This window comes from Chryseobacterium sp. 22532, assembly GCF_052044665.1.
Classification (GTDB): Bacteria; Bacteroidota; Bacteroidia; order Flavobacteriales; family Weeksellaceae; genus Chryseobacterium; species Chryseobacterium lathyri.
The window spans coordinates 57,672-114,918 of the sequence record NZ_JBQENJ010000001.1 but is presented as its reverse complement, the minus strand read 5'-3'; the positions used below and the strand labels follow the sequence as shown (position 1 = coordinate 114,918).

Genomic DNA, 57,247 nt, shown 5'->3' with positions numbered 1-57,247 from the left:
TCTGTTCCTTTTTCATCTACATAGAAGTCTTTTCCGTCTTTATTCAGCCTGAAAACAGGAACTCTCTGCTTGATATCGAGGTATAATTTTCCGTTCAGGTTTAAATAGACATTGGCACTGTCTACGGCAGGAAGTGAATTGATCTTCTTTTCAAGTGTCGGAATATTCAGATCTCCCACTTTTCCGGAAGGGTTTTCTTTTTTTACAATTTCCCGGATATCTTTTTCATCAATGAAGTATACGGGTGTTTTTTCATTCATTTTTACAGAAATCTTATTGTCCGTAATCTTCTGGCCGCTGAATCTCTTTAATGAGAAACTCAGCAGTAATCCGAGGATGATCACTGTGACAGCAATTTTTAATATTCTGTATTTATTTTTCATATATTTTGTACAATGTAAAAAGTACAGTGTACTATTGTATTCTAATTAGTTACCTTATTAATGATCTCTGTACTTTTTACATTGTACTTTGTACAGAAGAATTTATCCATTCACAAATAGGATCATACAGGGTATCAATATTTCCTGCGCCTACGGTGAGAAGGATATCAAAATCTTTTTCTTTTATTTTTTCAAAAGCACCGGACAAGTCCGATTTCTCTTTTTTATCTAAATTTACTTTTTCCAACAGCCAGTCAGAGGTTATTCCTTCAAAATTCTCCTGAAGCTCTCTTGCGGGATAAATATCGAGAAGGATTAGTTCGTCTGCTTTCCCTAAGCTTTCTGCAAATCCGTCAGCGAAATCTCTTGTTCTGCTGAAAAGATGAGGTTGAAAGACCACCAACAGCTTTTTATCCGGGTAAAAGGTTTTGATTGAACTCACTACCGCATTGATTTCTGTTGGGTGATGTGCATAATCATCGATATAAATCTTACCGTTAAGATAAATATGCTTGGTATATCTTCTTTTAATTCCTTTAAAATTGGCAATAGCTCTTTTCAGCGTGTCAAAATCTACGCCTAAATTGTGAAGGATTGCCAATGCTGCTGTAGCATTTTCCACATTATGGATTCCAGGGATTTCCCATACGAAATCTTTAATGGTTTCAGAAGGGGTATGGAAATCAAAATAGATCTTATCATGCTCCATGCGGAGATTATCGGAATAATAATCTGCCACCTCATTGACAGCATAGGTTTTATGGTCTCTGCCAATATCCAGCCCTTTTCTTACAAAAAGCTGTTTGTCATTCGGAACTAATGCAGCAAACTGTTTAAACCCTTCTTCGATATGGCTTTTATCACCATAAATATCCAGATGGTCTGCATCGGTAGAGGTTACTACTGCCCAGTCCGGGGAAAGGTTTAGAAAGCTTCTGTCATATTCATCTGCTTCTACTACAGAATACTGTGTGCCATTATACAGAAAGTTTGATCTGAAATTCTCAGAAATACCACCTAAAAAGCATGAAAACGGAAGATCGGCTTCTTTACACAGGTGAGAAACCAATGTAGAAGTAGTTGTTTTTCCGTGGGTTCCTGCTACAGCAATACAATCTGTATTTTCTGTGATCAGGCCTAAAACCTTGGCCCGTTTTAAAACTTCAAACTGATTTTGGTTGAAATAATCTAATATCCCCAATGTTTTAATGGCGGGAGTATAGATTACCAGAGTGTTTTCTTTTTGAAGTGTGGTTATTTTTTCGTCAATAGTATCTTCAAAAACAATATCAATTCCTTCTTTCATCAACAGGTCAGTAAGCTTGGTATTCGTTTTGTCGTAACCCAGCACTTTTTTACCGGAAGCATTGAAATAGCGTGCCAAAGCACTCATTCCTATACCTCCGATTCCTACGAAGTAATAATTTTGATATGTTTCTAATATGTTCATTCTTTTTGTATTAATGTATTTTGTAAAATGTATTCATGTAAGTTTCGTCGTTAATACATTTTACTTTTTACAGTTTTAAATATCTCATCTACAATCTCTTTTGCGGCATTGGGCTTGGCAAAATATTCCAGATTGTGAGACATTTCATTTCTTATACTTTCACTGCTGCAGATCTCTTCCAGTGTATTCCAGAATTTGTCCTGCATTTCAGAGTCTTTTACCATTCTTGCTGCATTTTTTTCAACCAGATTCATGGCATTTTTGGTTTGGTGGTCTTCTGCCGCGAACGGGAAAGGTACCAGAAGAACCGGTTTTTTTGCTACCGCCAGCTCTGAAATGGCAATGGCTCCGGCCCTTGAAACAATAATGTCAGCTGCAGAGTAGGCCAGCTCCATATCTTTGATGAATTCAAGGATCTGGATGTTTCTGCTGTCGATGCCTTTTGTTTCTTCTACAATATCTTTATAATCAAGCTTTCCTGTCTGCCAGATGAGCTGATAATCTTTTTTGATTACTTCATTTAAATGAGATCTCCACGCATTGTTCAGTGTTCTGGATCCTAAAGAACCACCTACTGAAAGGATGGTAAGCTTATCTTTGCTCAGTCCCATTTTTTCTTTTGCCAAATTGGTCTCTGCCATTCCTGTAATGATATTCTCACGAATAGGGTTGCCCAGGAATTTTATTTTTTCAGAAGGAAAGCCTTCCACTTTTGGATAAGCTGTGAAAACTGCTTTAGCTTTTTTACTTAAGATTTTATTGGTTACCCCTGCATGGGCGTTCTGCTCCTGAATAAAGATTGGAATTCCCAGTTTACTGGCCTCATATAAAGCCGGTCCGCTTGCAAAACCTCCAGTTCCGACCGCAAAATCGGGAGCGAAGTTCTTAATGATTTTCTTCGATTTAGATAGGCTTTTCAAAATTTTGAAAGGCAGTCCTAAATTTGATAAAATATTTCCTCTGTCTATTCCGGCGATATCAATGCCTTCGATTTTATAGCCTGCCTGCGGAACTTTTTCCATTTCCATTTTTCCGTTAGCTCCGATGAACAAAAATTCCGTATCAGGAAATCTTCTTCTGATTTCATCTGCAATAGCGATAGCCGGGAAGATGTGTCCTCCTGTTCCGCCTCCGGATAATACTACTTTTAGTTTTTCGTTCATTTTTATTGTCTTATTGGTACCGTTTGTTTTGAGTTAAGCGATATCATTAATTTCTGCTACACTTTGTTTTTTGCCCATTCCTTCTTCATCGTATATCTGGATTCTTGAGCTTATATTTAAAATAATTCCAAGCTGGAGATAGGTGACCAACATGGAGGTTCCTCCATAACTTATTAATGGTAATGGCTGCCCTGTTACCGGGATCAGATTAACGGCTACTGCAATATTAACAGAAAGCTGTATGAAGATCATCACTCCGAGACTGAGCACGAGGAGCGAGCCAAAAAAGGCGGGCATCTTGCTGGCAATCATCACAATTCTGATCATCATAATAAGATAGAGACAGATCAGGAAAGCGGCACCAATAAGCCCATATTCCTCTACAATCACGGCAAAAATAAAGTCGGAGGCGGACTGTGGAAGCATCTGCTTCAATGCACTTTTCCCGGGTCCCATTCCGGTAATTCCACCATGGACAATAGCGGCTTTGGCCTGCATGACCTGGTAGTTTTTGGCTTTTACGCTTTCATCATCTACATCAGCTGTTTTTGCTTTGCTGGAGGTAAATGTTTCGATACGGCTCATCCAGGTATGCACACGGTTACCGCCGATGAGGTTGGTATTTAATGCAATAATCAGGAAGAGAACAATGGCTACAAATGAGGAAGATATGAAGCCTGCAATGTATTTCCAGTGAAGCTGTCCTATAATCAGAACAATAACAGAAACCAGCAGGATCATCAATGCTGTGGAACCGTTGTCTTTTGCCACTAAAACAAATACCAACAGGATAGGTCCGAATATGTACATAATGTTCTCAATCGGAAGTCTTTCCCTGGTTATTTTCTTGGTCAGATACCTGCAGAGATAAATGACGAGCATTAAAAAGGCAAATGACGACGGCTGGAATGAGATCGGTGTGCCGGGAATTTTGAGCCATCTTGAAGCACTGGCCCCATCAATGGTTTGTCCTGTAAACATGGTGACAACGAGAAGCACAATCATTAAGCCGAGCAGGATACTGCTGAGCTTACCGATGTACTCATATTTTACCATTCCAACGACTCTCATGATCACCAGACCCAGAACTACAAAGAACATATGCTTGATAACGTGGCCTGTAGTGGTCCCGTTATTAACGATATATTCCAGATTTGAACTTGCAGAATATACCGGGAAAATAGAGAAAATGGAGATCACAAGGATGACCATCCAAAGTACTTTATCGCCCTTTAGCAGTTCTATTCTGTTTTCTGTGTTCTGTTCGTCCATATTTTTTGTATTCATGTAAAATGTATGCTGTACAATGTACTTTTACATCCGTCATTTTACTTTTACTTTAATACCTGCTCTTTAAACTGTTTTCCTCTGTCTTCATAGCTTTTGAAGAGGTCAAAACTTGCGCAGCATGGGGAAAGCAGAACAGTATCTCCGCTTTTTGCCAGTGATTTTGATATTTTCACGGCTTCTTCCATGCTTGAAGTATCATAGATAAATTCTTTTTTGTCTTTAAAGAAGTTTATGATCTTCGTATTGTCTATTCCCAAGCAGACAATTGCTTTTACTTTTCTTTTAACGAGATCCTCAATTTCCGAGTAATCGTTTCCTTTATCTAAACCTCCTACAATCCAAACCGTTGGAGTTTTCATGCTTTCTAAAGCATAGTAGGTAGCGTTTACATTTGTTGCCTTACTGTCGTTGATGTATTTTACACCATTGGTTTCTGTTACGAATTCAAGTCTGTGCTCTACTGCCTGGAAGGTCATCAATGAATTTCTAATGCTTTCATTGTTGATTTCCAGTATTTTACCGGCTATTGAGGCAGCCAGGCTATTGGCAACATTGTGATTTCCAAGAAGGGAAAGCTTATCAAGCTTCATTGAGAACTCATCCTTCATTTTTATCACGATCTGATCGTCATCAACGAAACCTCCTTCAGACAATTTTTCTTTTGTGGAGAAGGGAATCATTTTCGCTTTTATTTCCAGCTTTTCAAGGATGTTTTTGCTCATCTCGTCATCTTTGTTGTAGATGAAGAAATTATCATTTTCCTGGTTCTCAGCAATTCTGAATTTAGCTAAAGCATATTCTTCATAATTGTAGTTGTACTGATCCAGGTGATCCTGGGACAGGTTCAACAGCAGGGAAATATAAGGTCTGAAGTTCTGAATATCATCCAGTTGGAAAGAACTTACTTCCAGAACATAATATTCATGATTCTCATCGGCCACCTGCTTTGCAAAGCTGTATCCTATGTTTCCTCCCAGCCCTACATTCAGTCCGTCATTTTTCAGGATGTAGTAGATCAGGGAAGTTGTTGTTGTTTTTCCGTTACTTCCTGTAATGGCAATGATTTTGGCATCAGTAAATTCTGAAGCAAATTCAATTTCAGAGGAAAGTCTTATTCCTTTTTCATGAATTTTGTGAACAATATCCGCCTTTTTGGGAATTCCCGGGCTTTTTACGATCCAGTCGGCATTTAAAATTCTATCTTCGTTGTGGTTTCCTTCTTCAAATTCAATTTCATTTTCGGCTAAAAACTGTTTGTAGTTATCCTTAATAGCTCCTTTGTCTGAAAGAAAAACTTCCAGACCTTGTTTTTTCGCTAAATAAGCAGCTCCGCACCCGCTCTCTCCACCTCCTAAAACAACTATTTTCATATTTATTTTTTTGTAAAATGTAAAAAGTATTAATGTAATTTGGTTTTATTTTTAATACTCTTACTTTGATAAATTTATCTCATTTTTAATGTGATCAGACATACAATAGCCAGCATTACACCGATGATGATCATTCTGTTTACGATCTTACTCTCATGGAAACCACCTTTCTGATAATGGTGATGTAATGGTGACATTCTAAAAAATCTGTTATTCTGGGCATATTCCAGCCCGTATTTTCTTTTTCTGTATTTGAAAACAACAACCTGCAGCATGACAGACACGTTTTCAATCAGGAAGATTCCACATAATACCGGAATCAGGAGTTCTTTTCTTAAAATAATGGCTAAAACAGCAATTACCCCTCCAAGCATCAGACTTCCTGTATCGCCCATAAAAACTTGTGCCGGATAGGTGTTGTACCAGAAGAAACCTATTACGGCACCTACCATAGCTACTGCAAAAATGGTGGTTTCACCCATATTCGGAAGGAACATAATATTGAGGTAATCTGCAAAAATAATGTTCCCGGAAAGATAAGCGAACAGCGCGAGGGTGAGCAGTATGATGGCACTGGTTCCTGCTGCAAGCCCATCTATTCCGTCTGTAATATTAGCTCCGTTTGATACGGCAGTTACAATGAAAATAACGATTGGAATAAAGACAATCCATGCCCACTCATGGGCATCTTTATCATTCATCCAGAACAGAATTCCACTGTAATCGAACTCGTTGTTTTTTGCAAACGGAACAGTAGAAACGGTAATTTTTTCTGTAGGCATAAAGTTTTGCTCTACATTGTTTCTGTTCACTACTTTAGCATCTGCATATTTTCTTTTGACGGTAATGTCCGGGTGGAAATACATTGTAATTCCGACAATTAGCCCTAATCCGACCTGGCCTACAATTTTAAATTTTCCGCTCAGACCGTCTTTATTTTTTTTGATCTTTTTTAAATAATCATCTACGAAACCTATAGCTCCCATCCATAACATGGAAACAAGAAGCAAAACAATATACACATTGGTAATCCTCGTAAAAAGCAGCACCGGAATAATGGTTGCAATGATAATAATAAGTCCTCCCATAGTAGGAGTCCCTTCTTTCTGCTTTTGTCCGTCCAATCCAAGGTCACGCACCAATTCACCCATCTGTTTTGATCTCAGATAATTGATAATTCTCTTCCCGTAGACTAAGGCAATAATGAGAGAAAACAGCACGGCAATACCTGCACGGAAAGAAATGTATTTCAGCATTCCCAATCCCGGTATGTGGATTCCCTGACTGGTTAGATATTCGTATAGATAGTATAGCATGTCTTTTCTTTAATTTAAAAATTTAATTTATTTAAAGATTTAAGGAAGAGGTCTCTCCATATTTTCACTTAAATACTTAATAAAGTTTGAAATATTAGAAGAAACTTCCCGTGAAAGATTAATAATTTCTTCTGCTTTATTTTCATCTCCTAATTTTAATCTTTTACTCACAATTATCATACTTCTAACTTCGGCACAACTGCCTTTTGCAATTTTTAAATACTTAATAAATTGTCTGTTATTGTTATATTCTGAGCCTTCTGCAATATTATTGGATATTGAAAATCCGGCTCTTTTTATTTGGTTACTAAATTCAAATTCTCTTTCTAAATTTTCACTTTTGAGAAATAAATAAACTTTTTCAATTAAATCTAAGCTCTTGATGTAAACCGGGAAATTTTCAAAATTTTTAGTCATCATCAAAATTTTTTAATCCTTTAAATAATTTAAATCTTTTAATCTTATTTTTATTTGCTCATTAACTTCCAAAGTTCGTTGATCGTTTCTTTGTCGTCAAAATGATGTTTCACACCATTAATGTCCTGATAGTTTTCATGCCCTTTTCCGGCTACTAACACTATATCTCTTGGTTCTGCGAACCTGATTGCCATTTTTATAGCCTCTTTTCTATCCGGAATTGAAGTGTATTTGCTGAAGTTCTGAGGTTCAACGCCTGCTTCAATTTCTTTGATGATCTGGGCGGGATCTTCGGTTCTGGGATTATCTGAAGTGATGATTGCCAGTGTTGATTTTTTAGTGGCAATATTTCCCATTTCAGGCCTTTTGGAGTGATCTCTATCACCTCCACACCCGAAAACGGTGATCAGCCTTTCATTTTTCGTTCTGATATCGTTGATGCTGTCCAAAATATTTTCTAATGCATCCGGCGTGTGTGCATAATCAACAATGAAGAAAATTCCGCCATCTGATTTGAATGTTTCAAACCTTCCGGAAACTCTTTTCAGTTTGCTGATTGCCTGCAAAATTTCATCCTGCTCAAAACCAAGTTCGGAAGCAATTCCGAAAACCAGCAGTAGATTATAAATATTGAATTTTCCTGTCAGTGTAGTCCAGAATTCTTTTCCGTTAAAGTTCAGCAGCATTCCGTTGAAATCTATTTCTAAAGATTTTCCATGGTAATCTGCCATGGTTTTCATAGCGTAAGACTTTTTCTTTGCCTTTGTATTCTGAAGCATCACCATCCCGTTTTTATCATCCACATTGGTGATGGCTATGGCTGTATCTCCCAGTTCGTCAAAAAATCTTTTCTTTGTTTTCAGATATTCATCGAACGTTTTATGATAGTCTAAATGATCATGAGTAAGGTTGGTGAAACCAGCCACTTTAAAATGTAAACCTTCAATTCTGTTTTGAGCAATTCCGTGAGAACTTACTTCCATAAAAGCAAATTCGCAACCTTCTTCAACAGCCTGGGCTAAAATTTTATTAATGGTAATAACATCCGGAGTTGTATGCGTTGCCGGGATAATTTTTTCGCCGATTCTGATTTCCACTGTAGAAAGCAGTGCAGAATCGTACCCCAGGTTTTTGAATACATCAAAAAGAAGGGTAGATACAGATGTTTTTCCGTTGGTTCCGGTAACTCCGATCAGTTTAAGCTTTTGTGACGGATTTCCATAAAAATTGGATGCCAAATGTCCCAATGCTTTAGATGAATCTTTCACCTTGATGTAGGTAACGCTTTCATCCATGGTTTCTGGAAACTCTTCACATACAATAGCTTTTGCACCTTTTTCAACAGATGATGCAATGTAGGAGTGTCCGTCTGCAACGGTTCCTCTCACTGCTACATAGAGTGAGCCTTCCGTAACCTTTCTGCTGTCGAAAACCAATTCGGAAACCTCACGGGTATCTTCGCCGTGAATTTCTAAAACTGGGATCCTTTTTAATAATTCTGTTATTATCATTTTATATCTGAGAGGAATTTTTCCTATCCTTTATTAGTAGTCCTTTGAGACTTGTTTCTGTTATTTTAATTCTGCAGAGACAAATAAATTCTCTGGTTTTTGCTGATTATTGTGCCCTCCAGCGGGAACTGTTCTTTAATTCTTCCAACACCTTTATAATCAATTCTGTAACCTAAGTTTTCCAGTTGGGGGATCACATTTTTACCGATGAGGCCTACTACATTAGGCATCTGTTTATTATTAACAGCTACCTTTACATTAGGCTCTACCATTTTACTGAGATTCACCTTTCTGTCTACCAGCATTTCTTTTTCAATATTCTGCGGGGTCTTCAGGAATGTTTTTCCTGCAATTTCTTTAAATACCGGAGCTGAAACGGATCCCCCATAAAAACCTTTTGCGGTATTGGGCTCACTAATCATCACATAGCAGGTATATTTCGGTTGGTCTGCAGGGTAGAAGCCGGCAAATGATGCGCGGTATTTCATTGGGCCTGGTAACCAGTATTCAAATCTTGCGGTACCTGTTTTTCCTGCCATTTTCAGGTTGGGTGTAAAGATGCTTCGTCCCGTTCCTTTTTCCACGGCTTTGGTAAGTGCGCTGGTCATCATTTTAATCGCTTTTTCTGATGCCATTTTGTTCACCATTACTTCGGGCTTCGCACTGTAGACTACTTTTCCTTCTTTCATGATCTTGTCGATGAACAGAGGCTTAAGCATTTTACCGCCGTTAGCAACCCCGTTATAGAAGGTTGTTAGCTGTAACAGGTTGATATTTGATGAATATCCGTAAGAAATTGAAGCCAGTGTTGCGGCATTCCATCTCTTGTTTTGTGGAGTTACGATTTTCGGTTTTGTGATTCCCGGAAGCTCGATATCCATTTTGTCGAATAATTTCCATCTTCTCAGGTGATCAAGAAAGATCTGTGGTTTTTCTGCATAATATTTTGTAATCAATTTTGCGGTTCCCACGTTGCTTGATTTGGCTAAAACATCACTTATATCGTAAGTTCCCCCGCCATGACCGTCTGAAATTCTCTGCTTGGCATAAGTCCAGACTCCGCCTCCTACATTTACGGTTGTATTTTCATCAATGAAGCCATCGTCCATTGCAGCTAAAAGTGAAATGGTTTTAAAGGTTGATCCCGGTTCGATATTGTCTTTTAAAGCATAGTTATAAGAATCTTCATATTCTCCCGATTCCATTCTTCTCAGGTTGACAAGAGCCCGTACTTTTCCGGTTTCGGTTTCCATGACGATCACTGTTCCGTGCTTGGCTTCAAAAGTGATCAGCTGTTTCTCTAAAGCAGAGTGGGCAATATCCTGAATCCTAAGGTCTAAAGTGGTGTAAACATCTTCACCGTCAACAGGTTCTTTTACCTTCCAGTAGTCGATGGGCTTCCATTGGGATGAGTTGATCCTTTGCTCCAATCTTTTTCCGTCGGTTCCTGTAAGGTATTTAGAAAAAGCGCCTTCAAGACCGGCTTTAACTTCGCCGTTATCCATACCGATGGTTCCCGCTCCAATTTCTGATGTAGCCAGTTCTCTTTTATAATTTCTGTCGACGATAAAACCGCCTTTATTTTTTCCTTTTTTGAAGATTGGGAAGTTTCTGATCCTGTCGTACTCATCAAAGTCGAGCCCTTTAACTAAAGTATAGTATTGGTTTTTCTTCTTTTTCTGTTCGTCAAATTTCTTTCTGAATTCTCCTCTGGGTTTTCCGAACATTTTGCTCAAAGAATCCGTCAATGCACCGATATTGTTGCTGTAGATTGTATCCTTCATTGTTTTAAAATCAAGATAGATATCATAGCGCATTACGGTTGTTGCCAGAATGGATCCGTCTGAAGCGAACAGGTTTCCGCGGGCAGCCTTAAGAGTGGCTTCGCGGTAATTTTTATTAATGTAATCGTCCTTAATTTCCTGAACATTAGTGTTTTGCAGGATCACGATCCTAGCAAGAAACATCACAAATACGCACAAGACTCCTACAGCGAAGAGGTAGCCCCACCTTAACGTTTTTTTACGTTTGTTATCGTATTCATTTTGTTTTTGCATCTGTACTGTCCAGTTTGATTAGCAATTTATGAGGATGGTTTTCCAAAGTCATCAGTGAATCTTTTGCTACTTCCTTCCCCAGTTGGGATTCCATTTTTACTTTGATCAGCTTACTCTGGGCGTAAGCGTTTCTTGATTTATATTCTTCAGTTTCTTCTTTTAATGCATTGACAATTTTGATCTTCTTGTTGACGAGGTGATTGCTATAAATCATCGCCATCATGAGGATGAACAACAGCAAAAAATACCTGTAATGAGTTTTGATCTCATCACGGTTCAGAAAGTTTCCTTTTATAATGTCTATAAAAGTGAGCTTCTTCTGAGGGCGATTTGTTGTTCGTTTTGCCAATTTGTTTATATCAATTTGTTTGCAGTGAATCCGCTTTGCCTGTCAATGGTCAATTTCTTATGAATCTTTATTCACTTTTCACAATTGACAATTCACTTATTTGCCATTCACTTTTACACTTTAATTCCGGTTCTCATTTTTGCACTTCTTGCTCTTGAGTTTTCTTCAATCTCCTTGTCATCCGGGATGATCGCTTTACTTTTAAGCAATTCAAATACCTTTTTATAGTTTCCGTAGATGTCTCTCTGCTGCTCTCCTTCAAACATTCCGTTTTTAAGGAATCTTTTTACCAGACGGTCTTCTAATGAATGGTAAGAAATCACGACAAGTCTTCCTCCGGGTTTTAAAATATTCAGAGACTGAACAAGCATTTCTTTCAGGGCTTCAAGCTCCTGGTTAACTTCTATTCTTATTGCCTGAAAAAGCTGTGCATAGAATTTATTAACCTTATGGGGCGGAAGGTAGCTGAAAAGTTTTTTCAGGTCTTCGGTCGTCGTGATGGTTTTCGTTTTTCTGTGATGAACAATATCTCTTGCCAGCTTTCTTGCTTCTCTCAATTCACCGTAATGATAAAAAATATCGGCAAGCTCAGTTTCCTCATATTCATTGATCACTCTCTTGGCATCAAGATTCTGCATCACGTTCATTCTCATGTCCAGAGGAGCGTTGTTTCTGGTAGAAAAACCTCTTTCTGCCTCATCAAACTGATGGGATGAAACGCCAAGGTCTGCCAATACTCCGTCTATCTGGGAAATACCATACATCAGCATAGAGTTTTCCAAAAACCTGAAATTCTGATTCACCAGTGTAAACCTGGGATCGTCAATTGTATTTTTAAGAGCATCCAGATCCTGATCAAAACTGAAAAGTTTTCCTTTTTCTGAAAGTCTGCTCAAAATTTCTCTTGAGTGGCCTCCTCCTCCAAAAGTGCAGTCCACGTATATTCCGTCAGGATTCGTCACCAAATCATCAACGCTCTGCTTCAATAAAACGGGGTTGTGGTACATACTTAATTGTGTTTTTACTTGCTTTTTACTGCAAGTGTGGTTTATTCTTCATCGAAAGAGCCCATTACATCTTCGGCCAGGCTTGCAAAATCAGCTTCATTGGTAGAAATCACCTTTTCATAGGCTTCTTTATCCCAAATTTCAAAAAGCTCTCCTGCGCTGGTAATGACAGTATCTTTCTGAAGGTTTGCAAAATGAACCAGATCTTTTGAGATCTGAAGTCTTCCCGCATTGTCCAACTCTACTGTTTTTACCCCTGCCGTAAACATTCGAATGAAATCAGCATTCTTTTTAATGAATCTGTTTAGCTTATTAATTTTGCCCATCAGTTTGTCCCATGCATTCATAGGATAGACTTCGAGGCAAGGCTGGAACACAGATCTCTTGACTACAAATGCCTTATCGTCGAAGTTTTCCATCTGTTTGATCAGGGAGGAGGGAACTTTTAAACGGCCTTTGTCGTCAATTTTACACTCATATGTTCCAATGAAACTTTTCATTTGGGACAAATTTATATAATAATTTCCAAAATTTCCCACTTTTTCCCACTTTTTGACTTAATGTTAATAAGTTTTATTAAAGATTCAATTTGAAACGGGTAAGTAATTGATATGTTGTTTGTTGTAAAATATGTTATTTAAGCCATAGTAAAGAGGTTCTGAAAAAAGTAAAGAAAAAGAATGATATTATATTATTTTTAGTTTAAATTAGGGTAATCAAAATTTTTTTGAGGTTTAATTTGTATTTTTGCAGAGCTTTATTAAGGCATTTTATGATATTTAGTACAAAAAAAGAAAAGAAATATACTTTTGTAGAGGCGGGAGAAGGACATCCATTGGTGCTGTTGCACGGTTTAATGGGTGGTTTGAGTAATTTCGATAAGATGGTAGATTTTTTTTCGGAAAAGGGATTCAAGGTATATGTTCCTCAGTTGCCTATCTATGATTTACCGGTACTCAATACTAATCTTACCACTATTGCCAAATATATTATCAAGTTTATAGAAAGTCATATTTCCGGACCTGTTACTATTGTAGGAAACTCTATGGGAGGACATGTGGGACTTATTCTGACTCTGGCAAGGCCGGACCTGGTGAAAAATCTTGTATTAACAGGAAGCTCTGGATTGTATGAAAGAACTTTCGGAGACAGTTTCCCAAGAAAAAACGACCGTTCCTACATAAGGAAGAAAACGGAAGAGGTTTTCTATGATCCTGCTATCGCCACAGAAGATCTTGTAGACGAGGTTTTTTCTGTAGTAAATGACAGAATGAAAGGAATAAAAACAGTAATGCTGGCAAGAAGCGCTATTAAACATAATATGCTGAACGACCTTCCTAAGATTTTAACCCCTACGTGTTTGATCTGGGGGAGACAGGATAATGTAACACCTCCTGAAGTGGCTGAAGATATGCATAAGTTTATTCCAAATTCAGATCTCTTCTGGATCGAGAAATGCGGACATGCTGCGATGATGGAGAAACCGGACGAATTCAATGAAATTCTCTACAGCTGGTTAAAAGACAAAGTTTAAAACAAATAATAATAAACCATTAAGAGCTTTTCTTAATGGTTTGTTTTTCTAAAATATTCGAGAAATGGTTATTAAAACAGCAAATTTTGTAAAGAGTAGTGGGAAATGGCAGGAATGCCCAGAGCCTACTATGCCTGAATATGCTTTTATCGGAAGGTCTAATGTCGGAAAATCATCACTGATTAATGCGATGATGAATCACAAGGATCTGGCAAAAACTTCCGGAACTCCGGGAAAAACTCAGCTGATCAATCATTTTTTAGTAAATGAAGACTGGTATCTGACGGATTTACCGGGTTATGGATATGCAAAGGTTTCAAAATCTATAAGAAAGGATTTTGAAAAGCTGATTACCAATTATATTCTGAACAGAAGAAACCTGGTGAACCTTTTCGTTTTGGTAGATTCACGACATACTCCGCAAAAGATAGATCTGGAATTTATCCAGTGGTGCGGGGAAAGCGGAATTCCTTTTTCAATTGTTTTCACGAAAGTTGATAAGCTGAAACCGAATGTTGCGATACAAAATGTAGAAAACTATAAAAACGAGCTGCACAAAACCTGGGATGATTTGCCCGAACTGTATGTGACTTCTGCGGAAAAGAAAACGGGTGGTGATGAGATCCTGGATTTTATTCAGAAAACGAATGAATTCCTGAAAAATAATAATGTAAGTTTTGATGAGTAATATAATCTGGAAGATTAAAACCTTCGACGAGTTTACAGTTCCTGAGCTGTACTCGGTCTTAAAGGCCCGTATTGATGTCTTTGTGATCGAGCAGAACTGTCCTTATCCTGATCTGGATAATTACGACCAGAAGGGAATTCATATCTGGGCTGAAGAAGATGGGCAGATTCTTGCGTACTGCCGTGTTTTTGACAAAGGAATAAAGTATGATGAAACTTCTCTTGGAAGAGTTCTCACAACGGAACAGGCGAGAGGCAAAAACCTGGGGCGACAGCTGATTAAGTATGCTGTAGAAACAATAGAGAACCGTTTTCATACCTCAGAGATTAAAATCTCGGCACAGGATTATTTATTAAGATTTTATTCCGAATTCGGATTTGTAGATACCGGGAAAAAATACCTGGAAGATGATATTCCACATACGGAAATGATAAGAAAATAGAAAAGCGAAGAGAAATCTTCGCTTTTTTTATATATGATGATTGTATTTTTTATGATTCACCTGTAATGGCTTTTATAATAATAGGTTCTAAATTGGAAGGTAAATCGGCTGATTTTATCTGATATTTTTTAATTTTCATTTCTTTAAACCAATTTTCCCAGTATTCTTTGATAACGGCTTCCTCAAATGGATTCCCTTTTTCAGGATTAATTCCGAGTACAATGACTTCCAGGTTGCTTAAGTTATCATTGGCTTTCACGAAACCAAAATTATTCTTCTCAAATGTCGTTTTAAAATCAGATTTTGTTAAATTGTTTGATTTAATAAGCTTTGAGGTTAAATAAGAGGTTTTTGTTTTTTCTGAAAACCTGGAATTTTCATGATACATATATCCGTCTGTCAGGATAAACAAGATATTCTTGTGATCTTCTTTTACACAATAATCATTGACTTTATTTTTAAAAAATTCCCAGATATCAGAACCTACATATTTTCCGTCCTTAATTGCAGACTGATAAATATTGGCGGGTAATGTAGCATATTTTTTTTCAACGGTATTGAAATAGGCTTTGTTTGTATTTTGATCGAAAGAAACTTTAAGCTCTTTTGTAAAGTCATTGATTTTAGGGTCGGAGGGCTCAGGATTGAAGAAGACCTGCATCTGATCATTATACGTGATGATCCTTTTTGTTTTGATATGGTTCAGAAATCCTTTTTCGATCGCTTTAATATATTCTATATCCCTTTGGAAATATTCCATTGTTGGATTCGGGTTTATTTGGGGATCAATCCGGTCGGATAAATCAATCAGAATACTGACATTGATATTGTTAGAGTCAACTTTAGAAGAAGTTGTACCAGGTGGGAGATCTTTGGGTTCTTTTTTACAACAGCAGACCAAAGAAATGATTAATAATAAATACAATATTTTTTTCATGACAAGTGACTTATAATGCGGATAAATAAACTAAATTTTGATTATCAGAGTTAGCTCCTACATCTTTCAGATTGGTGTTGTAGGTGTCGATACAGCTGTCTATCATGGTTTGCTTTTCCGTTTTTGAAACAGCTATTTTTTCACCGATATAGGTAATCCAGCCCTGAACATATTCTGAAGCGTAGAGTTTGTAATCTTTGGTAGGAATAATTACTCCGTCAATGATGTTTTGAAGTTCTTCAATTCTTCCGCGTGTTTTTATGATGAGTTCTTTGGTGGCTCCTATATTGGAGAGGATTTCTTCAATTTCTTTTTTAAGAACATTAATTTTTTCCATCAGGAAGAGCACATTTTTCTGTCTGATTTCCTGTTCGTTTTTAATTTTATCTTTCTCCCGGTGTTCCTTCATCACAAAATCGAAAACCAGTCCCCAAATAATGTAAACAATGAATCCCGCGAAAATAATTCCCCAAAACTGATTTTTGGTAAAAGCGATTTTAAGATTGAATGGGGGAGAATCGAAGGTTTTATTTAGTTCATATAATTTAGACTCAATTTCGTATGCCAAAATAGCATCGAAGATGAAGGTGATGAGGAATAACAGTCCCAGTTTGATATAATTGAGTCTGGTTTTGTTTTCTCCAAACATATGAATTAAAAAACCAAGACCTAAGAAAACAGATGGAATCAGGGTGACAAAAGCCCCTTCTATTGCCCCTTCATTCCATGCTTTGCTGAACGCCTGTGCATCTAATACACTTTGAATCACCGTGCTTTTAGCATCAAAACTTTTAAAAAACGCCGAATAGGAAGTTGAAATATAAAATGTAAGCAGGTACAAACTGATGGGAACAAGAAGAATGGCACCGATCCAGAATTTTGTGGAAGCCCCTTTTGTTGCTTTTACATTGTGCTTTTCCGGATTTCTGGGTAAATCGTTGATCTCCGTTTTTAAACTTTCAATTTTATTTTGATGATTCTCAATTTCATTATTTTTATTGTTAAGTTGTTCTTCTTTGGTTTCCAGTGAAACGGTCAATGCTTTGATTTCTGTCTCACGGTTTTTTTGTTCGTTAACGTAAGATTCTTTGAGCTTTTGCTGCTTTTCCACCATTTCTTTTTCCTCATTCTGGAATTTGGAGTAAACGGCATCCAGGCAAATGAAGAGCGTTGTATGGTTTCCATTATTTCTGGAACTATCTCTATAGCCGGCTTCATGATACGTTCGCTTTCTGCTTTCCTCAGGAGATTCTGTATTGGGATCAATTTCCGGTATGGAAGATTCTTCTTTTGACGCTTCAATGGGAATTGATTTTAATTTGAATAAATTTTTAATATTAGTGGTCATGATCAGTTAGTTTTTTAGTTCGTATAAAATATCTGTTTTATTTTTTCCGGTTTTTACAGAGGTTATCAGATAATCGACAATCGCTTTTACGTTTTCCTGAAGGAACCCAAACATCAGAACATATTTTTCCATTGCAGAATATTCATTCGGGGAAACTACTCCATCTGCCCAGATCATTACGGTGAGGTCATAGAGATAGTCTACTTTTTCTTCAATGGTCTGGGGAACGAGCGATTTAAAATTGATAGGATTTAAAAGGATTTCGTCCAGGTTTTTAGGGGATATGCCTCTTTCTTCCGCACATTTATAAAGCATTTTCAGTTCCAGGGTACTGAAATCATCATCACAGATGGCCATCTGGTAGAGTCTTAAAAAATGTGCTTTAAGGTTTTCGGTAATTTGAATATGTTCCATGTTTGGGTTAGTTTTCTCTTGGTTTTTTAGGATTAATAATGACATCCCGGGAATGGAGCCTCGGCTGGGTAGGGTGTGCTATCGTTTCTTCCGTAGCTTCTGTGATTTCTTTCTTTTTTTCTTCCGGTTTTTCAACAAAAGCGATCAGCAGAAAGAGGATCCCGGTTATGATATCAATAGGAATCCAGATATTTTTTCTGTACAGATAAATAGGAAAAACAGGGTTGAAAAGGATAAGGATGAAGAGGAAAATCAGACTGAAATAATATTGCTTAAAACGGACTGCATTATACAAAACAAGTAAAGCACCCATGGAAATGAGAATTCTCAAAATAGTATAATATTCTATAGGAAGTCTGAAAATAGCTAGGAAACAACAGACCGCGCATAAGGTAAGAAAAGGTTTCATGGGATTAAGTTTTAAAATCCGGTCTTGAGATTATATTTGTAATTAAAATTACCTTCAGACATAAAAATGAAAATGAAAAAATCAATCAGTGCAATAAATGCGGGAATGAATGTCCAAAAGAATAGCAAATACAATAATCCTAATTTATTTTGTGCTAAATAAAATCTATGAATGCCTAGGCCGCCTAAAAAGAGAGCAAGCATTGCAGCAGTAAATTTTGATTTCATATGGCTAAACTCTTGATAATATTTCGTTCTTTTTACTTTCAAATTCTTCGACAGAAATGATTCCGTTATCCATTAATCCTTTCAGTTTTTGTAAAACAGCAAAAGGATCTTCAGCTTCTATAAGCTGTGTAACAGTTTGCGGAGTTTGAAAAGGTTGTGCTATTATCGGAGTGGCATTATTTACCGTAACTCCACCTGCTGAGGCTCTTCTGACCTCAAGATCTTTTTCTCTTCTTACACCTCTCATCTTCTCTTCAATTTCCTGGGCAAACTGGTAAAGTTTTCTGGCTTGGGCTTTTGGCAGATAATCCATCATATTGGTGTAATTGCCTATGGTTTTCATTGTAAAAGTGGCCCCTAAAATTCCTTCTTTAATATGACAATCTGCAATATCTACCCAATTATAATCCTGAAAGTCCATGGATAATCCAAAGTTTTTAGGTCTGCAGAAGATAATTCTTCTGTTGGTAAGTGCTATACAGTCTGGAGAAAAATTGATAGCAGGTTTTTTTTGAACTGCAATATATTCTACAAACTCCTGAGATGTTATAAGATCATTGATTCTCTCTAAAAGCTTTTCAACAGCTTTTGGATCTTGTTCTTCGTTTAAAAATTTCTTTAAATTCATGATGTTTTGTTTTTCAAATTATTTTACATCTTTGTAATAGACATATCCTACTTTTCCACTTTTTTTTACCTGCACTTTATACCAGGAATCCTGTTTGGATAACTGTTTTAATTCTGTGTTTTTTGGAACGGTCTCTATTACTTTAGACTTTAGAAAAGGCTTTTCATAGATCTTGGTTACTGCAATCCCTGCAAAATACCGGTTGTTGGTATTGATGTTGATTTCATCAATCCGGATTTTCGGAGAATTATAAGATTTACTTTTTTTAGTGTAATGCGAATCCGGAGAGGCTTTAGATTTCTTTTTACTGGAAGATGATTTCTTTCCATAAGAGCCACCACTGCATACGCCGCAGCTTCCTCCGGAAGAGCAATGAGCGCAACCTGTACAGTTGGAGCAGGCACTGCATGATGCAGAACCGGTACATCTTCTGCCATGGTGTAGGCTTTTGGAGCCGGAAAGACTGAAAGAATTAGCAGTCAATATACCAATGCTTAGGATGAGTATAGAGATGAGTGTTTTCATGGATATTAGTTTTTGTTAATTATAGTTTTCTAAGGTTTTATGGAGTGCTTCTTTGAAATTGTAAATTTCATCCAGATTGTTCAATAGGACTTTTTCCCCAGCTTCTTTACCGTTATGAAAAGTTTCCAGATATTTATTTGAGGTATTAAAGTGAAAGCGGCAAAGCGGTTTTCTGTTGTTGTCATCCAGTAAAACTCCAAAATAGGATAGAGTATCCCTGTGGGCAATTCTCTGGGAAGGAACTTTTTCTCTTAAAATCGCTTTTACAATCTGGAAGGCTTCCAACTCTTCTTCGGTGGTTACAATCTTTGAATCATTATTTTCATCGATAGACTGAGCGGTTTTCACCCCTTCTTCCTGTTTTTCAATCTGTTCATTAATGCTTAATGCAGATTTAAGCCTGAAACTGATGGATTCATTGATGGAAGTCGTTAAAGCCTTCTTGGTATATTCTTTAAAAGAAACCATTCTGTTGGCTGTCAGGTGTTTTTCAAAAAATCTACTGACCAATAATTTGACGAGTTCATCGGATGGGGTTTCAATTTCTTTCTCAAACTCTTTTCTGATCGCTTTGATGTATTTTAAGGCTTCGGCAGAATCTAATATGCTTTCAAGATTGTAATCTTTTTTGGTGAAACTTTCAAGAATTTTGATAGAACTGTCTTTTAAATCTTCAATATTGATGGTGAAAAAAGGCTTCTCATCCATAATATTAGGCTTTTCCAGGTCGGTATAGAAATTATATACGATTCCATTGGTCAACACGCCAAACCGTGTTTTTGAAACATGATAATACCGGTGAAGCTGAGAATTGTGTGCATCAGCATTTTCTTTCCAGTGCTTACATTCTATAATAAAAATAGGTTCATCATTATGTTTGATTACATAATCTACTTTCTCTCCCTTTTTCGTTCCGATGTCGCAAATATGTTCCGGAAGAACTTCTGTCGGATTAAAGATATCGTACCCTAAAATCTGTATAAAAGGCATTACAAAAGCATTTTTTGTCGCTTCTTCCGTACTGATCTGGTCTTTCAGGCCGACTACTTTCTGGTGTAACTGTTCAAGTTTAATTTTGAGATCCATAGTATTGTTTTTAAAGGGTTTCGTCAACGATTTCGGCAGTAAGCGCATTTTTTTTCACAGATGAAATCCCGACTTCCATTGAAGATTTGGAACTGTAATATTGACTTTTACCAATGATTTCTCCGTTTCTTGCTTTTAGTACAAAGTAGTCTTTATCGTTTTTCGCAACTCTTCTGTCGTATCTTGAATCTTCCTGGGAATTGACCCTCACAGATTCAATACCTTTTATACAAGATGCTTTTTGAACGTAGCCTTCGCTGGTTAAAATGATTTCGCCATTTCCGGCTTTTAGATTAAACTGATACTCGTTGTTGACTCTTTTTGTGATGACAAATTTTTCCATAACAATTACTTAGCTAGTGTGACATTCGTTTGAACATGTTTTACATCCATTTGATTGGGAGTACGTTTTCTTTGATTCTTTTACAGCATCCTTACAAGAAGAATATTCTCCCAAATATTTTCTATTCGCAGGGTCCGGCAGATATTTGCAGTTTTCATGATGTACTTCATGATCTCCGTTGCTTTGTGCTCTTTTGTTTACGTAATACTTTTTCATATTATTTATTTTAAATGTTTAACACTCCAAAAGTAGAACGATTAGAAAACCAATCCTTACGGTTAACCGTAAAAGAAAAAACCTTTCAAATTTTTGAAAGGTTTTATACAATATTTTAAAACAAGATTAAATAATTCCCAGATCTTTGCAGAAAGCTATTAATTGTTCATTGCTTGTAACTCCCAGCGCTTCTTTTAAACTGTTTAATTTTTTTTCAACACTACTCAGGCTATTGGGGGTAATATTATTATTCTGCAGATAAGTCGGAATATTTTTTTGCTGAACCCCTTGAGAAAGAAGAGAAACAAGTGTTATGTCATATTTTGTAAACTCATAACTGTTGAGTTTTTTAACTTCCTGTTTAAGGTCAAGAGACAGATAGTTTTCATTAACGTAAACGGATGCGATTGCTTTTTTCAGTTCTTTAGAGTCGTTTCTGGCTTTGCGGACGTATCCATTAATCCTGGATTCGGTAAAAAGCAAGTCAATAATTCCTGATTTACGTTCTCCGGAAAAGACGATGATTTTTAATAAAGGCTGTAACTTTCTGACTTCGTCAATCAGTTCTTTTCCATCTTTAATATTCTGAAGATGATGATCTTCTTCATAAGAAAGATCCGTAATCATCAAGTCGTAAGGATCGTTTTCCCGAATAGATTTTTTAATTTTTGCTAAGGCATCATCACAGTAATATACATAATCAACATTCGGAATATTGAGTTCTTCTAGTGTTTTCTGGACAGATAAACTACCCATTTCATGGTCTTCGGCTATTAAAATTTTTTTGAACATTTTTTAGTTTTTAGTAAACAGGAAATGAAATGTCGACTTTCAGTCCCTTTTCGGTTTCGGTGTCAAAAATAATTTGTCCTTTTAAAATTTCTATACGGGAAACCGCATTTGATAATCCATTTTTATACATTACCGCTCCGGACATTCCAATTCCATTGTCTTTATAATGGATGGTGATCTCATTGTTAATTCTTTCAAAGCGAAACGAAACAACAGATGCTTTGCTGTGTTTTTTCATGTTGACAAGCAGCTCACGAATGATTTGATAGATTTCTTCCTGTTTAGGCTGGCTTACATTTTCCCAGATATTTTTTTCGTTTCCAGCGATATAGGTTTTTACTGTATCGTTATTAAAAGAGCCAATACTGTTTGAAATCTTTTCGCTAAAATCCTGTTCATCTTTAGCATCTTCCTTTTCGTAGGAAATGTCTCTGGATTTCTCGTACACAAATTCCAGCTCATCTAAAGCTTTTTCTTTATCAAAATTTTCCTGATTTTCTATTTTTGTCATGACCTGGTAAATTCCGTTGGCAACCACGTCATGGACTTTTTTCGACATTTTAAGCTGAGTGTTTTTTACTTCGAGCTCTTTTTCTTGTTCGAGTCTTTTTTTTCTTTTTTTATACCAGAACCCTCCACTAACTAAGAGAATAGATAAGGATAATAAACCAATGTTTCTTTTTAAAAGCTCAGCTTCATTTTCTGCTATTTCATTCTTCATTTTTTCTGCATCAAATCTAATCAGAGCGAATTGATTTTTCGCTTTATTTCTAGCGGTTTGAAGACTATCATTGAGATTTTGATACTTCAAAAAAAAATGTTTTGAATTATTAGAACTTTCCAATGTAATTATCTTCTGAAGTGCTTTTAACTGATCATCCGGACTATTATTTTTTTTAGCTATCTGCCAGTTTTCATTGGCATAATACAATGCTTTTTTAGGGTCTTTATTTTCAAAATATTCTGTTAGATGATAAAAACTTGCATTTAAGCCATCGTTGTCATTTGTCTCCTTTCTGATTTGAAGAGCTTCATTTAGCTCTGGCTCTGCATTATATGCAGGATTTTGGCTAAATTTTGTATAAGCTAAATTATCATAGACCTTTGAGAAAATCTTAGCATGGACTTTTATATTTGGAAAAGCTAATATTTTATTAAAAATATGAATGGCAGAATCATGTTTTTTTAAGTATGTGTATGAGATTGCTTTGTTATTTAGTAGGGTTAACTGATCAATCGGGTCTTTTGAAAAGCCGACAGCTTTATTGTAAAACTGTGCAGCTTTATTATATTCTTTTAAATTTTGGCAGGTAATACCTAAGTTATTATAATTTCCTACTATTTCCAGAGTATCCTTTTGGGGGTTTAAATATTTAATTGCAGATAAAGCTGTTTCTTGGCTGCCATAATAATCTCCATTTTCACATTGTAAAATGGCCATATTTACTAAACAACTACCGGCGAATGAAGGATTGTCCTCTTGAATGAAAAAATCTTTTGCCTTATTGAAATATTTAAAAGCACTATCTTTTTCTGCAGTTTTTAAATAATTATATGCCTTGTCATAGTCTGTTCTATCACTTTTTGCAGTTCTGTTGTTTTTATTACAGGAAAATAGAATTACAGGTAATAAGAAGATGAATTTTTTCAATTAGTTTTTTATCAAAAATAATAAAAAAAGCGAAAGAAATTCTCTTTCGCTAAATTGGTTATTTTTTTGGAGGAGGAGGAAGCTGTCCCGTTTCTCCACCCGTATCCCCCGGATCTACTCCTTCTCCCGGATCTGTCAGTTGAACTGTTGTCTGCTCCTGATTATTACTATTATCTGATGTCGTGTTTGCGTTGTTATTTGAAAATGCTAATCCCAATAGCATCAATATTAATTCTAACATTGGTTTAAAAATTTAAAATTTGGCATTAGTGTTCTTCCTCACGAAACAGATCGTGAGCAGTGTTACACGTGTAAAAATTTCGAAGCGCTTCTTAAATTTTTGGGAAGTAAACCTTCAAAAACGGAGGAGAAACATCCGCTTCCCAACCCGGAGTTTTCCTCCGTTTTCTCTGGTGATTTTGAAATCAGCTTTTTTTGAATTTGTTTTTTCATTGTTTATTTCTGCTGATTTCTGAGGACAAAGTAAAGACAGAAGTGGGTGTCATTCCTAGACAGAGGAAAGACAGCTGACTGAAGGTAAATGTCTGATTTTTATGGAAATCCGTAATGCAGTTGTCTAAGTTTTGTCTAACTTAGACAGCACTAATCCATTTAAACTAATTCCATGTTTGATAAGAAGAAATTGTTGCTAAAAAAAGCATACGAAAAAGCGAAAAAAGAACTCAATAGAATTGACCCCAGTGATATTTCTGTTTTAAGTTATCTAACCTTAAAACTAGAAGAAAGGTTTGATGTGGTTAAGGATGTAAGAACCTTTGTGAGATATCATAAAAGACTTATAAGAGAGAATAGGGATTACGATATTGATGAGATTACATTGGATCAATTAAGCTGGTATGTAGAATATGATAATTTTGAGGAATTTTGTGAGAATGTAGTGATTGAGAAAGATACAGGGGAAACTAAGATCGAGCTTAAAATAGATCAGGATGAAGATTCCCTTTCCGAAAGGTTATCTAAGATCATCATAAACATTACCAATCAACCCATTTTTAATGTACCTCAATTGGCGAAAAATGGGATGGGAATTGGGGCTATAATATTAACTTTGGCTTTTGGGTTGGCTTATAATGGAGGGGAATTAGGTGAAGATAAATATATGTATTGGAATGGAGAAGAATATATAGGTACAAGCGATGCAAATGCTAATCCTAACTCTGAAGTAGTGGCAATGGACAGAAATATATTTAATCACTTTAAGAAAATTACAAGACCAGATACTTTAACTGTAGAAAATGCTGTAGGCAAGGCATGGTATTCAAAATATAATAATAAGGTGGAATTCTTTACTATGGATGGGAAAAATCCGGAAAACGGAAAAGAACTCAAAAGAGTTAGTGAGCATATGGTGGATTTTTATGCTGGAATAAAGTAAAATATACGTCCTTTTAATTACTTTTTCACAAAAAAAAGCGAACATCAAAAAGATATTCGCTTTATATTTTTTACGCTTCATTCAGCATTCCCAATTCCCCAAAATGTTTTTTAAATTTCTGGATCTTCGGGCCTACTACGGCACTACAGTAAGGTTGGTTAGGGTTCACGTTATAATAACCCTGGTGATACTGTTCAGCAGGCCAGAACTTCTCGAACTGCGTTATTTCCGTTACGTATTTTCCAGGCCATTTACCTGATTCTTCGGATTTTTTAAGGGCTTCCTCGGCTTTAGCTTTTTCTGCATTATCTTTATAATAAATAACGGAACGGTATTGTGTTCCGATATCATTGCCCTGTCTGTTTAGCTGGGTAGGATCATGAAGGAAGAAAAATACATCCATCAGCTGTGCATAAGAAATGATTTTAGGGTCGAAAGTAATCTGTACCACTTCAGCGTGTCCCGTTTCTCCTGTACACACTTCCTCATAGGTTGGATTGTCTTTGTGGCCTCCTGAATATCCGGAGATAGCAGATTGCACGCCTTTAAGCATGTTGAAACAGCTTTCCACACACCAGAAGCATCCACCGCCGAAAGTGATCTGTTCTAAATTATTATTATCCATTATTTTTAATTATTTATTAGCCGTTTTCTTCTCTCTGCATTGGCAGAAAATGAGTAAAAAACCAATCAAAAATAAGAAAAACTTTTTCATTTCGGATGATAAACAGAATGATTTAAAACAGAATTGATTGTATGTTTTAATGATTAATGAGACGATAAATTGAAAGATATGGCACAAATAATTCTGTGAGATCTGTGGAAAAATCAATTGAGTATGTTGTTTAAAAACAAAAAGCATCCCCAAAAGGATGCTTTTATTATTTTAATGCTGTTTCAGTTATTTTTCCCAAACTAAAGCACTTGCTCCAAGAATGGCAGCATCTGCTTCATCAAGTTCACTGAAAACCAGTTTCACTTTATTTCTGAAAATCGGAAGAAGATTTCTTTCCATATGAAGTTTTGCAGGCTTCAAAATAAAATCACCGGCCTTGATCACGCCGCCGAATAAAAGAATGGCTTCCGGTGAAGAAAACATGACGAAATTCGCCAAAGCTTCACCCAGCTTCTGTCCCGTATATCTGAAAACCTCAATAGAAATTGGGTCACCTTTTATGGCACATTCATGTACCGTTTTTGAGTTAATGGATTCTTCAGGATATTGACTCAGCATAGATTCAGGAAATTCAGCCCTCATTTTTTTTGCGGTGATCGCAATTCCTGTCGCTGATGCATAAGCTTCCAGGCTTCCTTCAGATCCTGTGCTCCAGTGCTTTCTTCCGCCTGGTTTTACAATGGTATGGCCAAGTTCTCCTGCAAAGCCGTCATGTCCGTAAATCAAACTTCCATTGGAAATGATTCCACTGCCTACTCCTGTTCCCAGGGTAATCATAATGAAATCCTTCATACCTCGTGCTGCTCCGAACAGCATTTCACCAAGAGCTGCTGCATTAGCATCATTGGTAATGGTACATGGCAGGCTGAATTTGGCTTTCATCAGCTCACTGAAAGGGATCAGTCCTTTCCAGGGTAAGTTGGGAGCCTGTTCGATGGTTCCTTTATAATAGTTGGCATTAGGAGCGCCTACTCCAATTCCGTCAAAGTTTTTCTCTGTACCGTATTTTTCGATCAGGGGCTGAACCTGCTCATACAAAGCTTCGATAAAGTCTTCCACTTTTTCGTACTCATCAGTTCTCAGACTTCCTTTTTCCAGAACTTCACCGCGATGGTTTACTACTCCGAACTTTGTATTCGTTCCGCCGATATCAATTCCTAGAGCAACTTGTTTTGATAAATCTATTAATGACATTTCCTGTTTATAAATTCTAAAGGGTTAAAATTATAAAAAAGATTGTATTAATGAATTATTAACAAACTTTTATTTAAAAAACTTTTAAGCAGCTTTTGCCGGTTTCTTTTTTCTTCTTCCCCACCAGATCATAAATCCGGTTACAGGTAAGGATGCACAAAGGAGGCTGACAATAAATGCAATGATCTTTGTAGGAAGCCCTAGAATTGCTCCTACATGAATGTCATAGTTGGCCGCTACTGCTTTTTCGCCGAAGTTTTTGTCCTTGGGATCGTGGGTGTGGAGCAGTTCGCCGGAGTTTTCATCAAAAATAAGGCTGCTGTTTTTGTGATAAGAATAAGAAAGGTGCTTTACAAACACTTCAAAATTAGGATGCTCATGGTCATCCATATGCTCATGCCCAAGGTCAATAGCAAAGCCGAAAGCATCAGGGTATTTCTGCTGTACAGTATGAATGACTTTGTCCAGTGTTCCTTCAGTCCGTAGTTCTATCGGAGCCTTGGTTTTAATGTAGGAAAAATCCGGATATTTTGTTTCTCCCCCGGAGAATATCACGTATATCATAGCCTGTACAAAGAAAAAAGCATAAAAAAGTCCTGTAATTGCGAAGATGAGAGCAAAGATGGAGGAATAAAAGCCAAGCACATTGTGAAGGTCATAATTCTTTCTTTTCCAGCTTTTGATGTTCTTCCATTTAAAAGAAAAACGTTGCTTTCTTGCTGCTTTATTTTTAGGCCACCAGAGAACAATTCCGGTAATAAGCATGATGATAAATATGATAACAGGGATTCCCACTACATAGGTTCCCCAGTCCTGTTTCAGTAAAAAGCTCCAGTGGATCATTTTTACAATATTGAAGAATCCGTTCTTTTCATCATATGTTCTGAGGACTTTTCCCGTATAAGGATTTACATAAGCCGCTTTATAGATCGGAAATTCATCAAAATAATTCCAGGTATCCGTATTATGCTCATACCAATAAAATATGTACGACATTTTTTTATCGATAGGGACATTTACCCAATGGATAGGATACTTTTCTTTTACCTGTTCGGCAACAGCTTTTTCTATTACTCTGATGGGGAGAACGTGTTTTTGTGCTATATTCTGTTCATTGTGGTAGATAACGTCCTTTCTGGTGAGATTTTCTATTTCGTCTTTGAAAACATAAAGCGCTCCTGTAATGGAAATGATAAAAATCAAAAAGCCAATTCCCAGACCTAGCCACAGGTGCAGTTTGGCTGACCATTTTTTGAAAAAGCCCGGTTTTTTCTTATGATGATGTTTTTTTCTCATATCGCAGTTCAAAGTATCACAAAGATAAATTTATCTTTTTATTTAGTTTAATTAAAATTTATATTCAAGCATCAGAGTGCCTCTTCTCCCCAGTGAATTCACGAATTCGCTGTCACGAGCAGACCACCATGCTATGGCAGGCTGATACATTTTGTTGAACAGGTTTTCAATACCCAACGAAACTCTCCAGTTTGTATTGATTTCGTAGCTTGATTTAAAATTAAAAACAGTGTATTCCGGAACATAACCTTCTCCGTATACAAATAATCCGGTTTTTGCATTTGGCTGAAATCTGTCCTGCTCAAAGGCGTGCAGCATGTCAAAACCAATTGATAGAGTTTGTATAGGTCTTGCCTGAACATAAGCAAGTATCTTAGGCGCAGAAATCCGGCTGTTATTGATTTTTGCAGAATAATCCCCATCGTCTTTAATAGAGGTAATCCCTTCCATCCAGCTGTAGCTTCCTCCGAAATTGATCCATTTTGCAGGGGTAAAGTGAAGGAACCCTTCTACACCGTAAACAATTTCCGGCGACCTCTGTATGGTTAATGCCCGGTCTGCACTCTGTACAAATGAAGCCCCCAGTTTTGAAGTGCTTACATAAGACGTAATTTCGTAGTTGACCCATTTTGAAATCTGTCCTGTAGCACCGAATTCATAATTGTTGACAATGATAGGCTTGGTTTCAAGATTTTGAATGGTTCCCTGGGTGGATGTTCTCAGAATTCTTCCCAGCTCATTGATAGAGTAGGACTGTGAAAAGCTTCCGAACAGGTTAACGAAAGGTTCAATATTGTAACGTACTCCTAAATTAGCCACTAATGCATTATATTTTAGTTTTCCACCGGTAACAAAAATGCTTGTTGTAAAAGTTCCGTCACTTTTAATAGAGGAAAGGGTATTAAAATCTCCTACTTTAACGTTCATGTTTTCGTAGCGAAGACCTCCTTTAATGGTTAATTTTTTTAATAAATCGATTTTAACCAACACAAAAGGGGCCAGGTTGGTCATATTCATATCCGGTGTCCAGTAACGCCCATCTTCAAGCTTCTGAACGGTCTGGTCATTAAGGATATCCATTCCGTACATGACTTCAGCCTGCGAATTTTGAGCGTTCCAAAGCTTTGTATCAAAGTTGAATCTGGCGCCATATTTTTTGGAAATGACATTGGACTGCCCTCCTCCGAAGAAGGTGTCACTGTATCCGTATACTGTCTTGAAATCCTGCATATAAGCATTGAAATTCAATGAAGTAGTTCCCCCAAAAAGATTCTGGTTATCATAATTGATCCTGAAATTGTGGTTTTTTGGTGTTCCCTGAGGTGTCGTTTCGAGGTTTTTTCCTACACCTTCGCCAATGGTTGGTTTAAAGCCGTATTTTCCGGTTACGAGCCCTAAGTTAAGATCAGATCTGGAGGAATATCCAATGTAAGAAGCTTCAATTCTCTGGTCATTATTGATGTTATAACCAACTTTAAGCATTCCGTTATAGTTATCCATTTTTGCTGGGCTGTAGGTTGGAGTAAGGTTTACTCCGTCGGCATCTTTCATATAGCCGGTTCTTTCATAGGCAAGAGAGAAAACATAATCAAATTTATTCACTTTTCCGGATAGCAGCTGGCTGGCTCTTACTCCTAAGGTTCCTCCATAGGTCTGGCCTGTAAAACCAACCTGGGTAAGTCCGGAAATTTTTTTATCAGATTTACTTCTTCTGGTGATATAGTTGATGATTCCGCCGTCTGCACCGTTTCCGTAGATAGAAGAGGCTCCTTTGATCACTTCAATTCTTTCAATAACAGAAGGATCGATACTTCTGATGTCTCTTGCTCCGTTTCTTAAAGGGGTAGATTGTGGAATTCCGTCAATAAGAACAAGAACCTGACGACCTCTTAAAGTCTGGCCTGTGTTGGAGGTCTGCCCGGAGTTGGTCCCTAAGCTGGGAACCGTATACTGAAGAATGCTGGTAATGTCGGAATTGACGGTAAGCTGAGACTGGATCTGCTTTTCTGCAACAATCGTTACTGAGCTTGGTATTTCTTTAATACTTTCTTTTTTTCTGGAAGCAGTCATCACAACTTCATCCACATTGTTGGTCTGCAGGCTGTCCTTAACCTGTGCAAAAACTGTTGCCGACCCTAAGCATGCGGCTGATAAAAGCGCTTTTTTCATTATATTTTCTTTCCTTGTTTCTTTTGTTTTCCCCACCATACTAAAAAGCCGGTAACGGGGAGTGATGTGCAGATGAGACCCGTAATGAACCATAAAATTTTCCCGAACAGCCCAAAATAGGATCCTGTGTGGATATCATAGTTGGCATTGGCATATTTTTCTGCATTGCTCAGTTTCTGATGAGGTTTATCTTTAAGAAGTTTTCCTGAATATTTGTCAAAGACCAATGTATTTCTCTCACTGTAGCGTCCTTCCTGTCCATATATGGTAACCGGTATGTTCTTTAATTCTTTTCCCTTTTTGTTTTTTCCGTTCAGTGGAATTCTGAAACTGGAAGAGGTGGGATAAAGCTTTCTGGTTTCCTGAGCGGTAAGATCAAAAACGGATGTGTTTTTGATCATCAGGGAGTCCGGAGATTTGATTTCCTTTTCTTTTGGCAGATCCAAAGAGCCCGAAAGTGTAAGATTGAAGGTGTTTTTGACGTACGGATAGGCAAAGTAAATTCCTGTAATACTCATCAGCAGGGCCAAGAATGAAGCATAAAAACCTAATACATTATGAAGGTCGTAATTTTTACGTTTCCAGGTCTTCACATTTTCCCAGCTGAACCAGAATCGTCCTTTTCTTGCTTTTTTGTTCTTTGGCCACCATAAAATAATTCCCGTGATCAGCATGAAGATAAACAGGACTGTAGGAATTCCTACTACATATTTTCCCCAATCTGATTTTAATAATAAACTCCAGTGAATGGCTTTTAAAATAGGAAAGAGGTCATATTTTTCATTATAAATTCCAGTAATTTCTCCTGTATACTGATTAACATATACCAGTTTATTGATAAGAACTTCATCAAAATAATTCCAGGCTTTTTTGTTTTTTTCGTAATAAAGAAATTCATAAGATTTGTTTTTATCTAACTGAATTTCAATAGAGCTGACAGGGTATTTTTCATTCATTTCCAAAGAAACCTTTTCTTTAAGAACTTGAATGGAAAGAGGATTTTGGTTGATGGTTTCAGCTTTTACATAAATGGCATCTTTTCTGAGAACGTTTTGAATCTCATCTTTGAAAACATACATTGTACCTGTTAAAGCAACAATGAAAACAATGATACCAACGGACAAACCAAACCACAAATGCAGTTTGGCAGACCATTTCTTTGTAAAAGAAACTTTCTTTTTATGGTAGTGCTTTTTCTTCATAGAAAAAAGTTAACCTCCGCAAAGGCTAACTTTTAATTATTTAAAATTTATATCCGATTGATAATCTCCAGTTACGTGGAGCATTGTAGATCCATGCGTATGAGCCATCATCTGATCTATACCCGCTGTAAAGCTTTCTGTTCAGAACGTTGTTCAGCAATAGATTGACATCGAATTTTTTTGCTACATAAGAAATCCCGAAGTTGGTGTCAAAATAATCTTCAAGGCTTTGATCATACTTTGCCGTTGTTCCAAACCAGGACTGTCTCCCTCCCTGATATTGATAACCTGCTGAAATACCAAATCCTTTTAAATTGCCATGTTCAAATCTGTAGCTTAACCAGGTATTCTGTACATTTTTGGCATTTCCGGGAGACTGCTGACCTATTTTTGCTGCATCACTGTCTTTAATTGTTTTTGCATCTGTATAGGCATAATTAATAACAACATTTAATCCCTTGATAATTTCTCCTTTAATGTCAGCTTCGAAACCTCTTGCTCTTTGTTCACCGGTAGCTACTGAAAGACCACTGCCTGGACGGGCGGGATCAGATGTAAATATATTTTGTCTTCTTATATCATATACAGCAAATGTTGAATTCCATTTCCCGCCAAACCAGTCTTTTTTAATACCGATTTCAAGGTTTTGGCCTCTGAAAGGCGTGGTAAGAGGGACACCTTTAGGGTTTGTTTCTGAATATTGAATAGCCGACTGTGGAACGAAAGTCTTGTCAAAAACTCCATATGCAGAGAAATCATCACTGAAAGAGTAACTTAATCCTACTCTTGGTGTAAATTCACCAGCTGTATCTTTAGGAACTATATTTCCTTCTGAGTAGTAAGGATATCCTGCGAAAGTGGTTCCGCTTGTGTATCTTCCTGCTAATGTAAGACGAAGTTTGTTATTGAACATTTCTATCTGATCCTGTGCATAATATGAGGTATATTTTACGCCTTGGTCATTGTAGAAAGGAGCTGCGGAGTTTAAAGTATAAAAACTATCTGGCGGTAATGTAGAAGGATCTACACCATATTGAGGGTTTTGAATATTAATTGGATAAATTGCAGTCTCAACTCCATTTACAATTTTTGAATACCCTGAAAAATCTGCGTTATATTTTCTGTTCCCATAATCAAATCCAGCAATAATTTTGTGAACGATATTTCCTGTATTCAGAGTTCCTCTTAAATAAGTCTGGAATATGTGGTTTTTTCCGGCAGCCTGCCAGTTGCTTAAAGTCCTGTTAAATATGTTTTTATCAGCAGGGTCAAAAGTTCCCCACCATGAGCCACCATCATAATTCATATCCATATAGGCATACTGTGTACTCCAAACCCAGTCTTTGAATAATTTCTGATCCAGGCTTAAGAATAAACTCTGATCTTTCACTTCTGTTTTTTTGAAGTTCGGATCATTAAAATTGGTATGAACATTCAACGAAGCATAGCCGTCATTAGACATTAAATATGCTCCCGGCTGGTTGAATTTCAGATATTGATAATTATACTGAGCCGTGAATGTTGTTGTTTTTGTAGGTCTGAATGTAATAGACGGAGCGATGATTATTTTGCTTGTTTTATCATTTTCTGACCATGATTTGTTGGAGCTTCCCATTAAGTTTAAACGGTAATCCAAAACACCATCCTTCACAATAACACCGTCAAGATCAGCTTCACCTCTGAAAAGGTTGTAGCTTCCCGTTGTGAATCTTACGCTGTTGGCAAATTTTCCGGTAGGTTTTTTTGTGACTACATTGTAAAACCCGGCAGGGTCACCCATAGATCCCATGAAACCAGCAGGTCCCTTTACGAATTCTATTCTGTCGATGATAGATGCATCAGGATTAATAGGGCCCCATGTTGAAGAAACATTCATTCCGTTCATGTAAGTTGCGATACTTGCTCCCCGCATGAAAACGTTTGAGTAAACATTGTCCCAGTGTTCTACTTTTCTGGCACCACTTACGTTACGGACAATTCCTTCGGACATGTTTAAAGTGATCTGGTCGGCCAGAACCTGCCCACTTATAGACTGTACGTTCTGTGGCAGCTCTATAAGAGGAGTCTGTAGCCTTAATGATCCGGAGACTTCGTTAAGTTTATATTTTTGATAATATCTTCCGTTGACAACAACCTCTTCGATATCATTAGATTTAATAGTGTCTTTTTCCTGAGAAAAAACCAGGATAGAACCTAACAATGAGGCACAGATCAGTACATTTTTCATGAATAAGTCTAATTTTCTGCAAATATATTGTTTTTAATTGTTCTAAATAAATAATAAAATTGATATTTGTCATAAATTATTAGTTGATGAATAGCAAAACCCCGCTTCAGTACTGCTGAAGCGGGGTTTTTATAAGATTTTATTATTGAATTCTTAGGCCGGAATTTCTCCTTTGTATAAGAAAGAAATAATTTCTTTGTTCATCTTGTCTACCATTTCACTGAATAAGTGGAATGATTCCTGTTTGTAAATTACCAGTGGATCTTTCTGTTCGTAAACAGCTCCCTGTGAAGATCTTCTCAGGTCATCCATTTCACGAAGGTGAAGTTTCCAGTTTTCATCAATGATGGATAAAGTGATGTTCTTTTCAAAATCATTGATCAGGCTTTCACATTGAGTTTCGTAAGCTTCTTTAAGATCCGCAACAATAGTCATTGTCTTGTGACCATCTGTGAAAGGAACCTGGATCATTTTGAACATGGAACCCTGGTTTTGATATACGTTCTCAATGATAGGGAATGATTTCTCTTTCAGTAAGTTCAGTTTCATTTTGTAATCTTCCTGAGCTGCTTTGAAAAGAAGATCTGTTAATTCAGGAACCTGCTTGCTCTTGAAGTCATTTTCAGAAACCGGAGATTCCATAGTGAAGAACTTAATGACATCAAATTCGAAATCCTTATAGTTTCCTGTAGCTTTTCCTTTAGCAACAATTGAATTGGAAACATCGAAAATCATGTTCGTAATGTCATATTTCAGGTGATCCCCGAACAGGGCATTCTTTCTTCTTTTATAGATTACGTCACGCTGCTTGTTCATTACGTCATCATATTCAAGAAGTCTTTTTCTGATCCCGAAGTTGTTTTCTTCCACTTTCTTCTGAGCTCTTTCAATAGACTTGCTGATCATAGAATGCTGAATAACTTCACCTTCCTTATGACCCATTCTGTCCATCATTTTTGCGATTCTCTCGGAACCGAATAAACGCATCAGGTTATCTTCAAGAGATACATAGAACTGAGAACTACCAGGGTCTCCCTGACGTCCCGCTCTACCTCTAAGCTGTCTGTCTACACGTCTTGAATCATGTCTTTCCGTACCGATAATGGCTAAACCACCAGCTTCTTTTACTTCTTTGGTAAGCTTGATATCCGTACCACGACCTGCCATGTTCGTTGCAATCGTTACAACTCCCGGCTGTCCTGCTCCGGCAACGATCTCTGCTTCTTTTTTGTGAAGCTTCGCATTCAGTACCTGGTGTGGAATTTTTCTTAATTGAAGCGCTTTAGAAAGCAACTGAGAGATTTCAACAGAAGTAGTACCTACAAGTACAGGTCTTTTTGCTGCTGTTAATTTTTCAATTTCCTCGATTACAGCGTTATATTTTTCACGGTTAGTTTTGAAAACTAGATCCTGTCTGTCATGTCTTAAGATAGGACGGTTGGTAGGAATTACCACAACATCTAATTTGTAGATTTCCCAAAGCTCTCCCGCCTCTGTTTCAGCAGTACCTGTCATCCCCGCAAGCTTATTGTACATACGGAAATAGTTCTGAAGCGTTACCGTTGCAAAGGTCTGTGTAGCTGCTTCAATTTTTACATTTTCTTTAGCTTCAATTGCCTGGTGGAGACCATCTGAATAACGTCTTCCCTCCATGATACGGCCTGTCTGCTCGTCAACAATCTTTACTTCACCGTCAATAACTACATACTCATCATCTTTTTCGAATAATGTATAGGCTTTTAACAGCTGGCTCATCGTGTGTACACGCTCAGATTTTTCAGCGAATTCAGAGAAAAGTTTTTCTTTAGCTTCAAATTCTTCTTCTTTAGATAAATTTTTAGCCTCAACTTCTGCGATTTCTGTCCCGATATCCGGAAGAACGAAGAAATTGTTATCTTCATTTCCCTGAGACATGTATTCAACACCTTTATCCGTAAGATCTACCTGATTGTTCTTTTCTTCTATTACAAAGTAAAGATCTTTATCTACAATCGGCATATCACGGTTGTTGTCCTGCATATATTGAGCCTCAGTTTTTTGAAGCAATGCTCTGTTTCCGCTTTCCGATAAGAATTTGATTAACTGTCTGTTTTTAGGGAGACCTCTGTATGCCTGAAGCAATTTGAATCCTCCTTCTTTTGTGTTTCCTGCAGCGATTAATTTTTTCGCCTCATTAAAGATGGAGGAAACTGTTTTTTTCTGAACTTCAACAATTCTGTCGATAGAAGGTTTAAGAACATCGAATTCCTGTCTGTCTCCCTGAGGAACCGGACCTGAAATAATCAACGGTGTTCTAGCATCATCTACCAATACGGAATCTACCTCATCCACAATGGCAAAGTTCAATTCTCTTTGCACAAGTTCTGTAGGTGAAGTTACCATGTTGTCTCTCAGATAATCGAACCCGAATTCGTTATTCGTTCCGTAGGTAATATCTGAATTGTATGCTTTTCTTCTTCCGTCTGAGTTCGGCTGGTGGTTATCGATACAGTCGATAGACATTCCGTGGAACTGATAAAGAGGGCCCATCCATGCGGAGTCTCTTTTCGCAAGATAGTCGTTTACAGTTACTACGTGAACCCCTCTTTCAGGAAGAGCATTTAAGTAAATAGGCAATGTTCCTACCAAAGTTTTACCTTCACCGGTTGCCATTTCGGCAATTTTACCGCTGTGAAGAATAACCCCTCCGATAAACTGAACATCATAATGGACCATATCCCAAACTACAGGAGTTCCGGCTGCGTCCCATGAGCTTTTCCAGATTGCAGTATCTCCCTGAATCTCTACGAAATCTTTACCCGCAGCAGCCAATTGTCTGTCCCAATCAGTTGCTTTAACACGGATGCCTCCGTTCTGGGCCCATCTTCTTGCTGTTTCTTTTACCAGGGCAAAAGCTTCAGGAAGAACCTGAGCAAGAACTTTCTCTTCAATGTCGTATGATTCTTTCTTCAGAGATTCAATCTTTGAGAAAAGAGCTTCTTTTTCATCTACGTTAGTTGAATTTTTTACCTGCTCTTTTATTTGTTCTATCTGCGCTGTTATTTTGCTGGTTGAAGATTTTATGTTCTCTTTAAATTCAGCAGTTTTTTCTCTCAGCCCATCATCAGTTAACTGTTGAATGGCTGGTTCTACAGCTTTGATTTTTGTTACAACTTTTTTTACTTCTTTTAGGTCCTGCGCTTTTTTGTCTCCCAAAAACCCTTTAAGAACTTTGTTTAAAAAACTCATAAATTTTTTGCTTTATGCTTAAAGCATATTGCTTTAAGCGTTTTACTGACACGCTTATCGTGTGAATGTTTTATATAAAAAAGGGCAAAAAAGCTCTAAGCATGACGCTCAAAGCTTATTGCTTTCATTAATATTCGTCTTCGTTCCAAAGGAAATCCTCGTCGGTAGGATAATCACTCCAAACCTCTTCGATAGATTCATAGATTTCTCCTTCGTCTTCAATTGCCTGAAGGTTTTCAACTACTTCCATTGGTGCACCAGTTCTGATTGCATAGTCAATAAGTTCTGCTTTTGTCATTGGCCAAGGTGCGTCACTTAGGTATGAGGCTAATTCTAATGTCCAGTACATAATTTTCTGATTTTTTTTGCAAAAGTATAAAATTAGCTTATATTATACGCTTTTTTATACTTGATTTTCAATTCTTTTTGATTAATTTTTGTTCATTGCCCGTCATAGGCTGCATTACAGCTGTGCCAGCAACTTATATGATGTCATTTTCTCAAAAACCATTCCACAAATTTTTTTATGCCATTTTGGAAGTCTGTGTCTGGTTTGTAGCCAATTAATGTCTTTGCTTTTGTGATATCTGCACAGGTTTTCTGGACATCTCCCGGCTGCATTGGCAGATTTTTCTTCATGGCAGAAATTCCCAGGGCGGTTTCTATTGTGCCAAGCATTTTTGATAAAGTAATCACCTCACTTTCTCCTAGGTTAATAATTTCGTAAACCCCGGAATGAGTTTCTAAATAGAGAATGGATTTTGTGATTCCGTCGATAATATCATCAATATAAGTGTAGTCTCTTGCTGTATTTCCATCACCATAGAATGGTATTTCCTGTCCTTCTGAGATCAGTTTTGTAAATTTATGGATGGCAAGATCCGGCCTCTGTCTGGGGCCGTATACGGTGAAGAACCTAAGCTGGATCATGTCTATATGATACAGATTATGGTAAACGTGTCCCAAAATTTCGCCGCTTTTTTTGGTTGCAGCATAAGGTGAAATAGGGCGGTCTACATTATCTGCTTCTGAAAACGGAGTTTTTTCATTGTTGCCATAAACGCTTGACGAAGAGGCGCATATGAATTTATTGATGTTGAATTCTTTGCAGAGTTCCCAAAGATTCATCGTTCCACGTACATTTACTTCCTCATATTCCAGAGGCCTTTCAATGGACGGACGTACTCCTGCAAGGGCTGCAAGATGAATGACAAGGTCGATTTTGTGATTTTTAAAAATAGTTTCAAGTCCCTTTTTATCACGGATATCCTGATAATATAACTGATATTTATCCGATTGTGAAAGGCTAACCAGATGTGTAATATCGGTCTCTTTGTCCGAAAACTCAAAATCCGAAATTTTATCAATAGACTCTAATGTATTTTTAATTTTTGTCTGATAATTATAGAAATTATCAAAATTGTCAACGTTTATGACAGAATGTCCATTCCTTAATAATCGTTCTATTAAGTGTGAACCTATAAAGCCGCTTCCGCCAGTTACAAGATAAATCATTTGTGGATTTTTAATAGGCAAATTTATTAATAATACTTGAATGCTGTTTTCATACTTTTGTCAGAAAGAATAATACATGATCAATTTCCGAAAACTATTTGTATTACCCAAGGAAGAAGATGAAGAATTTACATTCCAGGAAATAGAAGAAGGAATTTATTTTCGGGGACATAATTTATGGCTTCTGGTAATTTCTATGGGAATTGCATGTGTAGGCCTGAATATCAACAGTTCAGCAGCTGTTATTGGTGCGATGCTTATTTCACCGTTAATGGGCCCAATTGTAGGAATGGCCTTTGGTCTTTCTACAGGAAACAGGAGGCTTATAAGACTTGGCATTATCAATTGGGTTCTGATGATTGTTGTTGCGATGTGTTCCTCCGCACTGTATTTTTTTGTTTCCCCTTTTCATTCAGAGACTTCTCAATTGGAAAGTTTTAAGACCGCTACGATTTTTGATTGTTTCCTGGCTTTATTGGGCGGTCTGGCCTGGTTCCTCGGAATTGTAAGGAAAGAAGCTGTAAAAGTAATTGCGGGTGTTGCTGTTTCCACGGCATGTATTCCGCCTCTTTGTACAGCTGGTTTTGGAATAGCGAATGGAAATTGGGAGTATTTTTGGGGAGGCTTTTATTTTTATCTTATCAATTGCTTTTTTATAGGAGTAGGAACCTGGATATTAAGTATATTTTTAGGGTATCAAAGATATTACAGAATAAAGGATAGATCTCACAACCGTAAAATTTCTGGTTTCATCAGTTTACTTTCAATCGTTATCTTAATTCCCAGTATTCTACTTACAAAAAAGAAATGGGAAAAGGAAAAGCTAAAGGAGCGTGCAGAAAATTATATTAAAAATATTAAAGAAAACCATTCGGAGCTGGCTATTATCAGCTATGAGGCATTTAAAGAAAATGATCAGGACTTTTTGAAGATAACACTTTTGAATGACAGTGTCACGATTAGTAAAAAAAGACTGGATGCCCACAATGAGCTGGTAAAAGATATTCACTTGATTTGGCAATATTCACCAGGGGTGAGAAGTTCTGAAAATCCGGAAATGCAAAAACTTCAGAGTCAGATAACAGCGCTGAAAGAAGAAATAGACAGGATCAAATCACAGAATAAAATCAAATAAATTTAATTTTAATATATTTACGATAAACAGAACAATTATGCAGTTTCAAGGGCAAATTTTAAAAATGACGAGTTTCGATGCACAGCCAATTCAATATTATCTCAATCTTTCGGGAGACCTTATCCATATGAATGAGCTGTTCGGAAAAGAATTGAGGGTAAAACACACCGGATTTCAATGTGTTAACTGCGGAGAAAATAAACCTGTTTATAGAATGGGGTTCTGTAAAAACTGCTTCTTTGAAAGTCCTTACGCCAGTGATACAATTATACGGCCTGAGCTTTCTACGGCTCACTTGGGGGTTGCTGAACGTGACCTGGAAGTGGAAAAACAAATCCAACTGCAGCCTCATACCGTATATCTTGCTTATACCGGGGATGTAAAAGTTGGTGTAACGAGAAATAACCAGATCCCGACGAGATGGATCGATCAGGGGGCCACTTTTGCCCTTCCGATCGCCAGAACAGAGAACCGTTATGAAGCAGGAATGATAGAAGTTGCTTTAAAAGAGCATCTTCCTGATAAAACAAACTGGAAAAAAATGCTTCAGGATGATTTTGAAGGCGAAATAGACCTTGCCGATTTCCAGCAGAAGATCAGGCAGTATTTTCCTGAGGATTTCGAGAAGTTCTACAGCGAAGGAGAAAACTTATGGAAATTCGATTATCCTTTTGAAAAACCAGCCAAAATAACGTCTTTCACGCTGGATAAGAAACCTGAGTTTACCGGAAAGCTTATCGGTATCAAAGGACAGTACTTAAGTTTTCAAGGGGGAGATTTCATGAATGTGAGGGGACATGAGGGGTATGTAATTGAGCTGGAAATAAAAAATTAATCCTTATATTTAAAATAACGAAAACCAAATCACAAATATGAATAAATGGGTTAAAAAGTTATTGATAGGCCTTGGAATTCTGTTGGTCATTCTTCTGGCTGCAAATTTCGGGTTGAATATCTGGCTTAAAACCCAGCTTCCTGAATATATAAAGAATAATACCGACTATAAGGTTTCCTATAAAAAACTGGATGTAGATCTTGGTTCAGGAAATATTTTTGTAGCAGGAATAACGGTAAACAGCAAAGATCCCCAAAATACCAACGTAATTGGGCTCCAGGGAACAATTGATACCCTAAAGATCAGCCGTTTCGGAATTTATGATGCTGTTTTCAATAAAAGAATCAGCTCATCTGACCTTCTGCTGGCGAAACCCAATTTAAATATCAGCCTTGCCCAACCTGTAGACCATAAAACGGGAAAAAAGCGAAATCCGGTTTTGTTTGAAAATATAAGGATCAATAAAGGGGTCATCAATATTTTTAAGCATACCAAACAGAAATTTCTGTCCGTGAAGGATCTAGATCTTTTTGTAGAAAACCTCCAGATGACCGAAGAGTCTGTAGAAGATAAGCTTCCGGTAGTTTTTGACCGTTATGATATCAAAGGGAGAAATTTTTTCTTTCGTCCGGATAATGTTTATGCCATTACCATCAGCAATATTGCAACGTCAAACGGACAGATGTCGGTCGGAAATTTTCGTCTGATTCCGCTGCTTTCTTTCGAACAGTTTAAAAGATTCTATCCCAAGAAACCAAAACTGTTTGAGTTTTCCATTCCAAAAATGGATTTTAAAGATGTGGTTTTAAAGAAGAACAAAATTTCGCTGGCCAATGCTGATTTTCAAAATCCGGTTCTTAATGTATATAATACCGGAATAAAACCCCAAAAGGCTGAGAGAAAAATGAATTTTGAGATCAATCTGGAAGATGTGAGACTTAACAGCCTCTCTGTATTGGTCAATAAACCTGACGGAAGCAGACTGTTTTTTGCAAAAACACTGAATGTAAAAGTCAACCAGCTGAAGTTTGATAAGGTCACTGCGGCAGAAGTGATTCCTGTTGGATATAAAGATTTCCATTTTTCAGGAAAGGATATACAGTACTCAAATCACCGGAACTTTGCCGTTGAGAGCTTTGCATTAAACCCCAAAAGCGGTGAAATCAGGAATCTGATCCTCTCTCCCGGAACAATGGCGGCAGAGAAGGGTTCTATGGATTTAAAAACCAGCCATATTGCATTCAACATTAATAAGTTTGAATTTATTGACAGAAAACTTAATCTTGATCTTAAAGATGTTCTTGTTGAGAATATAAACGGAACGATTAAGGCTGCTGAAAGCAAAGTGAAAAAGAACCATGGCCAGGGAATAATACAATCTGTAATAGTCCGGAAAATGACTCTTAAAAACTCTGATATTGTTTACGATAAAGGAATGCAGCCATTGGCATTTCATGACCTCAATGCGACTGTCAATGCCATTGAAATAGCTCGAAAACCTAATGGGCAAGGACTTTCTTTCAAAATTAGAGACTATTTCCTCACAACCCGGAACTTCGCTTATAAAACACAATTTTATAATTTAAGCGCCAGTCTTTTAAAATTAAATAAAAATAAAATTCAGATCAATAACTTTGCGATGAAGCCTCTCGTTTCAAGAGCACAGTTTATCAGAATGATACCTGTTGAGCGGGATTTGTACGACCTCAAGGCGACACAGGTAACGGCAGACGGAAGCTGGGACCTGTTTTCGGATAATAAATCCATCAATGCTTCCAATGTGACTGTTCTTGCTGCAAATGCCAATATTTTCAGAAGTAAGATTCCCAAAGATGATCCTAAAATAAAACCTTTGTATTCCAGGTTGCTAAGGTCTATAAAAATTCCAATGACCGTTAATAACCTTGACCTGAAAAATTCAGTTCTGGTCTATGAAGAAGACACTCCGGAAAGTGCAGGGCCCGGAAAACTGACGTTCAGCAGTTTTAATATGAACGTTAAAAACCTTAATTCTGCCAAAACAAAAGAAAGATCTACAAAAGTAGATATCAACATCAACTGCTCGTTTATGAACCTGGCGCCGCTTTCTGTCAATTGGGGCTTTGATGTGGCAGATCATACCGATGCATTTTCAATTTCCGGGAAAACAACCAATCTTCCTGCAGGCGGAATTAATCCGTTTATCAGACCTTACCTTCATGTCACGGCAACTTCTGGAACAATTCAGCAAATGTTATTTAATTTCAAAGGAAATCCTGCAGGAATACACGGAACATTCAACCTGAAACATAAAGATCTCAAAATTGCCGTTCTAAATAAGGATAATCATGAGAAAAAGGGTGTACTGACTGCTGTTGCCAATCTCTTTATAAGATCCGACTCCGAAAAATTTCCTGAAGCCGTTGCAGTGGAAAATGTTGAAAGAGACCCTACAAAATCATTCTTCAATCTTTTCTGGAAAGGAATTGAGCAGGGGCTGAAGAAGACTTTAATAGGTGTGAATATTGATAAAACCGAGAAAACCGTAAAAGATGCCGTTTCTTCTGTAAAAGAAGTAAAACAAACAGTAAAAGAACTGAAACAGGATATTAAAGCAAAAAAAGAAGAGCCTAAGCCACAGAAAAAGGAAAAGAAAGGCTTCCTGAAAGGAGTTTTTAAGAAAAAAGAAAAACCCGTAACTGAATAGTTCCGGGATATATCTTAAGGGATAAAGTTGTTATTTCTGGATTTAATCTTTAAGCCGCTAAAAGTTAAATTCATCACTTTCCAGAATAGGAATGTCTCTTAAAAATTTATCAAATTCTTCTCCCGGATAGTTGCTGTCTGCCCCGTAAGAGTCTATAATCATTCCTCGGTTTCCTTCATTATCCTTTACAACGTACAATACTGCGCTATCATCCGGATTGCTGTCTCCTTCAAAACGGTAAGTTTTTAAAATGGTCAGCTCTGACGGCTGGTATATTTTTTCTGAATTTTCAAATTTCATTTCGCAGGCCTCATTCATTCTGAATTCTCTGTGTATTCCTCTTCCTGCAAGAGTATTCATGACCTGGCTCAAAGTTGTCATCCTGTCGTTATTTTCTGAATTATCCATAATATTATTTTCTTAAACTACTACAATAATTAAACCATTGATTTGTCAAATTTACATAAAAAGACAATTACATCTTTGATTAAAATAATGCTGAATGTTAACAAAATTTATAATTCAAAAAAATAAAATAGGTATACTTTTTGCAATAACTACTTTAATAAATTGGACAAAATATGAAAAAAGAAGTTGGCGTTTTACTGGCAGGGGGAGTTGGTCTTTTGGCAGTATTAGGTTTTATTGGAATAAAAAAGATATTGACTAAAAAAGATAAAAAATATAGTGATACCTATTCGGATTATCACAGACATTTTGATGAAAAAAACCACGATGATGAATATCACGGAGTGGAATTTTATGCACTGAAGTAGTAAAAGAATATATTTAATTATGTTAAATCCGGCTCTGTCAAAGGGGCCGGATTTTTTGTGGATAACTTTAATGTTAAAACTTATATTTTATAAGAAATCCACTTTAATTTTACATCACAATGCAGAACGAAAAATTCATAAAAGGACAAGGAGCGCAGCGAAACGTGATCAACCGTTTCGACAGGTATACCTATGAGCCGGATGATGAAGATTTCGAAACCGTAAAAACTTCTTTTACGGAAGTTTTTCCGAAAACCATTGTGAATCAGGTGAAAAGCGAAGACCTGCCCATGGAATATTCCATGAATCCGTATCAGGGCTGCGAACACGGATGTTCCTATTGCTTTGCAAGACCCACCCATGAATATTGGGGCTATAGTGCCGGAATTGATTTTGAAAGAAAGATCATGGTAAAGAAAAATGCTCCGGAACTGTTAGAGAAATTTTTTCAGAAAAGAGGTTACAGACCAGCACCTATCCTTCTTTCCGGAAACACCGACTGCTATCAGCCTGCAGAAAGGCAGTTTGAAATCACCCGAAAACTACTTCAGGTCTGCCTGGATTACAGACATCCAGTTAATATTCTGACAAAAAACGCGCTTGTTCTGAGAGACCTGGATATTCTAAAACCTATGGCAGAGCAGAACCTGGTTTCTGTGTCACTTAGTATACCTACTATTAATGAAGAGCTTAGGCGGAAAATGGAACCGAGAACAAGCTCGGCTCCGAATAAACTGAAGGCTGTAGAGATTCTTACAGAAAACAAAATTCCCGTGCATGTCATGGTGGCACCCATTATTCCCGGGCTGAACAGTGATGAGCCGTTAAGCATTTTAAAAGCTATTTCCGATGCAGGAGCCTTAAGCTTCGGGTATACGTTGGTAAGGCTCAATGATACGGTAGAGCCTGTTTTTGTCAATTGGATAGAAACCCATTTCCCGGACAGGGCACAAAAGGTTTTAAATCTTATCCGATCTATGCGAGGGGGGAAACTGGGCGACAAAAGATATTTTGAAAGACAGAGAGGAGAGGGGAATATCGCTGAAATGATTCACAATACATTCAAAATCGGGAGAAAGAAATTTTTTGACGGAAACGAATTTCCCAAACTGTCTACAGCGAATTTTACCGGAGCCAAAGATCAGCAATTGAGGCTGTTCGATTGAATTTAAAGAGTTTTAGCTAAAGTCTTTCTTAAATAAAAACCGCTCCAAAAGGAACGGTTTTCTTATTCGTTTTTGATTTCAAAATTACATAGAGTCATCCGGACATTGGAAATCATCGCTGCAAGCTGCACAGATTACAGTTCCGCTGCAATAATACATACAGAATTCCGGTTCCGGAAGCTTAATTGCTCCTGCTCCTGAGATGCTTTTTAACTGGCCTTTGTTTAGTTTTTTTAAATTTTTCATACTGTTTTAATTAAAAATTTGATATTAAAGTAAAGATAATTAAAATATTTTTAACTAAAATAAGGTATGGTAGATTTTAATATTAAAAATTTGTGATATAAAAATAAAAGTCAATAATTAATCTGAAGGGTATCCTACTGGTACCCGGAATACAGATCAATTATTGACTTTTTTATATTACTTTTTGATAAGTCCTAATTCAATAAGTCTTTCATGTAAAAATTCTCCTGCAGTTGTATCTTCATACAGCTTCGGATTGTTTTCATCAATACAGTTTTCAAGAGCATTCAATGACATTTCGCTCACCGGATGCATAAAGAACGGAATAGAATATCTTGATGTTCCCCATAATTCTCTTGGAGGGTTAACCACTCTGTGAATAGTAGATTTCAATTTGTTGTTGGTATGTCTTGACAGCATATCTCCAACATTGATCATTAATTCATCCGGTTCAGCAATCGCATCGATCCATTCTCCGTTGTGGTTTTGAACCTGAAGGCCTTTTCCCTGAGATCCCATCAAAAGAGTGATCAGGTTAATGTCTCCATGAGCAGCAGCTCTTACCGCATCATCCGGTTCCTGGGTAATTGGCGGATAGTGGATGGGTCTTAAAATAGAGTTTCCTTCAGCGATTTTATCGTCAAAATAAAACTCGTCCAGACCAAGATACAAAGCTAAAGCTCTTAATACATACTGGCCTGTTTTTTCGAGCATTTGATAGGCTTCTTTACCTACTTCATTGAATTTTGGAAGCTCATCAACGATCACGTTGTCAGGATACTCGGATTTGTATTTTGAATCATCAGACACATACTGTCCGAAATGCCAAAATTCTTTTAAATCACCTTTTTTGAAACCCTTAGCGGTTTCTTTACCGAATCCTACGTAACCTCTCTGGCCACCGATTCCTGGAATTTCATACTTCTGCTTCGTTTCTACAGGGAGTTCAAAAAAGTTTTTAACTTCTCCGTAGAGTTCATCTACTAGTTTATCATCAAGAAAATGGCCTTTTAAGGCAACAAAACCAATTTCTTCATAAGCTTTTCCGATTTCATTTACAAATTTCTGTTTGCGTTCCGGGTTGTCCGAAAGGAAATCACGCAGGTCTACACTAGGTATTTTATCCATTTTTAGAAATTTACGAATCACAAAATTACATATTTTTTAAATGAAATAATTCTAAAATAAGTATTTATCAGTTAAATTTGCTGTATGAAAAAATATTCTTCTAAGAGAAGTATTCAGATACTTGCCCATCTTCTTCAGCAGTACGGAATTTCAGATGTTATCATTTCCCCGGGATCCAGAAATGCGCCCCTGGCGATTCATTTTTCGGAAATTGATGCTTTCAACTGTTACAGTATTGTAGATGAAAGGAGTGCAGCTTTTGTAGGAATAGGAATGGCTAAAAGTGAGAAAAAACCTGTGGCAATAACATGTACCAGCGGTTCTGCAGTCGCCAACTACTATCCAGCAGTTACAGAAGCTTTCTATCAGAATGTTCCGCTTTTGATCCTGACCGCCGACCGGCCTACGGATTTTGTAGATATTTTTGACGGGCAAACCATCAGGCAGAAGGATATTTTTCATCAGCATTCTTATGGTGACTTTCAGCTCTTGGAAGACAGTAAAGAAAATGCAGAGGATGTTAATTTTGACATTATTAAAAAAGCAATCGAGCTCTGTTTTGAAAAACAGGGACCGGTACACATCAATATTCCGTTGGAAGAGCCTTTATATGAGCTGGTTTCAGAGCTTCCCTCTTTTCCCTCCGTTGAAAAAACGATCAGGCATAAGGAATATGAGGTGCCATCCAATTTAATCGCAGACTGGCATACGTCCCAGAGAATTATGATTCTTGTGGGGACCAAAGATCACAGCCCGGAGCTGGAAAATCAATTAACACAACTGGTGAAAAACCATTCTGTTGTTGTATTGAGTGAAGCTAACTCTAATCTGTATCATGAGAAGTTTTTCAGGCATATTGACCGTTATATTTTTAATTTTACTGAAGAGGATTATAAAACCTATGCTCCGGATCTTCTGATTACGGTAGGTCAGAATGTTGTTTCCAAAAAAGTAAAACAATTCCTGAGAAGTGCCCGCCCGAAACAACATTGGCACCTGGATGAAGTGTGGCAGCCGGATACCTATTTCTCTCTGACTGAAAAGATTGAAGTGAAGCCGGAGGTTTTCTTTTCCAAACTTCTGAAATTCATCAACCTTGAACCTAGACCCTATTTTAATCTTTGGGACGTTCTAAGGGATAAAAAAGATGCTAAACATGAACAATTCCTGAATAAAGCTGAATTTTCGGATTTTTATTTCTTTAATAAAGCTTCACAGACCATTCCTGAAAATTACAATATCCATTTCAGTAATTCCTCCGCGATCAGATATGCACAGCTCTTTGATTTTGGAAAAAGGAAAATGTACTGTAACAGAGGAACAAGTGGTATAGATGGCTCTACTTCTACGGCAATGGGTTTTGCCATAAAAAATGCAAATCCAACCCTGCTTATTACAGGAGATTTAGGCTTTTTCTATGATATCAACGGGCTTTGGAACCAATATATTCCACCATTTGTAAGAATTATTATTTTCAATAACGGGGAAGGAAATATTTTTAAAATTATTCCGGGACCGGGTAATGCCAATCCCAATACTTTAGACGAATTTATAGCGACAAAACACCGCAAACATGCTGAACATTTAGCAAAACATTTCGGTTTCTCCTACATCAAAGTGGAAGATGAGCCTACGCTGGACCGTGTGCTGGAGAATTTTTTCAAACCTGATCTGCAGCCGAAAATCCTTGAGGTAAATACATACGGGAAAAACAGCGCAGATGTTCAGAAAGCTTATTTTGAGTTCATGAAAGGGAATTAAAGATCAAGATATTCTTCGTTCCCCGGTAAATTTGTAATCTTGTCAATAGGATAAATAAACATGTCATCAAAATCATTCAGAGCATTAATCAGTTGAAAATGAGAAAACTGCTTAATGTTCTGAAGTGTGATTTCAGTTTCTTTTATCTTTTTATGCTTTAGAAGATTCTGCCTCTGTACTCCGTTCAGCAGATAAGTAGCCGGCGTAAACCAGTCCTTACCTTTTAAGAAAAGAATATTAGAAAAAGAAGTGTCAGTGATGTGGTTGTTTTTAACAATGATGATCTCTTCAGCTTTTGATTTCATTTTCATCTTGTCCAGTTCCTTACGGTCTTCAAATTTGAAAGAATAGTCAAAGCTGTTGTTTTCAACCAGCTGGAAGCTCTGTATCTCAGGAATAGCGTATGGAATCATCATCGTCCGTACTCTTTTATCAAGGTCATAGGAAAGTCTCAGTTTGAAAAGACCGTCCTCATTATGTTCGAGATTTTTGAAGATCTTGGCCAGATCAATAGAGCCCTCTTTCCCGAAATGGGCAAAAGTCTGGTTGATACGTTTTTGATGTAGTTCCAGAAGAAAAATCTCCTGATCTTCTACTTTTATGCTTTCAATGAATTGGGACATAGATTTTATTTTTCATTTCCTGATATTCGTCTTCTAACTTGCTCATATGCGTTATACCGCCACCGCTTTTGAAATAAAGCAGGTCTCCCTCTTTTTCAATAAAGCGTATCATCACACAGCTGTCAAGGTTTTCACCGTCAAACCAGCCGCATACTCCGGTATAATAACCCCTGTCATATCCTTCCGCATCTAAGATTATTTCCAGTGTTCTCGGCTTTGGAGCGCCGAGGATTGACCCGGCGGGAAGCAGTTTTTCCATCATGCTGCCTACTTTTCCTGCAAACTCAGGCTTTATATTTCCTGAAATTTCAGAACTCATCGCATACAGGTCTTTTTGCTGTGTCCTGATGAGGTCTATATGTTGGAACTGGTCAACTTTCACATTATCTGCAACCATGCTGAGATCATTCCGGAGAAGATCCACAACAGTATAATGCTCCGCTTTTTCTTTTTTGTCGTTTTTCAAAACTTCAGCCGCGTTTTCCAATGATGCATCAATAGTACCTTTCATTGGATAAGTCAAAATTTTGCCGTCAATAATCTTTACAAAAGTTTCAGGAGAAAAAAATACAAAAAAATCTTTATAAAACACTTTATACTTCGCATTTGAGTGATAAAAAATTTCTTCGAGGCTTAAATTGGTCTGAATCCTAGTCTTTCTTGTATAATTGACAAGATAAGAATTTCCCAGACGAATATTTTTCTGAACCTTATCAAATCCTTTTTTAAAGCTTTCCAGCGTTTCCGGAAATGATTCCCATTCAATTTTTTTATTGAGGGTGTGTTTCTGTTTTGAGTTTGATAGTTGCTGAAAATCAACTAACAAGCCTGATTTATTAATTTCATTTTCTCTATAGATTTCTATATTCTCCGAAAGGAAATCGATCATGAAAAAGTACGGAACCTTCTGAAGGGAAAGTTCGTCCATTTCCATAAATTTTTGATGATTCATTGAAAACATCCTGCAAAAATAATTAATGATGATTACTTTTGTGTAAAATTTTTTTAATGCAGAGCAGATATCCTCAGAAACCAGGAATAGATTTTATACTGAAGCAGGCTTTTTTCTATTGGAATAAGACTCTTTTCTTTCAATTAATATTTTCAATTTTTTATTTTGGGATCTTTTTTACGGTGCTTTTCTTCTTTGATGGGAAGTATGGTATTTTAGCCCAATATGCAGAAGCGGCGAAATATGCAAAAGATGGCATGGAAGCGTATTCTGCGCAGATCGTAAAAATGCAGTCCAATCCGGGATTCCAATATTTTTCCTGGGCTATTATCGGAACTTCTATTTTTCTTTATCCCCTTAATATTGGGTTTTATCAGATTTACAGGAAAATTGATATGAATGAAAAACTGGAACTTGGAGATCTGCTTGTAGGATACAATGGGTTTAATTTTTTCAAATATATAGGATATTATATTTTCTGGTCATTTGTCTATGTCTATACATTTCAGACTATTATCCTTGCTGTTATATGGGTATTTGTCACCATTTTTGTTGCCCCACTGATGTTTTTTAACAATAAACGGATTTTCGAAGCTGTTTCACTGAATCTTCAGGCTTTAAGAAAATATTTTTTAGAAATACTGGTCTGCGTTATTGTTGCGATTTTCTTTAAGTTTATTGGGTTTGCATTATTTTTTATAGGCGGACTCTTTACGTTTCCGTTTTGGAACGCAATGATTTACTCACTGTATAAAACGATTTTCTCGGAAAAAAGTTAAACTTTCAAAAGGTTTAATATGTTTTTATGCCAAAAAAAGTTAAATTTGGTGAAACCATTAAATATTAAACTATGTCAGAATTTAACGAATTTGATCAACAGGGATCTGTTCCAAACAGGGATACAGGATCCATTATTTCGCATTCATTTGAAATGTATAAAGGCGTTTTTCTTTACGGAATCGTCGCGATGATAATTTACCTTATAGGAGGATTCATCATTCAGTCTGTCAGCGGGTTCAATTCTGCGTCCATGATGGAAGAAATGAAAGATGCAGGTGGAGATTACTCTAATTTCAGCTACTGGAATGCTCCGGGATTTTCGCTTTATCTTTCATTGTCCGGTCTTCTGGGGATTTTATTGGCTCCATTATACGTAGGACTGATCTATATAGTGAATAAATACAATACTAAAAATCAGATCGATTTTGCAGACCTTTTCATCGGATATAAGCAGAATTTTGTAAATATCCTGATCTACAGTATTCTTTCGGGGATTATTTCAAGTGTTGCGATGGCGCTGTGCTTTTTCCCGTTTATTTTTGTTTATCCTTTCCTTTTATTGGGGTATCCTATTCTATTATTCGAAAATGCATCGGCTACTGAAGCATTAGGGAAGTCTTTTAACATTGCCAAAGAAAATTATGGAACGTTTCTTGGTACTACCGTATTGGGAGGACTGATCTCTATTGCCGGAATTGTTTTATGCGGTATTGGTATTATCTTAACGGCTCCTTTTATGATGATCGTCATGTATTCTGCTTATTGTGCTTTTTTAGGAAAACCGAGACAAATCGAATTTAAGAAATAAATAAAATAATAAGATAGGAACACAATGGATAAAGATAAACAGATAAGCAATGTTGCGATAAAACAAGTTGCCCTGCTGGCTATAATTCTGGTGCTTACCGGATTAATCTGTTTTAATCTTTCACTGTTCATACCATCAGTACTTGGAGCGATCACTATTTATGTGGTCTGTAGAAGATATAATTTCTATCTGCAGGAAGAAAAAAAATGGAAATCCTGGCAATCATCGCTTGTTTTGATGCTGGCCAGTCTTATTATCCTTATTCTTCCAATCTATTTTATTGCCGACCTTCTGATCGATAAGCTGGGAAATGCCCAGGTTTATATGACCAAATTCAATGTATTTCTGGATAAAATACACTCATACATCTACTCAAAAACAAGTTTTGATATTCTCAGCAAAGAGAATATGGATAAAGTAAAGAATTCTGCAGGAAAGTTTTCTACATCAGCATTAAGTGGTACATTTAATACCCTTACTGTGGTAATGTCCATGTATTTTATTCTTTATTTTATGCTGGATAGGCCAAGACTGTTTGAGAAGATCCTGAGCTCTTCCGCTCCATTAAAAAGAGCTAATATTTCTTTGATCGGCGATAAGCTTAGAAAGCTGATCATGGCCAACGCGATTGGAATTCCTGTTGTAGCCTTAGGGCAGGGAATCGTAGCACTGATAGGGTACTTTATCTTTGGAGCACCCAGTCCGGTTCTTCTTTTTGCTTTAACAGCTGCTGCTTCAATGGTTCCTGTTGTAGGTGCAGCTATTGTGTATATTCCGGTATGTATTTTTATGATTGCTGAAGGCAATACGGGGCAGGGACTTGGTTTGGCCGCCTATTGTTTGATAGTAGTCGGGCTTACGGATAATCTGCTTCGATTTACCCTTTTAAAGAAACTTGAAAATATTCATCCGTTGAATACTGTGTTCGGAATTATTATGGGAATGAATTTATTTGGCTTTATGGGACTGATTTTCGGACCGATCCTTATTTCATTTACCCTGCTTCTGATCCAGGTTTACAGGAATGAATTTTCAGATGAAGACACACCGCCAGATCTTAAACTGCCGGATAATGATGATGAAGAAAAAGTTAATTTAATTGTATAAAAGTGGAAGGCGTAAATTCAGAAATATTAAAAGAGATCTGCATCGTAAAGATGCCTTTTGGAAAATATGAAGGAACAGTGCTTGCTGACCTTCCGGTAAGCTACCTGGAGTGGTTCAACAGAAAGGGTATGCCTAAAGGAAAATTAGGAATGCAGCTTTCAACCGTTTACGAAATTAAGCTCAATGGCCTGATGGACCTTCTGATACCAATCAGAGCTTCTTTAAGATAAGGAAGAGTCTTTCTGATTGACAAATAAGTATAAATTTAGGGCCGCATCGAAGATGCGGCCCTAAAAATTATTATAATACAATCTATTATTCTCTCAAAGCTGTGATTTCATCTCTAAGCTTGGCTGCTTTTATGAAATCAAGATTTTTAGCGGCAGCTTCCATTTCTTTCTGCTTCTGGACAATGATTTTTTCAATGTCTTTATCTCCGTAGCTGGCTTTTGTTTCAGCTGCCTTCTGAAGAATCTCCTTCTGGGTGTATTTCGGATCCGGGAAGTCTTTACTTCTTCCCACAAGATTTTCTGAGATCTTTTTATTTAAGGCCTGAGGAACAAGTCCATTGGCTTCATTATGCTGTATTTGTTTCTTACGACGGTATTCGGTTTCATCCAGGGCGGCCTGCATGGACTTTGTGATCTTATCGGCGTACATGATTGCTTTTCCGTTAACATTTCTTGCTGCACGTCCTACCGTCTGGATCATCGATCTTCGGCTTCTGAGCATTCCCTCTTTATCAGCATCCAGAATGGCTACCAGAGACACTTCCGGAAGGTCAAGTCCCTCTCTTAACAGATTGACCCCGATGAGTACATCAAAAATCCCCAAACGTAGGTCCTGCATAATCTGGATACGTTCCAACGTTTCTACATCTGAATGGATATATCTTGTCCTGATCCCGAATTTCATGAAGTATTTGGTAAGTTCTTCGGCCATTTTCTTCGTTAAGGTGGTAACCAGAACTCTTTCGTCAGCGTCTGCTCTTTTTTGGATCTCCTCCATCAGGTCATCAATCTGGTTTAGGCTTGGCCTTACCTCGATAACAGGGTCCAGAAGCCCTGTTGGACGGATGATCTGCTCAATATAAGCTCCTCCGGTTTTCTCCAGTTCATAATCAGCTGGTGTTGCAGAAACATAGATCACCTGGTTTTGCATGGCTTCAAATTCCTCAAACTTAAGCGGCCTGTTGTCCATAGCGGCTGGAAGTCTGAAGCCATATTCTACCAAAGCTTCTTTTCTGCTCCGGTCACCACCGTACATGGCATGAACCTGGGGAATAGTAACGTGGCTTTCATCAATAACCATTAAAAAGTCTTTCGGGAAATAATCAATCAGGCAGAATGGTCTTGAACCGGGAAGCCTTCCGTCAAGATATCTTGAATAGTTCTCAATCCCTGAGCAGTAGCCCAGTTCCTTGATCATTTCAAGATCCAGTTCTGTTCTTTCCTGAAGTCTTTTAGCTTCCAGGGGTTTTTCAATAGAATTAAAGAAATCTACCTGCTTTACCATATCGTCCTGGATGCTTCTGATAGCTCCGTTTAGAGTTTCTTTTGATGTCACAAAGAGGTTCGCGGGATAAATCTGAATCTGATCAAAATTGGATTCTACATTTCCACTTACAGGATCAAAACTCTGGATTTTTTCGATTTCATCTCCAAAAAACTGAATCCTCACTGCATTATCAGCATATGCCGGAAAAACATCAATAACATCTCCTTTTACCCGGAACGTACCTCTCTGAAAGTCTCCCAATGTTCTGGCATATAACGCGTTAACTAAAGAATGGAGGAGTGCGGTTCTCGTTACTTTTTCTCCAATAGCTAATGTGATAAGTGATTTATGAAATTCTGAAGGGTTTCCGATACCGTAAATACATGAAACAGAGGCTACAATCAGTACATCTCTTCTTCCTGAAAGAAGGCTGGCTGTTGCGGAGAGACGTAGTTTTTCTACTTCTTCGTTAATACTCAGATCTTTCTCAATATAAGTCCCGGTTGTTGCAATATAGGCTTCCGGTTGGTAATAATCATAATAGCTGACAAAATACTCAACAGCGTTATCGGGAAAAAATTCCTTAAACTCCATGAATAGCTGTGCTGCCAGAGTCTTGTTGTGGGCAAGGACCAATGTGGGTTTCTGCACATTCTGTACAACGTTTGCGACAGTAAAGGTTTTCCCGGAGCCCGTTACACCAAGAAGGGTCTGGTATTTTTCGCCGATCTCAATGCCTTCTGTAAGCTTTTCGATTGCTTGTGGCTGGTCGCCTGTAGGTTTATATTCTGATTGAAGATTAAAATTCATAGGAAATGATGTATACAACAAAAATACGAAAGAAATTTTTAGCCTTCATAAAGTATTTGAAGGTGAATGTTTTAATTGTGTTTTTTTTCTCTGTCCGTAAAGTATACAAAATAAAAAAGCGCTAAACTTATAGCGCTTGTTAATTCATCTTACTGAAAACTCATGGACATAGGCAATGTGAAGATGCTTGCTGTCGCTTTTCCATTTCTTGTTGCAGGCTTCCATACCATTCCGTTATTTACTGCTGTAACGGTTTTAACAATTTCTTTATTGAATGCCTCATTATCACCGGAAGCTGTTATTTGACTTATTTTTCCGGTTTCATCAACATGTATATGTGCTGTTGATTTTACCAGTTTTTCTTTTCCGTCAAATATACTTGTGTCAAGCATTGACCCAATTTTTGAGCGAAGTAATTTTGCTCCTTCTGGAAATTCTGCTTGAACAAAATCCCTATCCTGTTGTTGGTTTACATTTGTGTTATTACCTTCATTACTATTTGCTTGTGCTGTTTTCTTTGGGGAGATAGTATCTGCAGCGGCTTTTGTACTTTCTTTCTTGAATTCCACTGCTTTACTGGGCTTCTCTTTTATTTTTTCAAAATAACCAGAGTTAGTTGAAGTGACTTGAGGAGACTCCACATTTTCTACAGTCCCTGCGCCCACTTTTTGGGGGTTGTAAGGAGCAATAGGATTGACTGCGTATGTTCTTTCTGCGAATAGAGCTGTTGCTGCAATGAGAGTTGTGATTCCTGCCATTTTTTTCAGGACAGTGAATCTGGATTTTTTCTTTGTCATCATAATAAATCGTTTTTTGGTGTTGTTAAAATTAAATGAATGGGTAAGAGGCGGGTTCTGGATATTGATAATCTCATCAAGAATCAGATTCTGGTACTCTTTAATGTCGTATTTCCTGTTCAAAACAGCTTCGTCTGCAAGAAATTCATGGTTGGTAATGATTGCTTTTTTATAAATATGAAGAATTGGATTGAACCATGTGAAAATTTTCAGGATATCTATAAAAATAAGATCTATGCTGTGTTTCTGGTCAATATGGTTTTTTTCATGCAGGAAGATCCTTGGATCAATTATATTATTTTTTATATAACTCCTACCTAAATAAATGGTATTCCAAAAGCTAAACGGAGGAAGGTTTTCATGAGCTACCTTAACAGTATAATTCTGGTAGATCATCTTTTCACCCTGTACGTTTCTGATAGCTATAATTGACAAGATACTTTTTATTAAAAGGAAAAGAGCAACGGCTCCGTAGATGAACCACACCAGATTTATCCAATCAAAAATTTCCTGGGCAGGCTGTGTCTGGATGATCTGTTGTGCGGCATCTTCAAATATGATCTCAGACTTATTCACTGTTTTTGGAGGCTGTACTGTGATGGAAATGAATGGGATCACAAGAGAGAAAATCAAAGAAACAAGCAAATAAAACCTGTTAAACCGGTACATTTTTTCTTTTTCCAAAAACAGGTAATATACAGCAATACATACTGAAGAGCACAGCAACATTTTTAGAACAATGATGAACATGTTTATTCTTTTATCTTTTGGTCGATTATATCACGGAGTTCTTTCAACTGCTTCTGACTGAACTTTGCATTAGAAGTAAAAAATGATGCAAACTGAGTCACCGAGCTGTTGAAAAAACGGTCAATCATAGAGGTCATTTCCTCATTAAAATATTCCCCTTTCTCTACTTTTGGATAGTATTCACGGGAATTTCCATACAATGTATAACCTACCAGGTCTTTATTCTGCATCCTTTTCAGCAGTGTGGCGATGGTTGTCGCGGCAGGTTTGGGTTCCGGATACGAATCAAGAATGTCTTTCATGAAAACTCGCTTCTTTTCCCAAAGGATTTCCATAAGATTTTTTTCCGAATCGGTTAATTTTATCTCTTTCATTCTACAATGTTGTAATTTGTTCTACAAATGTAGAATAAAAATTTTCACCTGCAAATTTTTGTGGCACTATTTTTCCATTTATTTTTAACCACTAATCACAACGCTATGAAATTCACCCCAATTTATGTACCGGCACTCAGTGTTTTTTTACTTTTATCTTCATGTAAGAAGAACAATGCAAATGCCCAGCAGACAGGAAACGACGGTAGTGTAGAAACCGAAAAACCGAATACAGATTACAAACCAGCTTTTAATGGACAAACCAGAATTAAAGCTGTAAAAACCACAACAGCCTATAAAGTTGAAGTCCTTAATAAAGACCTTGGCAGGCCATGGGGAATTGTAAATCTTCCCGATGGAAGGTTTCTTATTACCGATAAAAACGGCCATATGAATGTGGTTTCAACAGATGGGAAACAGGTTTCTAAAATCGGAGGATTCCCCAAAGTAGATTCAAAAGGGCAGGGAGGAATGCTGGATGTAGCCCTTGATCCTGATTTTAAGACGAATAATATTATTTATTTTAGTTTTTCAGAACCATTTGGTGAAGGAAATCTGAC

General features: G+C 37.1%; 58 protein-coding genes (2 of these 58 only partly in view). 15 read left to right on the top strand and 43 right to left on the bottom strand.

Going from position 1 to position 57,247, the window contains the following annotated elements; translation table 11 throughout:
* The 12 genes from ACTJIV_RS00565 to mraZ form a co-directional block, all read right to left on the bottom strand.
* Positions 1–383, bottom strand: partial view of a cell division protein FtsQ/DivIB gene (locus ACTJIV_RS00565; RefSeq protein WP_223557841.1) — the 5' end (the start) only. It extends 583 nt beyond the left edge of the window; 383 of the gene's 966 nt are visible here — the first part of the coding sequence; the start codon lies at positions 381–383; its stop codon lies off the left edge, out of view.
* A 76-nt stretch (positions 384–459) separates the two neighbouring features.
* Positions 460–1,833 (bottom strand): UDP-N-acetylmuramate--L-alanine ligase, encoded by a 1,374-nt coding sequence (gene murC, locus ACTJIV_RS00560; RefSeq protein WP_440624956.1) that lies wholly within the window; start codon positions 1,831–1,833, stop codon positions 460–462.
* 50 nt (positions 1,834–1,883) lie between these two features.
* Positions 1,884–2,996 (bottom strand): undecaprenyldiphospho-muramoylpentapeptide beta-N-acetylglucosaminyltransferase, encoded by a 1,113-nt coding sequence (gene murG / locus ACTJIV_RS00555; RefSeq protein WP_440624954.1) that lies wholly within the window; start codon positions 2,994–2,996, stop codon positions 1,884–1,886.
* Positions 2,997–3,029: 33 nt separating this feature from the next.
* The gene (locus tag ACTJIV_RS00550) at positions 3,030–4,268 is read right to left on the bottom strand and encodes an FtsW/RodA/SpoVE family cell cycle protein (protein WP_111954388.1); all 1,239 of its coding nucleotides are present in this window, start codon (positions 4,266–4,268) and stop codon (positions 3,030–3,032) included.
* A 62-nt stretch (positions 4,269–4,330) separates the two neighbouring features.
* Positions 4,331–5,656, bottom strand: coding sequence for a UDP-N-acetylmuramoyl-L-alanine--D-glutamate ligase (gene murD, locus ACTJIV_RS00545; RefSeq protein ID WP_111953819.1), 1,326 nt, complete (start codon positions 5,654–5,656; stop codon positions 4,331–4,333).
* Between the two features lie 74 nt (positions 5,657–5,730).
* Entirely contained in the window at positions 5,731–6,972 is a 1,242-nt protein-coding gene (gene mraY, locus ACTJIV_RS00540; protein WP_111953817.1) for a phospho-N-acetylmuramoyl-pentapeptide-transferase, read from the bottom strand.
* Between the two features lie 39 nt (positions 6,973–7,011).
* Positions 7,012–7,392 carry a four helix bundle protein gene (locus ACTJIV_RS00535; RefSeq protein WP_228452614.1) on the bottom strand — a complete coding sequence of 127 codons (381 nt, stop codon included), beginning with the start codon at positions 7,390–7,392 and terminating at the stop codon, positions 7,012–7,014.
* A 47-nt stretch (positions 7,393–7,439) separates the two neighbouring features.
* Positions 7,440–8,900: a UDP-N-acetylmuramoyl-L-alanyl-D-glutamate--2,6-diaminopimelate ligase gene (locus ACTJIV_RS00530; protein WP_440624951.1), complete on the bottom strand. Its 1,461-nt coding sequence runs from the start codon at positions 8,898–8,900 to the stop codon at positions 7,440–7,442.
* A gap of 65 nt (positions 8,901–8,965) precedes the next feature.
* The gene (locus ACTJIV_RS00525) at positions 8,966–10,957 is read right to left on the bottom strand and encodes a penicillin-binding transpeptidase domain-containing protein (protein ID WP_223557836.1); all 1,992 of its coding nucleotides are present in this window, start codon (positions 10,955–10,957) and stop codon (positions 8,966–8,968) included.
* Entirely contained in the window at positions 10,941–11,306 is a 366-nt protein-coding gene (locus ACTJIV_RS00520) for an FtsL-like putative cell division protein (protein WP_111953809.1), read from the bottom strand. Before ACTJIV_RS00520 ends, ACTJIV_RS00525 begins: the two co-directional genes overlap by 17 nt.
* Positions 11,307–11,419: 113 nt before the next feature.
* Complete coding sequence (gene rsmH, locus ACTJIV_RS00515; protein WP_111953807.1) at positions 11,420–12,313, bottom strand: 16S rRNA (cytosine(1402)-N(4))-methyltransferase RsmH; 894 nt, start codon at positions 12,311–12,313, stop codon at positions 11,420–11,422.
* A gap of 41 nt (positions 12,314–12,354) precedes the next feature.
* A complete protein-coding gene (mraZ, locus tag ACTJIV_RS00510) occupies positions 12,355–12,813 on the bottom strand; it encodes a division/cell wall cluster transcriptional repressor MraZ (protein ID WP_048501622.1) in 459 nt (152 codons plus the stop codon).
* A gap of 272 nt (positions 12,814–13,085) precedes the next feature.
* Between mraZ and ACTJIV_RS00505 the strand changes: the two genes are divergently transcribed.
* From ACTJIV_RS00505 to ACTJIV_RS00495, 3 genes are all read left to right on the top strand, one after another.
* Positions 13,086–13,847, top strand: coding sequence for an alpha/beta fold hydrolase (locus tag ACTJIV_RS00505; RefSeq protein WP_111953805.1), 762 nt, complete (start codon positions 13,086–13,088; stop codon positions 13,845–13,847).
* Positions 13,848–13,911: 64 nt separating this feature from the next.
* Complete coding sequence (gene yihA / locus ACTJIV_RS00500; RefSeq protein WP_111953803.1) at positions 13,912–14,535, top strand: ribosome biogenesis GTP-binding protein YihA/YsxC; 624 nt, start codon at positions 13,912–13,914, stop codon at positions 14,533–14,535.
* Positions 14,528–14,977, top strand: coding sequence for a GNAT family N-acetyltransferase (locus ACTJIV_RS00495; RefSeq protein WP_111953801.1), 450 nt, complete (start codon positions 14,528–14,530; stop codon positions 14,975–14,977). The genes yihA and ACTJIV_RS00495 overlap by 8 nt, the downstream gene beginning before the upstream one ends.
* Positions 14,978–15,026: 49 nt before the next feature.
* On the opposite strand, the gene ACTJIV_RS00490 is transcribed toward ACTJIV_RS00495, so the two are convergent.
* The 14 genes from ACTJIV_RS00490 to ACTJIV_RS00425 all read right to left on the bottom strand — a co-directional run bounded on the left by ACTJIV_RS00490 (position 15,027) and on the right by ACTJIV_RS00425 (position 24,006).
* Complete coding sequence (locus ACTJIV_RS00490) at positions 15,027–15,914, bottom strand: hypothetical protein (protein ID WP_440624946.1); 888 nt, start codon at positions 15,912–15,914, stop codon at positions 15,027–15,029.
* Between the two features lie 10 nt (positions 15,915–15,924).
* Entirely contained in the window at positions 15,925–17,262 is a 1,338-nt protein-coding gene (locus ACTJIV_RS00485) for a coiled-coil domain-containing protein (RefSeq protein WP_440624944.1), read from the bottom strand.
* Between the two features lie 6 nt (positions 17,263–17,268).
* A complete protein-coding gene (locus ACTJIV_RS00480) occupies positions 17,269–17,676 on the bottom strand; it encodes a hypothetical protein (protein ID WP_111953795.1) in 408 nt (135 codons plus the stop codon).
* Between the two features lie 7 nt (positions 17,677–17,683).
* Positions 17,684–18,085, bottom strand: coding sequence for a DUF6804 family protein (locus ACTJIV_RS00475; RefSeq protein ID WP_440624942.1), 402 nt, complete (start codon positions 18,083–18,085; stop codon positions 17,684–17,686).
* A gap of 11 nt (positions 18,086–18,096) precedes the next feature.
* Positions 18,097–18,312, bottom strand: coding sequence for a TM2 domain-containing protein (locus ACTJIV_RS00470; RefSeq protein ID WP_440624940.1), 216 nt, complete (start codon positions 18,310–18,312; stop codon positions 18,097–18,099).
* Between the two features lie 4 nt (positions 18,313–18,316).
* Complete coding sequence (locus tag ACTJIV_RS00465; RefSeq protein ID WP_111953789.1) at positions 18,317–18,940, bottom strand: PH domain-containing protein; 624 nt, start codon at positions 18,938–18,940, stop codon at positions 18,317–18,319.
* 18 nt (positions 18,941–18,958) lie between these two features.
* A complete protein-coding gene (locus ACTJIV_RS00460) occupies positions 18,959–19,465 on the bottom strand; it encodes an SH3 domain-containing protein (protein ID WP_440624938.1) in 507 nt (168 codons plus the stop codon).
* A 15-nt stretch (positions 19,466–19,480) separates the two neighbouring features.
* Positions 19,481–20,551 carry a type I restriction endonuclease gene (locus ACTJIV_RS00455; protein WP_111953785.1) on the bottom strand — a complete coding sequence of 357 codons (1,071 nt, stop codon included), beginning with the start codon at positions 20,549–20,551 and terminating at the stop codon, positions 19,481–19,483.
* Between the two features lie 10 nt (positions 20,552–20,561).
* Positions 20,562–20,894, bottom strand: coding sequence for a YegP family protein (locus ACTJIV_RS00450; RefSeq protein WP_440624936.1), 333 nt, complete (start codon positions 20,892–20,894; stop codon positions 20,562–20,564).
* A 9-nt stretch (positions 20,895–20,903) separates the two neighbouring features.
* Positions 20,904–21,110 (bottom strand): hypothetical protein, encoded by a 207-nt coding sequence (locus tag ACTJIV_RS00445; RefSeq protein ID WP_111953781.1) that lies wholly within the window; start codon positions 21,108–21,110, stop codon positions 20,904–20,906.
* Positions 21,111–21,236: 126 nt separating this feature from the next.
* Entirely contained in the window at positions 21,237–21,902 is a 666-nt protein-coding gene (locus tag ACTJIV_RS00440; protein ID WP_336378051.1) for a response regulator, read from the bottom strand.
* Between the two features lie 10 nt (positions 21,903–21,912).
* Positions 21,913–23,553, bottom strand: coding sequence for a tetratricopeptide repeat-containing sensor histidine kinase (locus ACTJIV_RS00435; RefSeq protein WP_440624933.1), 1,641 nt, complete (start codon positions 23,551–23,553; stop codon positions 21,913–21,915).
* A gap of 58 nt (positions 23,554–23,611) precedes the next feature.
* Positions 23,612–23,794, bottom strand: coding sequence for a hypothetical protein (locus ACTJIV_RS00430; protein WP_306841225.1), 183 nt, complete (start codon positions 23,792–23,794; stop codon positions 23,612–23,614).
* Between the two features lie 62 nt (positions 23,795–23,856).
* Complete coding sequence (locus ACTJIV_RS00425) at positions 23,857–24,006, bottom strand: hypothetical protein (protein ID WP_336378053.1); 150 nt, start codon at positions 24,004–24,006, stop codon at positions 23,857–23,859.
* A gap of 172 nt (positions 24,007–24,178) precedes the next feature.
* Between ACTJIV_RS00425 and ACTJIV_RS00420 the strand changes: the two genes are divergently transcribed.
* Positions 24,179–24,949 carry a hypothetical protein gene (locus tag ACTJIV_RS00420; protein WP_336378054.1) on the top strand — a complete coding sequence of 257 codons (771 nt, stop codon included), beginning with the start codon at positions 24,179–24,181 and terminating at the stop codon, positions 24,947–24,949.
* Between the two features lie 70 nt (positions 24,950–25,019).
* On the opposite strand, the gene msrA is transcribed toward ACTJIV_RS00420, so the two are convergent.
* The 9 genes from msrA to ACTJIV_RS00375 all read right to left on the bottom strand — a co-directional run bounded on the left by msrA (position 25,020) and on the right by ACTJIV_RS00375 (position 38,456).
* Positions 25,020–25,574, bottom strand: a complete 555-nt coding sequence (gene msrA, locus ACTJIV_RS00415) for a peptide-methionine (S)-S-oxide reductase MsrA (protein ID WP_440624930.1) — start codon at positions 25,572–25,574, stop codon at positions 25,020–25,022.
* Positions 25,575–25,850: 276 nt separating this feature from the next.
* Positions 25,851–26,819, bottom strand: a complete 969-nt coding sequence (locus ACTJIV_RS00410; RefSeq protein WP_111953769.1) for an ROK family protein — start codon at positions 26,817–26,819, stop codon at positions 25,851–25,853.
* 84 nt (positions 26,820–26,903) lie between these two features.
* Entirely contained in the window at positions 26,904–28,115 is a 1,212-nt protein-coding gene (locus tag ACTJIV_RS00405; RefSeq protein ID WP_440624928.1) for a PepSY-associated TM helix domain-containing protein, read from the bottom strand.
* A 51-nt stretch (positions 28,116–28,166) separates the two neighbouring features.
* Positions 28,167–30,284, bottom strand: a complete 2,118-nt coding sequence (locus ACTJIV_RS00400; RefSeq protein ID WP_111954386.1) for a TonB-dependent receptor — start codon at positions 30,282–30,284, stop codon at positions 28,167–28,169.
* A complete protein-coding gene (locus tag ACTJIV_RS00395) occupies positions 30,284–31,486 on the bottom strand; it encodes a PepSY-associated TM helix domain-containing protein (RefSeq protein WP_440624926.1) in 1,203 nt (400 codons plus the stop codon). Before ACTJIV_RS00395 ends, ACTJIV_RS00400 begins: the two co-directional genes overlap by 1 nt.
* A 40-nt stretch (positions 31,487–31,526) precedes the next feature.
* A complete protein-coding gene (locus ACTJIV_RS00390) occupies positions 31,527–33,713 on the bottom strand; it encodes a TonB-dependent siderophore receptor (RefSeq protein WP_111953763.1) in 2,187 nt (728 codons plus the stop codon).
* 153 nt (positions 33,714–33,866) lie between these two features.
* On the bottom strand, positions 33,867–36,941 hold the full coding sequence (secA, locus tag ACTJIV_RS00385; protein ID WP_111953761.1) for a preprotein translocase subunit SecA: 3,075 nt from the start codon (positions 36,939–36,941) through the stop codon (positions 33,867–33,869).
* Positions 36,942–37,068: 127 nt separating this feature from the next.
* Positions 37,069–37,290, bottom strand: coding sequence for a DUF2795 domain-containing protein (locus tag ACTJIV_RS00380; protein WP_002662059.1), 222 nt, complete (start codon positions 37,288–37,290; stop codon positions 37,069–37,071).
* A gap of 143 nt (positions 37,291–37,433) precedes the next feature.
* A complete protein-coding gene (locus tag ACTJIV_RS00375) occupies positions 37,434–38,456 on the bottom strand; it encodes a GDP-mannose 4,6-dehydratase (protein WP_336378059.1) in 1,023 nt (340 codons plus the stop codon).
* A gap of 76 nt (positions 38,457–38,532) precedes the next feature.
* Between ACTJIV_RS00375 and ACTJIV_RS00370 the strand changes: the two genes are divergently transcribed.
* From ACTJIV_RS00370 to ACTJIV_RS00360, 3 genes are read left to right on the top strand one after another with little or no spacing between them, the layout of a single operon-like run.
* On the top strand, positions 38,533–39,591 hold the full coding sequence (locus ACTJIV_RS00370; protein WP_111953757.1) for a DUF389 domain-containing protein: 1,059 nt from the start codon (positions 38,533–38,535) through the stop codon (positions 39,589–39,591).
* 37 nt (positions 39,592–39,628) lie between these two features.
* The gene (locus ACTJIV_RS00365) at positions 39,629–40,426 is read left to right on the top strand and encodes a DUF2797 domain-containing protein (protein WP_111953755.1); all 798 of its coding nucleotides are present in this window, start codon (positions 39,629–39,631) and stop codon (positions 40,424–40,426) included.
* Positions 40,427–40,463: 37 nt separating this feature from the next.
* Entirely contained in the window at positions 40,464–43,112 is a 2,649-nt protein-coding gene (locus ACTJIV_RS00360; RefSeq protein ID WP_336378061.1) for a hypothetical protein, read from the top strand.
* 57 nt (positions 43,113–43,169) lie between these two features.
* Here ACTJIV_RS00360 and ACTJIV_RS00355 read toward each other — a convergent pair whose 3' ends face one another.
* Positions 43,170–43,520 carry a hypothetical protein gene (locus ACTJIV_RS00355; protein ID WP_336378062.1) on the bottom strand — a complete coding sequence of 117 codons (351 nt, stop codon included), beginning with the start codon at positions 43,518–43,520 and terminating at the stop codon, positions 43,170–43,172.
* Positions 43,521–43,693: 173 nt separating this feature from the next.
* Here ACTJIV_RS00355 and ACTJIV_RS00350 point away from each other — a divergent pair, with 173 nt between their 5' ends.
* Both ACTJIV_RS00350 and ACTJIV_RS00345 read left to right on the top strand, forming a co-directional pair.
* Entirely contained in the window at positions 43,694–43,888 is a 195-nt protein-coding gene (locus ACTJIV_RS00350) for a hypothetical protein (protein ID WP_111953749.1), read from the top strand.
* Between the two features lie 119 nt (positions 43,889–44,007).
* Entirely contained in the window at positions 44,008–45,054 is a 1,047-nt protein-coding gene (locus ACTJIV_RS00345) for a PA0069 family radical SAM protein (RefSeq protein ID WP_440624914.1), read from the top strand.
* 84 nt (positions 45,055–45,138) lie between these two features.
* On the opposite strand, the gene ACTJIV_RS00340 is transcribed toward ACTJIV_RS00345, so the two are convergent.
* A complete protein-coding gene (locus tag ACTJIV_RS00340; RefSeq protein WP_167409392.1) occupies positions 45,139–45,300 on the bottom strand; it encodes a bacteriocin-like protein in 162 nt (53 codons plus the stop codon).
* A 177-nt stretch (positions 45,301–45,477) separates the two neighbouring features.
* On the bottom strand, positions 45,478–46,428 hold the full coding sequence (locus tag ACTJIV_RS00335) for an isopenicillin N synthase family dioxygenase (protein WP_111953745.1): 951 nt from the start codon (positions 46,426–46,428) through the stop codon (positions 45,478–45,480).
* A gap of 84 nt (positions 46,429–46,512) precedes the next feature.
* On the opposite strand from ACTJIV_RS00335, the gene menD reads away from it, so the two are divergent.
* On the top strand, positions 46,513–48,189 hold the full coding sequence (gene menD, locus ACTJIV_RS00330; protein WP_111953743.1) for a 2-succinyl-5-enolpyruvyl-6-hydroxy-3-cyclohexene-1-carboxylic-acid synthase: 1,677 nt from the start codon (positions 46,513–46,515) through the stop codon (positions 48,187–48,189).
* Here the strand turns inward: menD and ACTJIV_RS00325 are convergent.
* Positions 48,186–48,812 carry an aminotransferase class IV gene (locus ACTJIV_RS00325; protein ID WP_440624911.1) on the bottom strand — a complete coding sequence of 209 codons (627 nt, stop codon included), beginning with the start codon at positions 48,810–48,812 and terminating at the stop codon, positions 48,186–48,188. The genes menD and ACTJIV_RS00325 overlap by 4 nt on opposite strands.
* The gene (locus ACTJIV_RS00320) at positions 48,796–49,773 is read right to left on the bottom strand and encodes an aminodeoxychorismate synthase component I (protein ID WP_440624909.1); all 978 of its coding nucleotides are present in this window, start codon (positions 49,771–49,773) and stop codon (positions 48,796–48,798) included. Before ACTJIV_RS00320 ends, ACTJIV_RS00325 begins: the two co-directional genes overlap by 17 nt.
* Positions 49,774–49,820: 47 nt before the next feature.
* Between ACTJIV_RS00320 and ACTJIV_RS00315 the strand changes: the two genes are divergently transcribed.
* The 4 genes from ACTJIV_RS00315 to ACTJIV_RS00300 all read left to right on the top strand — a co-directional run bounded on the left by ACTJIV_RS00315 (position 49,821) and on the right by ACTJIV_RS00300 (position 52,689).
* Positions 49,821–50,543: a hypothetical protein gene (locus ACTJIV_RS00315; RefSeq protein ID WP_223557811.1), complete on the top strand. Its 723-nt coding sequence runs from the start codon at positions 49,821–49,823 to the stop codon at positions 50,541–50,543.
* Positions 50,544–50,614: 71 nt separating this feature from the next.
* Entirely contained in the window at positions 50,615–51,352 is a 738-nt protein-coding gene (locus ACTJIV_RS00310) for a beta-carotene 15,15'-monooxygenase (protein ID WP_440624907.1), read from the top strand.
* 24 nt (positions 51,353–51,376) lie between these two features.
* Entirely contained in the window at positions 51,377–52,459 is a 1,083-nt protein-coding gene (locus ACTJIV_RS00305) for an AI-2E family transporter (RefSeq protein ID WP_111953733.1), read from the top strand.
* 2 nt (positions 52,460–52,461) lie between these two features.
* A complete protein-coding gene (locus tag ACTJIV_RS00300) occupies positions 52,462–52,689 on the top strand; it encodes a DUF3820 family protein (protein WP_034701224.1) in 228 nt (75 codons plus the stop codon).
* Between the two features lie 85 nt (positions 52,690–52,774).
* Here the strand turns inward: ACTJIV_RS00300 and uvrB are convergent, their stop codons facing one another.
* The 3 genes from uvrB to ACTJIV_RS00285 all read right to left on the bottom strand — a co-directional run bounded on the left by uvrB (position 52,775) and on the right by ACTJIV_RS00285 (position 56,687).
* On the bottom strand, positions 52,775–54,766 hold the full coding sequence (gene uvrB / locus ACTJIV_RS00295; protein WP_111953729.1) for an excinuclease ABC subunit UvrB: 1,992 nt from the start codon (positions 54,764–54,766) through the stop codon (positions 52,775–52,777).
* A gap of 149 nt (positions 54,767–54,915) precedes the next feature.
* Complete coding sequence (locus tag ACTJIV_RS00290) at positions 54,916–56,313, bottom strand: M56 family metallopeptidase (protein ID WP_440624904.1); 1,398 nt, start codon at positions 56,311–56,313, stop codon at positions 54,916–54,918.
* 2 nt (positions 56,314–56,315) lie between these two features.
* A complete protein-coding gene (locus tag ACTJIV_RS00285) occupies positions 56,316–56,687 on the bottom strand; it encodes a BlaI/MecI/CopY family transcriptional regulator (protein WP_223557807.1) in 372 nt (123 codons plus the stop codon).
* Between the two features lie 105 nt (positions 56,688–56,792).
* On the opposite strand from ACTJIV_RS00285, the gene ACTJIV_RS00280 reads away from it, so the two are divergent.
* Positions 56,793–57,247, top strand: the start of a protein-coding gene (locus ACTJIV_RS00280; protein WP_440624901.1) for a PQQ-dependent sugar dehydrogenase. The gene runs 763 nt beyond the window's last position; only the first 455 of its 1,218 coding nucleotides appear in the window; its start codon is at positions 56,793–56,795; the stop codon falls past the right edge of the window.

What these genes read in the sequence shown, in the direction of transcription:
- murC (WP_440624956.1), bottom strand. Translation starts at nt 1,833, where the DNA reads ATGAACATATTAGAAACATATCAAAATTATTACTTCGTAGGAATCGGA.
- murG (WP_440624954.1), bottom strand. Translation starts at nt 2,996, where the DNA reads ATGAACGAAAAACTAAAAGTAGTATTATCCGGAGGCGGAACAGGAGGA.
- ACTJIV_RS00550 (WP_111954388.1), bottom strand. Translation starts at nt 4,268, where the DNA reads ATGGACGAACAGAACACAGAAAACAGAATAGAACTGCTAAAGGGCGAT.
- murD (WP_111953819.1), bottom strand. Translation starts at nt 5,656, where the DNA reads ATGAAAATAGTTGTTTTAGGAGGTGGAGAGAGCGGGTGCGGAGCTGCT.
- mraY (WP_111953817.1), bottom strand. Translation starts at nt 6,972, where the DNA reads ATGCTATACTATCTATACGAATATCTAACCAGTCAGGGAATCCACATA.
- ACTJIV_RS00535 (WP_228452614.1), bottom strand. Translation starts at nt 7,392, where the DNA reads ATGATGACTAAAAATTTTGAAAATTTCCCGGTTTACATCAAGAGCTTA.
- ACTJIV_RS00530 (WP_440624951.1), bottom strand. Translation starts at nt 8,900, where the DNA reads ATGATAATAACAGAATTATTAAAAAGGATCCCAGTTTTAGAAATTCAC.
- ACTJIV_RS00525 (WP_223557836.1), bottom strand. Translation starts at nt 10,957, where the DNA reads ATGCAAAAACAAAATGAATACGATAACAAACGTAAAAAAACGTTAAGG.
- rsmH (WP_111953807.1), bottom strand. Translation starts at nt 12,313, where the DNA reads ATGTACCACAACCCCGTTTTATTGAAGCAGAGCGTTGATGATTTGGTG.
- mraZ (WP_048501622.1), bottom strand. Translation starts at nt 12,813, where the DNA reads ATGAAAAGTTTCATTGGAACATATGAGTGTAAAATTGACGACAAAGGC.
- ACTJIV_RS00505 (WP_111953805.1), top strand. Translation starts at nt 13,086, where the DNA reads ATGATATTTAGTACAAAAAAAGAAAAGAAATATACTTTTGTAGAGGCG.
- yihA (WP_111953803.1), top strand. Translation starts at nt 13,912, where the DNA reads ATGGTTATTAAAACAGCAAATTTTGTAAAGAGTAGTGGGAAATGGCAG.
- ACTJIV_RS00495 (WP_111953801.1), top strand. Translation starts at nt 14,528, where the DNA reads ATGAGTAATATAATCTGGAAGATTAAAACCTTCGACGAGTTTACAGTT.
- ACTJIV_RS00490 (WP_440624946.1), bottom strand. Translation starts at nt 15,914, where the DNA reads ATGAAAAAAATATTGTATTTATTATTAATCATTTCTTTGGTCTGCTGT.
- ACTJIV_RS00485 (WP_440624944.1), bottom strand. Translation starts at nt 17,262, where the DNA reads ATGACCACTAATATTAAAAATTTATTCAAATTAAAATCAATTCCCATT.
- ACTJIV_RS00480 (WP_111953795.1), bottom strand. Translation starts at nt 17,676, where the DNA reads ATGGAACATATTCAAATTACCGAAAACCTTAAAGCACATTTTTTAAGA.
- ACTJIV_RS00475 (WP_440624942.1), bottom strand. Translation starts at nt 18,085, where the DNA reads ATGAAACCTTTTCTTACCTTATGCGCGGTCTGTTGTTTCCTAGCTATT.
- ACTJIV_RS00470 (WP_440624940.1), bottom strand. Translation starts at nt 18,312, where the DNA reads ATGAAATCAAAATTTACTGCTGCAATGCTTGCTCTCTTTTTAGGCGGC.
- ACTJIV_RS00465 (WP_111953789.1), bottom strand. Translation starts at nt 18,940, where the DNA reads ATGAATTTAAAGAAATTTTTAAACGAAGAACAAGATCCAAAAGCTGTT.
- ACTJIV_RS00460 (WP_440624938.1), bottom strand. Translation starts at nt 19,465, where the DNA reads ATGAAAACACTCATCTCTATACTCATCCTAAGCATTGGTATATTGACT.
- ACTJIV_RS00455 (WP_111953785.1), bottom strand. Translation starts at nt 20,551, where the DNA reads ATGGATCTCAAAATTAAACTTGAACAGTTACACCAGAAAGTAGTCGGC.
- ACTJIV_RS00450 (WP_440624936.1), bottom strand. Translation starts at nt 20,894, where the DNA reads ATGGAAAAATTTGTCATCACAAAAAGAGTCAACAACGAGTATCAGTTT.
- ACTJIV_RS00445 (WP_111953781.1), bottom strand. Translation starts at nt 21,110, where the DNA reads ATGAAAAAGTATTACGTAAACAAAAGAGCACAAAGCAACGGAGATCAT.
- ACTJIV_RS00440 (WP_336378051.1), bottom strand. Translation starts at nt 21,902, where the DNA reads ATGTTCAAAAAAATTTTAATAGCCGAAGACCATGAAATGGGTAGTTTA.
- ACTJIV_RS00430 (WP_306841225.1), bottom strand. Translation starts at nt 23,794, where the DNA reads ATGTTAGAATTAATATTGATGCTATTGGGATTAGCATTTTCAAATAAC.
- ACTJIV_RS00425 (WP_336378053.1), bottom strand. Translation starts at nt 24,006, where the DNA reads ATGAAAAAACAAATTCAAAAAAAGCTGATTTCAAAATCACCAGAGAAA.
- ACTJIV_RS00420 (WP_336378054.1), top strand. Translation starts at nt 24,179, where the DNA reads ATGTTTGATAAGAAGAAATTGTTGCTAAAAAAAGCATACGAAAAAGCG.
- msrA (WP_440624930.1), bottom strand. Translation starts at nt 25,574, where the DNA reads ATGGATAATAATAATTTAGAACAGATCACTTTCGGCGGTGGATGCTTC.
- ACTJIV_RS00410 (WP_111953769.1), bottom strand. Translation starts at nt 26,819, where the DNA reads ATGTCATTAATAGATTTATCAAAACAAGTTGCTCTAGGAATTGATATC.
- ACTJIV_RS00405 (WP_440624928.1), bottom strand. Translation starts at nt 28,115, where the DNA reads ATGAGAAAAAAACATCATCATAAGAAAAAACCGGGCTTTTTCAAAAAA.
- ACTJIV_RS00400 (WP_111954386.1), bottom strand. Translation starts at nt 30,284, where the DNA reads ATGAAAAAAGCGCTTTTATCAGCCGCATGCTTAGGGTCGGCAACAGTT.
- ACTJIV_RS00395 (WP_440624926.1), bottom strand. Translation starts at nt 31,486, where the DNA reads ATGAAGAAAAAGCACTACCATAAAAAGAAAGTTTCTTTTACAAAGAAA.
- ACTJIV_RS00390 (WP_111953763.1), bottom strand. Translation starts at nt 33,713, where the DNA reads ATGAAAAATGTACTGATCTGTGCCTCATTGTTAGGTTCTATCCTGGTT.
- secA (WP_111953761.1), bottom strand. Translation starts at nt 36,941, where the DNA reads ATGAGTTTTTTAAACAAAGTTCTTAAAGGGTTTTTGGGAGACAAAAAA.
- ACTJIV_RS00380 (WP_002662059.1), bottom strand. Translation starts at nt 37,290, where the DNA reads ATGTACTGGACATTAGAATTAGCCTCATACCTAAGTGACGCACCTTGG.
- ACTJIV_RS00375 (WP_336378059.1), bottom strand. Translation starts at nt 38,456, where the DNA reads ATGATTTATCTTGTAACTGGCGGAAGCGGCTTTATAGGTTCACACTTA.
- ACTJIV_RS00370 (WP_111953757.1), top strand. Translation starts at nt 38,533, where the DNA reads ATGATCAATTTCCGAAAACTATTTGTATTACCCAAGGAAGAAGATGAA.
- ACTJIV_RS00365 (WP_111953755.1), top strand. Translation starts at nt 39,629, where the DNA reads ATGCAGTTTCAAGGGCAAATTTTAAAAATGACGAGTTTCGATGCACAG.
- ACTJIV_RS00360 (WP_336378061.1), top strand. Translation starts at nt 40,464, where the DNA reads ATGAATAAATGGGTTAAAAAGTTATTGATAGGCCTTGGAATTCTGTTG.
- ACTJIV_RS00355 (WP_336378062.1), bottom strand. Translation starts at nt 43,520, where the DNA reads ATGGATAATTCAGAAAATAACGACAGGATGACAACTTTGAGCCAGGTC.
- ACTJIV_RS00350 (WP_111953749.1), top strand. Translation starts at nt 43,694, where the DNA reads ATGAAAAAAGAAGTTGGCGTTTTACTGGCAGGGGGAGTTGGTCTTTTG.
- ACTJIV_RS00345 (WP_440624914.1), top strand. Translation starts at nt 44,008, where the DNA reads ATGCAGAACGAAAAATTCATAAAAGGACAAGGAGCGCAGCGAAACGTG.
- ACTJIV_RS00340 (WP_167409392.1), bottom strand. Translation starts at nt 45,300, where the DNA reads ATGAAAAATTTAAAAAAACTAAACAAAGGCCAGTTAAAAAGCATCTCA.
- ACTJIV_RS00335 (WP_111953745.1), bottom strand. Translation starts at nt 46,428, where the DNA reads ATGGATAAAATACCTAGTGTAGACCTGCGTGATTTCCTTTCGGACAAC.
- menD (WP_111953743.1), top strand. Translation starts at nt 46,513, where the DNA reads ATGAAAAAATATTCTTCTAAGAGAAGTATTCAGATACTTGCCCATCTT.
- ACTJIV_RS00325 (WP_440624911.1), bottom strand. Translation starts at nt 48,812, where the DNA reads ATGTCCCAATTCATTGAAAGCATAAAAGTAGAAGATCAGGAGATTTTT.
- ACTJIV_RS00320 (WP_440624909.1), bottom strand. Translation starts at nt 49,773, where the DNA reads ATGTTTTCAATGAATCATCAAAAATTTATGGAAATGGACGAACTTTCC.
- ACTJIV_RS00315 (WP_223557811.1), top strand. Translation starts at nt 49,821, where the DNA reads ATGCAGAGCAGATATCCTCAGAAACCAGGAATAGATTTTATACTGAAG.
- ACTJIV_RS00310 (WP_440624907.1), top strand. Translation starts at nt 50,615, where the DNA reads ATGTCAGAATTTAACGAATTTGATCAACAGGGATCTGTTCCAAACAGG.
- ACTJIV_RS00305 (WP_111953733.1), top strand. Translation starts at nt 51,377, where the DNA reads ATGGATAAAGATAAACAGATAAGCAATGTTGCGATAAAACAAGTTGCC.
- uvrB (WP_111953729.1), bottom strand. Translation starts at nt 54,766, where the DNA reads ATGAATTTTAATCTTCAATCAGAATATAAACCTACAGGCGACCAGCCA.
- ACTJIV_RS00290 (WP_440624904.1), bottom strand. Translation starts at nt 56,313, where the DNA reads ATGTTCATCATTGTTCTAAAAATGTTGCTGTGCTCTTCAGTATGTATT.
- ACTJIV_RS00285 (WP_223557807.1), bottom strand. Translation starts at nt 56,687, where the DNA reads ATGAAAGAGATAAAATTAACCGATTCGGAAAAAAATCTTATGGAAATC.